This window comes from Dyadobacter sp. UC 10, from assembly GCF_008369915.1.
Taxonomy (GTDB): Bacteria; Bacteroidota; Bacteroidia; order Cytophagales; family Spirosomataceae; genus Dyadobacter.
This window is the reverse complement of record NZ_VSRN01000001.1, coordinates 2,835,515-2,893,185: the sequence shown is the minus strand read 5'-3', so window position 1 is coordinate 2,893,185 and position 57,671 is coordinate 2,835,515. Positions and strand designations below refer to the sequence as shown.

Below are 57,671 nucleotides of genomic sequence, written 5' to 3'. Positions count from 1 at the left end.
CTTATCTTTTCATTACGTGGACACAATTGATCAGGTACTTGCCTACGCATTGCTGCAAGAGCAGGTTGCAGACCCAATGCAGTTTGTTTTTCCGGATGAAAAGAAGGAAAAAGAGGAAAGTGGTTACGTGACGCTCGGAGTCTGATATTTATAGCAGAATAGTTGAAAGAGGCGCCTCGTGCGTCTCTTTTTCGTTATAAGGGTATTGATTAAAAAATGGCGTCAAAGCTTATGAAAAACTATCCTGATCAAAATGTCTTTACCGCAACTTTCCCCTGAATTGCTGGACCAGCGTCCTGAAATTTTACCAAACCACAGGAGCCTGCTTTCTTTGCCCGAAAAAATAATCCAGTTCGGTACTGGGGTACTATTGCGCGGCCTGCCCGATTATTTCGTCAACAAAGCCAATCAGCAGGGCATTTTTAATGGAAGAATAGTAGTAGTGAAATCGACCAGCAGCGGCGGTACTGATGCCTTTAAACAGCAGCAAAGTTTGTATTCCCACAGCATTCGTGGCATTGCCGATGGAAAACAGGTAGACGAAACGGTGATCAACTGCGCAATCAGCCGTACCCTTGCGGCTAGTGAAGATTGGGCTGAGATCTTGAAATGCGCACATAATCCAGAGTTGAGAATTGCTATTTCCAATACCACTGAGGTAGGCATTCAATTGACTGACGATGACCTTTTTGCCTCTCCCCCAACGTCCTTTCCCGGTAAACTGACCGCCTATCTATACGAGCGTTTCAAAGCCTTCGGAGGTTCAAAAGAGTCGGGAATGGTGATCGTCCCTACTGAACTCATCGTAGGAAACGGCACCAAGTTGCGCGGGATCGTGCTGGAACAAGCTGCGCGGCATCAATTGGGCGATGCGTTTACAAATTGGCTAGTAACAGCCAACGTATTCTGCAACTCATTGGTTGACAGGATCGTACCCGGAAAGCCTGATGTCGAAAGCGTTGAAACAATTTCCGAGAAACAAGACTTTCAGGACGATCTGCTGATCATTTCCGAAGTATACAGCCTGTGGGCGATTGAAGGCGACGCGCACGTCCGCTCAGTGCTGAGCTTTGCAGAGGTCGATAAAGGGGTGGTGATCGAACCTGATATTGATCTTTACCGCGAACTGAAACTACGCCTGCTGAATGGCACACACACCTTGTCTTCCGGCCTTTGTTTTTTGCAGGGATTGGAAACGGTGAAGGAAAGTATGGATACGCCCGAAGTTGCCCGGTTTATTGCCGATCTGATGCTCAATGAACTTGCGCCAGCTATACCCTACCCGGTTGATCAGGCACGCGCCAGTGAGTTTGGAAACCAGGTACTCGACCGTTTCAGGAACCCGTTTATCCGCCACCAGCTGATCGACATTACAGTTCAGTACACGGCCAAAATGAAGATGCGCAATATTCCTACCCTGTTACAGCATTATCAAAATACAGAACAGGTTCCAGTGCTTTTCGCCAAAGGATTTGCCGCATTCCTGAAATTTATGAAACCCGTCGTGCACAAGGACGGCGCCTATTATGGAGAACTGAATGGACAACCCTATTCAATCCGCTGCGATTCGGCCCCTTATTTTGACGAAAAATGGAAGAATGCCGCATCCCCTGTCGATCTCGCCCAGCAGGTATTAAGCGATATTAGTTTATGGGAAACCGACCTGACATTACTCCCGGGCTTTGCCGACGCAGTGAAGGAAAATATGGTCGATAAAGTGGAAGTTTTGACTATTATTCCGAAGAATTGACGAATTGGTCAGGCGGACAGGTCCTCAACAATTTCTCTGTCCGCCTGAGTGATATTTTAGAGTATTAAACAGGTTTTATCCGTTTTGCCTGAATTCCTTCACCAGAGCAATGCTTTCAGCTATTTTTTGCTCGATCCAGGAATAGTTACCAGCTGCGATAACGTCTTTGGGAAACAAATTGGAACCCAATCCAACCGCGTAGGCACCAGCCCCAAACCATTCATTAATGCTCTCGCGCGTTGGCTGTACACCGCCGGTTACCATTATCTTCACATTCGGCATAGGCCCGCGGATCGCTTTTACAAAGGCAGAGCCGACAACATCTCCGGGGAACAGCTTAACCACTTCGGCACCAGCCTGCTGTGCATTGTAGATCTCGGTCAACGTAGCAACACCCGGTATCCAGGGAATATTTGCCTGCAGGCAAACCTGACCCACTTCGGGATTCAGGAACGGGGTTACGATAAAGTCGGTCCCTGCATCGATAAATTTCTGAGCAGTCTCGGCGTCATAAATAGTGCCGATGCCGAGGGAAAGCCCGGGAAGGGTCTCTTTGGTATAAGCCAGCAATTCAGAAAATACCATAAATGCATTGTCACCGCGATTGGTGAACTCAATCGCCCTCGCGCCGCCGCGATAGCTTGCATTGATAATCTCTTTGGCTACTTCAATATCTGCATGATAAAAAAGCGGCACAATGCCTACTTCATTTAATAGTACCAACGTCGTTTCTTTGTCCATATCAAAATGCTGCTCAATGAGTTACAGCTTTATTTTATCGTTTAATTCTTCCCGAAGTCTCACCCTGGCGGATCGCCTCCACTTCTGCAATTGTTGAAATCAATGCGTCGCCTTCGATCGTGTGTTTCAATGCAGAGGCCGCAACTCCGAATTCCAGCGCTTTCTGCTGATCGTCGAATGTGATCAGCCCGTGGATCAGACCAGCAATGAAAGCATCGCCGCCTCCAACCCGGTCGATAATAGGATTGATTTCAATATCCTCTGTTTCAAGCAGCTGGCTGCCGTTCCACAAATAAGCCCTCAGCAGGTTGTGCGAAGCACTTATCGAAGTCCGTTTCGTATCCACTACCATACTTACCTGCGGATATTCCTTCTGTAAGTTGACGCAGGATTCCCGGAAATCGTTTCCTGCAATCCCGAATATCTCCTTTATATTTTCACTATTAGCAATTACAATATCAGTTCCGGCTGTCAGTTCCGGCAGGATTTCCGAAGGTTTTTTTCCGTATTTCCACAAGTTAGCGCGGTAGAAAATATCACCTGAAACGGTCAGTCCGTACTTTCTGGCGACTTTGATACCGTCCAGCAAAGCATCGGCTGCACCCTGCGATAGTGCCGGGGTAATGCCCGCCCAGTGAAACCATTTGGCATCTTTCAAAATACTATCCCAGTCAATTTCCTTTGGATCAATTTCTGCGAGCGACGAATTTGCACGGTCGTAAACAATCTGGCTTCCTCTCAGCGAAGCACCGGTTTCCAGGAAATAAACTGCCATTCTGGGCCCACCGTAAATGATATGCGAGATATCGACGCCATGAAATTGCAGGTATTGAGCCGCTGCCCGCCCGATCGGAGAATCGGGGAACCGGGTTACGTGGGCAGTATGATGCCCCCAATACGCCAGTGCAGTTGATACATTCGCCTCGCCGCCTGCATAAGTAACATTCAGCTGACGAGCCTGTTCGAAACGAGAAAACCCAGGAGTGGAAAGCCGCATCAGGACTTCACCGAAAGAGACTATTTGAGCCATATTGAGTTTGATGCCTTTGTGATAATGGATTCAGTCAAAGGCTTTTTGAAAATTAGTAATTGGTCAAAAATAACATTAAACATCAAAATAGCCCACAACAATATGTCTGGGCTATTCATTTACTTTTTTATAAAAGTGGTTTTTCAAAAACCGAAATATCTGCTCGCATTGTGGTAAGAAATATCGGCAACCATTTTGCCAAGCCAGGGCATATCGTTCGGCAGTTCGGCGTTTTCAACATCATTCCCGATCAGGTTACACAAAATCCGTCTGAAATATTCATGTCTCGGATAGGACAGAAAACTGCGTGAATCGGTCAGCATTCCGACGAAACGGCTTAGTAAGCCCATATTTGAAAGTGCATTCATCTGGCGCTCCATACCATCCTTCTGGTCCAGAAACCACCAGCCCGAGCCGAACTGCATTTTGCCTGCTATTGTTCCGTCGTTATAATTTCCTGTCATCGTGGCCAGCACTTCATTATCTCCCGGATTAAGATTATACAGGATCGTTTTCGCGAGCTGATCCGTCGAATCCAGCTTATTCAGGAATTTTGAAAGTGCCTGTGCCTGGCTATAATCGCCGATCGAATCCCAGCCGGTATCAGGTCCCAGCTCTCGCAGCATTCTTTCATTGTTGTTTCTCAATGCACCCAGATGAAATTGCTGCGTCCATGATTTCGCATGGTCCATTTTAGCAAGATCAAATAATAGCATCGACTTGAATGCCGTACGCTGTTCTTCACTCGCCAGCTGGCCATTTATCGTAATCTCAAAAGCCTGTTTTGCCGCTTCTTCATCAAATGATGCATATATATGCTCCAAACCATGATCTGACAATTTGCCGCCCATCGACGCAAAAAAATCGTGGCGATTTTGTAATGCATCCAGCAGCTCCTGATAGTTCGAAATATTCGCTTTGCCCGAAGCAGCTGCAAGTTTTGAAAGATAATGTTTAAACTCTTCTGGCAAATCAATCAACAGCATCGACTTATCCGGACGAAAAGTGGGTAATACCTTGATATTAAAGCCACTCTGCTCAATCAGACGATGGTATTCCAGCGAATCTATCGGATCATCTGTTGTGCAGATCACCTTCACATTCATTTTGTTCAATAAGCTTTTAACCGAAAAATCCGGCTGCCTCAGCCTGGCCGAGCATTCGTCGTAAATCTCTCTGGCGGAATCTTTATTGAGGATAATATCAATGTCAAAATAGCGCAACAGTTCAAGGTGCGTCCAGTGGTACAAAGGGTTGCGCATTGTGTAAGGTACGGTCGCTGCCCACTGTTCAAATTTCTCCCAATCACTCGCATTACCGGTGCAAAACCGCTCGTTGATCCCGTTTGCACGCATTGCACGCCACTTATAATGATCGCCATAAAGCCACGCCTGCGTTAGGTTTTCAAACTGCTTGTCCTCTGCGATCTGATCGGGCGGCAAGTGACAGTGGTAGTCGATAATGGGCATTTCCTTCGCATAATCATGGTAAAGGATGCGCGCCGCTTCTGAACGAAGAAGGAAATCCTCCCCGATGAAGGTTTTTTGTGCAGTGCTGATCGTAGTCATTTTGCTATCGTATTTTTTCCCGATTTACAGGCTTCTTTCTATCCCATATTCCAGACCGCGCAATTCCGCAAGTCCCCGAAGCCGGCCAATCGCCGTGTAGCCCGGGTTCGTCCTCTTGCCGGTTGACAGATCGTCCAGCATCCGGTGTCCGTGATCAGGGCGAAAAGGCATTCGCAGATCTGTTCTCCCTTCTTTTTCTCTTCTTTTTTGTTCCAAAACCAATCCTCTCATTACTGCGTACATATCCACATCCCCGTCGAGGTGATCAGCTTCATAAAAGCTTCCGTCGTGCTCTCTTTTTGTGGCGCGCAAATGGATAAAATGGATCCTGCTTCCAAGTCTGTCTACCATGCCGGCCAGATCGTTATCAGCGCGCACACCATAGGATCCCGTGCAGAAGCAGATTCCGTTGGCTTCATGATCGTAAGCTTCCAGGAGCATCAGCGCGTCGTTTTCAGTGCTTACTACTCTTGGCAGGCCCAATATCGGATAAGGAGGATCGTCCGGGTGGATCGCCAGCCTTACTCCCGCCTCCGCAGCCACGGGCCCGATTGCCTGAATAAACTGATACAAATGCGTTCGTAATTCAAGGTCCCCGACTTCCTTATAGGTGTCGAGTACCTTGCTGAATTCTTCAATGGTAAAGCTTTCCTCGGAACCGGGCAGACCTGCGATGATATTGCGTACCAATTTCTTCACCTCTTCCTCCGATGCTCCGTCGAGCCACTTTTTAGCTTTCGATTTTTGCTCGTCCGTATAAAGGTTTTGCGCTTCTGGTCGGTTCAAAAGATAAAGATCGAACGCTGCAAACTGGCCGGCATCGAAACGCAGGCCTGTTGAGCCGTCGTTCATCGGCGCATCCAGGTCTGTTCTGGTCCAGTCGAGGATCGGCATGAAGTTATAGCAAACAGTGTCGATCCCGCATTGGCCAAGGTTGCGGAGACTTTGCTGGTAATTAAGAATGTATTTTTCAAAATCCCCTGTGCGGGTTTTGATCGATTCGTGTACGGGCACACTTTCAACCACCGACCAGGTAAGTCCCGCGGCCTCTATCATTTCTTTTCTTGAAATAATTTCGGATACCTCCCATACCTGACCGTTGGGAATGTGGTGTAAAGCAGTTACAATTCCGGTTGCGCCTGCCTGGCGAATATCCTGCAACGTAACAGGATCATTCGGCCCAAACCAGCGCCAAGTTTGTTCTAATGCCATTGTTTAGGTGTTGGAGATTTGCTGTTAGCATTTAGCTATTAGCCATTAGCTATTTCTGCTACGCGTAAATCGCCTTTATGTTAAATGTGTTGTCAAAAATCAAATTATACCTACCAGCAAGATCCCAGCCAATAGCTAAAAACCAAAAGCTAACAGCTTCACGCCACCAACCGATGCTCAGGCACCCTTTCTCTCAGCACTTTCAATGCCCGGCTCATTTGGGTTTCGACCGTTTTGACGGATATAGCAAGCTTTTCAGCGATATCGCGATAGCGTAATCCTTCTTCGCGGCTTAGTCTGAAAATGAGCTGGCACTGTCTTGGCAACGCCTGGATGCAATCTTCGACATGCTCATAAAACTCATTGAACGAAAGCTCTTCCGCGGGTGAAAAATGATCCGCGTGCGACATATTCCATTGCACCGACTCCAGCGATTCGCGCTCGTTCTGGCGATGAATGCGCAGTTTCAAATAATCAAGCGCCTGGTTGCGGACAGCTCTGTAAATGTACGCCTGAAAGGAAGTATGCACTTCGATCTGCTCGCGGTTTTTCCAAAGTTTTACAAAAACATCAGAAACAACCTCTTCCGCAATCTCCCGGGTTACCACTACACGCATTGCATAGTTGCAAAGTGACCGGTAGTGATGGTTGAATAATTCGCGAAATGCGTTGTAATCCCCGCTGGTCACTACTTTGCCGAACAAATTTTCCAACAAACTTTTCTGGGATTGGGCAGAGGATCTGGTGCAGGTAAACGATTTTGCTTCCATTGAGTAACGCTAAGTTGGTTATAGAAAATTTCCGGGATAAGTAGTGGTGTGAGGTAGCTGACCTTCGTCAACATGGAATCTAGTTTAACCATTGATTCAATGATACACAAAAATAAATCTTGAAAAAAAGCAACAAATCTACGCAACCGTTCCCGGAACCGTTCCCGTTAGCGCAATTTTTCCCGGAACTTGAATGATTAGCTAGTAATTTGTGCAACATTCTCACTTTGATGCATTGTGGTGCATTTCTTAGGATTTATAGTAAGATTGCATTATTCCCATATCCCTGATGAAAAAAGTTTCTATAACCATTAAAGAAATAGCCCGGCAGCTCGATATTTCGAAGTCTACCGTTTCACGTGCCCTCCGTGATAGCAGTGAGATCAGTGAGGAAACCAAACGGAAGGTGATCGATCTGGCCGAGCAGCTCAACTATTATCCGAATCCGATCGCAATCAGCCTGCTCAAAAACCGGACACAAACGATCGGAGTAATTGTGCCTGATATTGCAAACCGCTTTTACTCGTCGGCAATAGGAGGCGTTGAAGATATTGCTTACAGCCGCGGTTACCACACGATGATCTATCAGAGCCACGAGCTACTGGAGAGAGAGCGTTCTGCTTCCAGACATATTGCTTCCAGGCGGGTCGACGGCCTGGTGGTGGCTATTTCAAGCCAGTCGGAAAACATAGAACATTTTGTGTCATTGCAGGAGCAAGGTATTCCGGTGGTATTCTTTGACCGTGTCAGTGAAGCAATGCAAACACACAAAGTCCGGGTAGATGATTATAAAGGCGCATTTGAAGCAACCGAGCACCTTATCAACCGTGGTTGCAGACGCATTGCGCACATTGCCGGGCCCAAGCCTGTTTCTATTACGCGCTTCAGGCTGGAAGGTTATAAAGACGCACTCCGAAAATACGATATCAAGTTTCAGGAAGAGTGGGTTCTGCACAGCGAAATCACCCAGGCAGGCGGTACCGAGCGTACCTACCAGCTCATGGCGCTGCGAGAGCGGCCCGACGCAATCTTCGGCGCCAGTGACAGGATTACGATGGGCATACACTGGGCTTTGCGACAACTCGGCTACCGCATGCCAGACGACGTGGCAGTGGTAGGTTTTTGCGACCTGGCCATGTCGTCGCTGCTCGACCCGCCGGTGAGCTCCATTACACAGCCTTCCTTTGAAATGGGCCAGCAGGCTACTTCCCTGCTTTTGGATTTGATAGAAAGCAAAAATACCCCGGCCGAATTTGAGACCAGGGTATTACCTTCTAATTTGGTAATCAATAAATCTTCTATGAAATGATCACCCGGTGATCGTCACCCGGTAATCGTCACCCGGTAATCGTTTTCAGCTTTCTGTCAAATTCAGCTAGAATGCGTTCTTTCATCTGCACTTTCCGTTTTTGAATATTGATACGGCCGGCTGCCTGCTTGTCCAGCTCGGGATCGCCGGTAGCCGTGCGGTCGAATTCAAGGATTGCAAATTCAAGATCGCTTTTTTCGCGTTTCGCAAGCCATTCCAGCTCGCGGTATTTGGTCCTTAGCTGTTCTTCCTGGCTTTTCAGTTCAAATGCAGGATACTTTCTGCTGATCACCCGGGCCAGATAGCTTAGTTCAAATATTTTATCGCACACCATTCTGAAACGTTCGGCAAGCTCTTTGTCAGCCATTTTGAAAGGTATTTTGATCTCCTTCCATTTACTGAGTAAAACCTTGGCCTCCTGGGAAGCCTCTACGATATCCTGGCTTCTAAGCAGCGTTTCAGCCTGGGCCAGTAATTTCTGTTGTTCAACAATTCTTGGGTCGACACGTACTTTTGGCTCAATCCCTTTAGCCAGGTTGTATTTGTCGTAAAACAATTTCAAAAAGTGCCTGTAAGCTTTATTTACCTTGAAAAAACGCTTTGGCGGCACTTCTCCGATGTTGTTCCAGGCATTGCGTACGTCTCTCGCCTTTGCGTAAGCATCGTCCAAATCACGCGAGTAGCTTAGTGTTTTGGTAATCTTGATGAGTTTTTCGTACTCCTCTATCCGGTGCTGGTTGATCTTGTTCTGCTCGTCGAAGTAATCGCGGCGGCGCTGGAAGAAATCGTCCAGGATTTGCTGGAAAGTATTTTCTACTTCTTCCTGATACTCCTTTTCAACAGGACCGGTACGGATCCATTTTGCTTTGATCTCCTGAATCTGATCCGTAGCGGCAGCGTAATCTTCAATCGCAGCAGCCACTTTTACATCTTCAATCAGTGCGCGTTTTATTTCAAGATTTTTGAGCTGATTAACTTCGATCAAACCCTTCAAATACTCTTCTTTCTCTTCCAGTCGTTGCAGCAGCGGGACAAAATCCCCCAGTGCATCAAAACCTTTAAGCTTACGTTGCAGCTGGATCAGCTTGGTCAGATAAGAGCCTTTGTTCAGCGCCTCATCAATTTCCTGTTCCAATTGCTCGACTTTGTTCAGGACGATATTGAATCGATTTTTAAAATAATCAATTGCTTCCTGCTCCGTCCTTTTTACTTCTCCAATTTGCCGGTCGGGGAAATCCAGGTACCCCTTTAAAAATACTTTGCTGTCTTTAACATAGCCGTATTCATCATTCAATGTGGCATTTTCCATTCTTTCAATTTTTTTATCTGCTAAGTGTAGGGATATATAACGATATTTGTTACGCACAAATTAAACAAAAAATGAGTAACGAAACCATTATTTTCTCAATGTCGGGAGTCAACAAAATCATTCCTCCCAACCGGCATATTATCAAAAATATCTATTTATCCTTTTTTTATGGTGCAAAAATCGGGGTTCTTGGATTAAATGGTTCAGGAAAATCAACCTTGCTGCGCGTGATCGCCGGAATCGATAAGGACATCCAGGGCGACGTTGTGTTCTCGCCCGGTTACTCGGTTGGAATGCTCGAACAAGAGCCCAAACTGGATCCATCCAAAACGGTAAGAGAAGTAGTAGAAGAAGGTGTTCAGGAGATCGTCAACCTTTTGAAAGAGTTTGACCAGATCAATGAAGCTTTCGGTGAGGAAGATGCCGATTTTGACAAACTACTTGAAAGACAAGGGGAAGTACAGGAAAAACTCGACGCCGCCGATGCCTGGAACCTGGATAACCGTCTGGAAATTGCCATGGACGCGCTGCGCTGTGCGCCTTCCGACACGTTGGTTTCCACGCTTTCCGGAGGTGAAAAACGCAGAGTAGCATTGTGCCGCCTGCTCCTCCGCCAGCCAGACGTACTACTACTCGATGAACCTACCAACCACCTTGATGCAGAATCGGTACTTTGGCTGGAAGAGCATTTAAGGCAATATAAAGGAACCGTTATAGCAGTTACCCACGACCGCTATTTCCTCGACAATGTGGCTGGCTGGATCCTGGAACTGGATCGCGGCGAGGGTATTCCCTGGAAAGGGAACTACTCTTCCTGGCTGGAACAGAAGCAGGAACGTTTGAAAAAAGAAGAGAAAACAGAATCAAAACGCCAGAAAACTTTACAGCGTGAGCTGGAATGGGTGAGAATGGGCGCCAAAGGCCGCCAGGCTAAATCGAAGGCACGTTTAGGTGCATACGAAAGATTGCTCGGAGAGGAAGGAAGGGAGAAAGAAGAAAAACTGGAGATCTTCATTCCTGCCGGGCCGAGATTGGGTAACAAGGTTATCGAAGCACACAATGTGTCGATGGGTTTTGGCGACAGGTTGCTTTACGAAAACCTCAACTTCGCATTGCCCCCGAATGGTATTGTCGGGATTATCGGGCCAAACGGTGCTGGGAAAACGACCCTATTTAAACTGATTACCGGACAACTTAAACCGTTAACCGGCCATTTTGATGTGGGAGAAACCGTCGAGCTGGCCTATGTGGACCAGGAGCACGACAATCTGGATGCAAACAAGACTGTATATCAAAGTATTGCGGACGGCAATGACTGGATTATGATCGGCGGCAAACAATCGAATGCGCGGGCTTACGTGAGCCGGTTTAATTTCGGTGGCGGCGACCAGGAAAAGAAGGTGGGTAATCTCTCAGGCGGAGAAAGAAACCGGGTGCATCTGGCGATGACGCTCAAAGAAGGCGGTAACTTACTGCTGCTCGATGAACCTACCAACGACTTGGATGTTAACACATTGCGTGCTTTGGAAGAAGGATTGGAAAACTTTGCCGGCTGTGCGGTGATCATTTCCCACGACCGGTGGTTTTTAGACCGTGTTGCCACCCATATTCTAGCATTTGAGGGTGATTCCCAGGTTTACTGGTTTGAAGGTAACTTCTCCGAATATGAAGAAAACCGACGTAAAAGACTTGGAACCGAAGCAACGCCAAAGCGGATCAAATACAAAAAACTAGCATAGCGTTTCGATTTTGCTCAACGTGACAGGGTGGTACGTTTTGGCCGCGCTGTCACGTTGAGCACCACGGGGCCTTCCGGCGGTCTAAAACGTTATTGGCTCAAAGATCAATTCTTGCTAACTTTCGCACAGAATCAGTTTTTCCTATTCAATGAGTTCAAATCCGTCTTTGTCTAAAATACATTTCATCTCGATAGGCGGCAGCGTCATGCATAACCTTGCGATCGAGCTGCATTTAAAAGGATATATCGTTACCGGATCGGACGATGAGATATACGAACCTTCGGCAAGCCGGCTAGCTCAATACGACTTGCTACCGGCAGTCACAGGCTGGTTCCCTGAAAAAATAACCGGCGAGCTCGAAGCCGTTATTCTCGGTATGCATGCCCGTCAGGACAATCCTGAACTGGCGAAAGCAAGGGAACTGGGAATTAAAGTATATTCTTATCCTGAGTATATTTTTGAGAAAAGCCAAAGCAAACAGCGCGTCGTCATAGCCGGAAGTCACGGAAAAACCACGACAACTTCTATGATCCTGCACGTTCTGAAATACCATAACCGGATTTTCAATTACCTGGTCGGCGCTCAGATAGAAGGCTTCGACAATATGGTAAAGCTCTCGGAAAATGCGCCGGTGATCATCATTGAAGGCGACGAATATTTCACCTCGCCCATTGATCACACACCCAAATTCATGCATTATCAGCCGCATATCGCATTGATCAGCGGCATTGCGTGGGATCATTTCAATGTTTTTCCTACCTGGGAGTCTTATGTGAAGCAATTTGAACTGCTCGCGGATTCATTGCCGAAAGCAGGCGCTATCATTTTTGATGAAACAGACGACATGCTGGCGGTAATCGGCCAGAAGGAGCGCCCGGATGTAGCTATTATCCCGTATAACGTACATCCCAACAAGATTGAGAATGGTAAGACGATCCTATTGACAGCAGAGCAGGGCGAGATACCCGTTCTTGTTTTTGGAAACCATAATATGAAGAATATCAGTGGTGCTTACGCTGTATGTGAAAGGCTGGGCATTACCGATGAGGAATTTTACCAGGCCATTCAAACATTCAAAGGCGCCTCTAAAAGGCTTGAACTGCTGGGCAGCAATGATTCTGTAAGCATTTACCGGGACTTCGCGCACGCTCCTTCGAAGGTTGAAGCTACAACCGCCGCCTTAAAACAGCAATATCCTGACCGTCAACTTGTGGCGTGTGCCGAGCTGCATACTTTCAGTAGTCTGAACAAAGATTTTTTGAAACAATACCGCAGGAAACTGGCAGCGGCTGATATTGCGATCGTTTACTATAATCCGCTGACGCTTGAACATAAAAAGTTGGAACCCATTTCGGAGGAAGATATCAGGACCGCATTCAAAAGAGATGATTTAAAAATATTCACCAACTGGGCTGAACTGAATAGCTTTCTGAGATCTTTGAGATGGAAAGACAGCAACCTGCTCCTGATGAGTTCAGGCACATTTGGAGAGCTGGATATGAAGGCGTTGGCCTCACATATTCTTGAAAATCAACAATAACAACTTCATTCATGCACTCAATTGTCGTTTACTGCGGTTCTAATCCCGGCAAAAAGCCTGTCTATGCCGAAACTGCATATGAACTAGGCAAGCAGCTGGCGAAAAGGAATATCAAGCTGATTTACGGAGGAGGTAACATGGGCCTGATGGGGCGCGTGGCTGACGGGGCGATGGACCACGAGGGATTTGTTACCGGAATCATTCCTAATTTTCTGGCAAAACTGGAAAATGCGCATAAGACATTGTCAGAGTTGCATTTCGTGGACACGATGCATGAACGCAAAGCCAAAATGGTCTCACTTTCCGATGGCGTAATTGCAATGCCTGGCGGGTATGGAACGTTTGATGAATTGTTTGAGATACTAACCTGGGCACAGCTACGGATCTTTCACGGGCCTGTCGGGCTTTTGAATGTGAATGGATACTATGATCTGTTGCTGCTCCAACTAGAAAAAATGATTGAAGAAGGGTTTCTCCACCCGTTAAATCACCAGTTATTGGTAGTTGCAAATGATCCTGCGGAGCTTTTGGAAAAAATGGAGATATTCAGACAGCAAAATCCGGAAAATAAGCCCCTGGATCGCTCGTTATACGTAGATAACAATTAGTTACCTCTCCCGAAAGATGCGTTTTTTAATACTCCTGCTTTTTATTTGGTCCATTTCCCTTTGTTCTTACGGGCAACTGGAAAATCTTGGGAAAACCGTAAATACGGAGTACAATGAAATCAGTCCCATTATTGCGCCTGACGGAAAGACGATCTATTTCTCGAGGGTTAGTCACCCGCAGAATACGCATGGGCAAAAAGGCAGTCAGGATATCTGGTATTCTGAATTGAAAAGCGATAAATGGACTCAGGCTCGGAGACTGCCGCCGCCGCTCAACAAGGAGGATTACAACTCACTTTACAGCATTACACCAGACGGCAATACCCTGTTAATCAAAGGATCATATAAAAACGGCGTGTACGAAACCCGTGGATTTTCAACCAGTAAAAAAACGGCGAGAGGGTGGTCTGCACCTAATAAAATTGAGATTCCGAACTATACGAAGATGAGCAAGGGCCAGTTTGACTGCGGTTATCTTTCCACCGACGGCAAAGTGCTGGTTATGTCATTCAGCGAGAAGAAGAATAGCAAGGTCGACAATATGTACGTCAGTTTTAAGCAGAAAAACGGCACATGGACCAAGCCGATGGATCTGGGGCCTGAGATCAATACGGATGAATTTACAGAAACAACACCCTTTCTCGCTCCGGACGGCGTGACACTCTATTTTTCAAGCGACCGGAAAGGCGGGCAGGGAAGTAATGATATTTATTACAGTAAACGCATTGACAAATCCTGGAAACGATGGAGCCGGCCTGTCAATCTGGGTGCGGCAATCAATACGGATGGATACGATGCCTACTATACGATCTCTGCGCTGGGCGATTTTGCCTATATGGTATCGTTTAAAGACACAGAAGGCAAAGGCGACGTAGTGCGGTTTGACCTTCGACCGAAAGTAACTCCGGGAGATACTGCTGAGGCCCCGGTCGCGAACATCCCTGCAGCCGATCCGGTTGTGATGATCACCGGAAAAGTAATCGATTCAAAAACAGGTAAGCCTGTGGAAGCCACTATTGTTTATGAAAACCTGGCAGACGGGGAAGAGGTAGGTACTGCAACTACCAATCCAACTACGGGGGAATACAAAATTGTACTTCCTTATGGCCAGAAATACAGTATGCGAGCAGTTGCACCCAATTTCATTGCAGAAGGAGAAAATGTAGACCTGACTGATTCTACGGGCGGACAGGGAAAGAATTTTAGAGAAATCGCCAACAAATCCTTGAAACTGATCCCGATTGAAGAAGGTCAGATTGTGCGTCTCAATAACATTTTCTTCGCGACAGGCAAAGCGACACTTAACAGGGAGTCCTTTCCTGAACTCGACCGCATCGCTATTTCCATGGCTGAAAATAAGACGCTGGCGATCGAGCTTGGTGGCCACACGGATAATACTGGTAGTGCCGCTTTTAACCTTGAGCTTTCCCAGAATCGAGCGGATACGGTCAGGGAATACCTGATCGGAAAAGGCATTGAGCCGGATCGCGTAGCAAGTAAAGGTTATGGCGAAACTGTTCCAGTCGCCAAAAACGATACTCCAGAAGGCCAGCAGCTTAATAGGCGCGTGGAATTCAAGATTCTGAAGAAATAGCCGGTATTCCCTGATCTTCCACTTTACGGCGTTTTTTAGGCTTTAATCCAAAAAGCAAACCGAGAATACTGACCCGCCTGATCACAAACTCATATAGAACCAGACAAACCCCAAACGTTCCCACGCACAGATAGCCGAATTTCAGCCAGAAATGAAGCGGTAAATTGATCAGTGGGTAAGCAAGACAAATTATAACGGTTTGATGCAGAATGTAAAAAGGATAAACAGCCTCATTGGCGTATCTCAAAAAACGATTTGTGAATTGGAGGTACACATAAGCGTAACCAAAAAATGAGAGCAGGATGCACCATGTCATTGTACTTTTGACGAGGTCATTAAATATGTTTTCCAGGCCTGTCACCTCTCGTTCTGAAAAATAGTAATAGTAAACGACCGGCAGAAGAACCAGCCACACTATCAGCAGCAGCCTTCTTTGTTTTTTTAATATTTCCCAAAAAGCGGGCTGAGTACAGAGAACAAATCCGCTGACAAAGAGTGTAAAGTAGTGGAAATGCTGGTTCCAGTCGTGAATGAGGTCGTTGGTAGTTGGAAAACGATGCCCCAGCAGCGCGCTTCCACCCACGTGCCAGGCAACCGGGATAAGTATCAATGCAAGTGGCTTTTGGAAAAAAACCGCCCACTTGCTGGTCATACGAATATTCCGGCGAATGAAAAGCAACAGCGGTAAGCCGGCCAGCGAATAGAAGAATATATAGACCAGGTACCAGAGGTGGTGCCAGCTGAAACTTCCTTTCGGATAAGGCTGAAACTCGAAAACCGATCGGTAAAATTCAGCATAGGAATAGGTCTCCCCCTGGGTAAGCCTTTCGAGATAGATTTGCGGCGGAACGATTACCAGCATTCCGAACAGCAACGGAATGAATATCCGGACGAAGCGCTCCCTTAAAAAAGATCCCGGGCTGCGACTCCCTAATGCAAAATAAACACCTGCTCCGGAGATCATAAAAAGTAGCGACATTCTCCAACGCCCGGTGAAATACATCGGAACTTGTATGAGGTTACTTTGTTCGTTGTTTTTAATATGCCACCCCCAATAATTGAAAAACATTCCAACGTGATAGAATATCAGGATAATAAATGCAATTACCCTTAACCAATCCAGGTCATACCGACGACCAAGCGGCGGATTCAAAGCAGGACCAAACTTTTTTTCCATTGTATTTAAGTTTGAAATGATGCTTCAAAACTATTTTCACATCAGCCAAAAATAGATTGTTCTTATCAGGCAGGCGTTCTTCCCGATAAAAACGAACAGCCGCCGGGGTCACTTTAAAGCCGATTTCTTGTATTCTGATGGAGTTTTTCCTGTTATTCGCCGAAATGCTGTATTAAATGAAGACTTTGAATTATAGCCGACCATCTGCCCGATCTCTTCGATTTTAATAAAATGGCTGTCCTCGCTTTTTAATAACAGCTGCGCTTCCCTGATGCGATAACCTGCCAGGAAATCGAAAAAATTCTGGCCGAGCTCTTCATTTAGTATTTGTGACAAATGGTGGGTCGAAATACCTAACTTTTTTGCCAGCATCGGCAATGAAAAACCTGCGTCCAGAAAAGGCTTTTCAGTGAGCATAATATCTTCCAGCTTTTTAAGTGTGTTGGATTGAATTTCTTCTGTAAGAGACGATTTCTCATATTTTTTAGGAGACCGGACATTGTTTTCCTGAAAAAACAATGATTTCCTGAGTACGGAGAAACCGGTAACATAAATGATCAGGACTATAAAGGCTGCGATAATATGGTCGCCGAGATCGTGCGGAAATGTGGTCCGGACCAGGATAAAAGTCAATACCAGTACCAAAAGCTGTAAGTACAAATCCCGGTACCACGATAGTGCGTTTTTTTCTCTTGTAAATAGCGGAAGGCCTTTTGCCTGGAAAGCCCGTTTCAGAAAGATAAAAGTGGCAAAATTATAGGCTACCAGACTCACGAAAGTGAAATCGTTAATATGCCCTTTCAAAAAGAACATCCATCTCTTTCCATAGTATGTGTAAGGCATTTTGGGCAGCTCCGGATGAAATGAATCAATGTAAGTATGGTATTTATATGCATTACTTTGGGGATAAACCAGTACGCACATATAAAGAAAATAGATAACGAACGGAAGGAAATGAAGCCAGGTTACCTTCTCTGTACGGTTTGTTACGGATGCTTTAATATACAAATAAGCCATCGGGGCCAGCAGTAAATTGACCGGTTCGGTCGCATCGTTCAACCAGATCAAATGAAACATGAGATTGGTATAGCCCAGCCAGACGTCACAAATTACCAGTGACATACCGAGGATCAAAATTCCGAGAAAAAGATTGGGAAGCCGGTTTTTCGTGAAGTGTGAAAGAAAAAAATATGCGAGAATAAATCCCTGGACCCAGCCCAGCAGCATAAACACTGAAAACAGATCGATACGTAGCGATTGTATTACCGGGGTCATAAATGCTTGTTGGTTATCAAATATACAAAATCCGGAATGTATGTATTCCCCACAACTTGTCACGAGAATTTTAAGGTATTTTTGGACCAAATTTTAACCACATGGCAACAAACCGCTCGCCAGCACTTGGATTCATTTTCGTGACGCTGTTAATCGATGTAATAGGCCTGGGAATTATTATCCCTGTTATGCCGAAACTGATCAGTGAACTTACAGGAGATAATATCAGTGATGCAGCCAAAGACGGAGGCTGGCTGCTGTTTGCATACGCCGCTATGCAATTTGTCTGCGCTCCGATCATAGGCGGCATCAGTGATCAGTTCGGCCGGCGGCCCGTTTTGCTGGCCTCCCTATTTGGTTTTGGGATCGATTATATATTCCTCGCTTTCGCGCCTACGCTGGCCTGGTTATATGTTGGACGCATAATCGCAGGGATCATGGGCGCAAGTTTCACCACCGGCGCTGCCTACATTGCGGATATTAGTACTCCCGAGAAGCGGGCACAAAATTTCGGGCTGCTGGGAGCCGCTTTTGGACTGGGTTTTATCATTGGGCCTGTCGTCGGAGGTTTGCTGGGACAATTCGGGACGAGGGTTCCGTTTATGGCCGCGGCCTGCTTTTCACTTTTGAACTGGCTCTACGGCTATTTTATATTACCTGAATCCCTCAAAGCTGAAAACAGGCGGAAATTTGAATGGTCAAGAGCAAATCCAATCGGCTCACTAAAAAACCTGAAACGTTATCCGGTAATATATGGCCTGATCCTTTCATTGGGACTGGTTTATGTTGCTCTTCATGCCGTCCAAAGCAACTGGTCTTTTTATGTGATTGAGAAATTCAGTTGGAGTGAGGCACAAATCGGCTATTCGCTCGGCGCGGTAGGAATACTGAGTGCATTTGTCCAGGGCTATCTTATACGGCTTGTGTTGCCCAAACTTGGACAAAAGAGAGGCGTATATGTCGGGCTGCTCTTATATGCAGTGGGTTTTATGCTGTATGGTTTCGCGACGGAAGGCTGGATGATGTATATTTTTATGGTTCCATACATTCTTGGCAGTATAGCCGGGCCTTCTTTGCAGGGAATTATATCAACACAGGTTGCTCCTAATGAGCAAGGTGAAATTCAGGGCGCCTTAACGAGCCTCCAAAGCCTGACATCCATCATCGGGCCGCCTCTGATGACAAATCTGTTTTCAACGTTTACCGGGCCGCGAGCCCCTGTCTATTTCCCGGGCGCACCAATGCTCGCAGCAGCTGTGCTGACGATAGTAAGTACTGTTCTCGCAAGAAACAGCCTGAAAAAGAATTTCTGATTAATAAAGCAGGATCAATACCACAAAAACAACCAGCCAAAGTGCCCCGATAAAATGCCAGTAGCGGGTAAAAAGCTTGATTCTAAGCCGGTTGGGAGGGTTAACACTATAAACAAAAGAATCAACATAGCTCCGGTTCTTCATTGCTTTCCTGAAAAGATAGATCAGGTATACTACGCCCGCCACCATATGTACAAGATGCAGGCCTGTCAGTAAATAGATAAACCCTTTCGATGTGCTGACGTTGCTGAATATCTGCGAGTTGACCATTTCCATCCAGCCTCCAACCTGTAAGGCCATGAACATCAGGCCCAGAAGCATTGTCGCGCCCAAAAATACGCGGTAATGTAAAAAACGTTCGTTCGCAAAAGCCAGATTGGCTTCATGTAGCGTGATACTGCTAAACAGGATTACCAGGGTGCTCAGCCAAAACATATCGGGAAGTGAATCGAGGTGGCTGATATCCCTATGCAGGCTTACGAAGAAGATAATGAAGATCGAAGTAAAAAGTAACGAGCTGCCAGCTACCCCTAGCCAAAGCATGAACCCGAGCGGTTCACGCCGCTTGGTGAAGGGGCTTTCCCTTAATTTGGTGGTTGGCTTTGGACTCATTGCGCTCTGTTTTTATAGTTGTGTAGTGCTCAATATAACGATCGATAACTTTGATGGTGCATAGCTGCATCGTAATAATTCAGGACAAAATACCCTGCCACACTCTAAATTCTCTGAAAACTTCTGTTAGATCTTGCTCCTGATCAAAAATCCCAAAAATAGTGGAGCCAGACCCGCTCATGGATGCATATAAAGCACCCTGTTCATAAAGCTCTTCCTTTATCTCTTCTAAAAGAGGATACTTTGCGAATAGTGTTGCTTCAAAATCATTCTTTACTTTTCCTTTCCATTGGGCAACCGGGAGTTTTAATAAATTCCTCAGATCCGACTCCCCAGGCTTTGGCTCAACACCGGCATAAGCTTCAATAGTTGATATATGAATGCCTGGGTTTACCAGAACTATCCATTTTTCTCTCAACACGACATCGATACTTTCAAACTGGTCACCTTTTCCAAAGCAGTAGGTAGGGCGGTTGAGAATGAAAAAAGCACAGTCACTGCCTAATCTACGTGCATAGGAAAGCTGTTTTTCGAAAGATATTCCCAGTTTAAATAAATAATTTAATGCTTTAATGGTAAAAGCAGCATCAGCTGATCCGCCTCCCAGCCCAGCTCCTATCGGTATTGTTTTAAGTAGGTGGATTTTAACGGGTGGCAATGGATATTCCCTGCTAACCAATTCATAAGCCTTTACGCATATATTATCGCTTTGGTTGCCCGGAATCGCAATACCGTCGAACTCAATTGAGAATTGATCCGCCTCAGTTATCTCCAATGCATCTTTCCAGCCAACCGGATAAAAACAAGACTCGATATTATGAAATCCATCCGGCCGTTTTTCAACGATATGCAGGCCGATATTAATTTTGGCATTTGGAAAAACGAGCATTCTATTCTGTTTATGGTTCCCAGCGCCATTCCTGGCCAATCACCAATTCTTCCTTCAAGCCCTGAGAAATCAGGAAATCACGGGTTTTCTGATCTGACAACTTTTTAACTGCAAGATGGTCAGTGCCGGACAGTGCATATAAATACATAGAAGCGATACGCACTGTTGATTCCAACTGCTCCCTGTTAACAAGACTAAAATTGTCACAGTCTGCATGGTAACATTGTAAAACGTTCGGCTCTAAATGTCCGGAAAGCCCCGCAATCGGAACTCCTTCGAGCATGAAGGGCTGATGATCACTATGCAAACCTGCACGGTTTAATACCTCATTTTTGAAGTTGCCATCAACCTGATGGATCGCGTTTCCCACATTGGCAAAAAAGTCATTCATCTCGCTTCTTCCGAAAGCATTCACGCCGCGGGGGTCATTTGTCATGTCCAGGTTCATCATGTAGCTCACCTTCTCAATACCTCCCGACTTTTTCAATTCGCCTACAAAATGTTTGGAGCCGAGTAATCCCTGTTCCTCACCCATAAAAAGCACAAATTGGATTGTTTTCTCGGGTTTAACTTTAAGCGCTTTAAAAGTCCGTGCAATATCCATTACCGCAAAAGATCCGATGCCATTATCAATAGCGCCCGTCGCCAGGTCCCAGGAGTCTAAATGGCCTCCTATTATTATTTTTTCGTCGGACTTTCCCTTCAATGTCGCAATCACATTTCTTGCCTTAATTGCCTTTGAAGTATTGTGCATTCCAATGTGCGCTTCCAATGGCCCCTCTTCCTTTAACCATTTACGGACTTCGAAACCGCTTTCATTTGAAATGCAGACAGCAGGAATTGAGATAATGGCACCGGTAACAGAGGCGGTTCCGGTCAGCAGAATTTTTCCGGGTGCGCCATTAACCATAATGACGCCACTTGCTCCATACTTAATTGCCAAAGCTGTTTTTTCCGATCGGTGAAGGTTTTTTTTGCCTGTTATCCCTACCAGATTGATGTTGGCAAGCGCTACTTTCCCTTTTATCCTGTCCTTTACATTTTCAAAATCTTCTTCAAGCCCGTTTCCAACGTCGACGATCTCTCCCTGTAGATTTGATTCCTCAGGGGAATGAGCGAGAGAAACAACAGGTACTTCTCTGAAATTGTCGCTGCTTGAAGGGGCGATAGACAACGTAACGGTATCCCGCATCCAGGCCTCCACTTCAAAGGGCTGATACTTGACATCTGTAAATCCGTAGCTTTTGAGGAGATTGAAGGCATATTCTTCAGCCTTCTCGCCATTGGCGCTACCCGTCAGCCTGTGACCAATTGTCTTGGTAGCGTTCTCAAGAGTGACATAAGCTTTGCTGTGCTTCCTTACTTCGTTGTCAATTCGCTTAAATGGCTTCTCCCACTTTTTGTCGGCAGGAACTAACCCCAGCAATGATAACACACTCCCTCCAACCAAACAGATTTGTACAAATTTTCTCATAGCTCCTGATAAAGGATGTCACCGTTTTATTAAAACACAAATATCTGATAGATATTTAAGCTTATGCAAGATAAACACAAATCAAACTACAATTTGATCTGTCTGGTTTCATTTCCGAACTTCAATATAGAGAATTTTTGTAACAGGGCTCTTTGACAAAGTGATCCTAAACTCGCATTTATGTGGCCACGATTTTAAAATTGTTATTTAAACACTTAAAACATGTGTTTTCTTTTTTGAGTGAACATTTTTGTACTTTTCAGCAGTTATCTTTAAAAAATTATAGCATAATCAAAGCATTAATACTTTCAACCGATGTATTTTCTGGGATTCGATTTAGGTAGTTCTTCTGTAAAAGCATGTCTGATCCATGCAGATTCCGGGGCAGTCGCTGCCTCCGCTTTCTTCCCGGAAAGGGAAATGACGATTGACTCTCCAAAACCTGGTTTTGCTGAGCAGCAGCCTGAAAATTGGTGGAAAAATGCCTGTCTCGCTTCTCAGGCTGTCGTGAAGAAAGCCGGAATAAAGCCGGACGAGGTAGCAGCAATTGGTATTTCATATCAAATGCATGGGCTTGTTGTTGTAGATGAACAGCTTAATGTACTCAGGCCTTCTATTATCTGGTGTGACAGCCGGGCTGTTGAAGTAGGTAACAAGGCAATGGAAGAATTGGGTGAAGAATATGTATTACCACATCTGCTCAATTCTCCAGGAAATTTCACAGCTTCCAAGCTAGGCTGGGTTAAACAGAACGAGCCAGATGTTTATGCCAAGGTTTCAAAGTTTATGCTTCCCGGCGATTATCTAGCAATGCGCATGACCAGAGAAGTCGTAACAACTCCATCAGGACTATCAGAAGGCATCTTTTGGGATTTTGTCAATAAACGTCCCGCTGATTTCCTGTTCAATCACTTTGGATTCGACCAGCACATTCTCCCGACTGTGCTGCCTACATTTTCTGACCAGGGCCGTATCACCGCTGATGCAGCTGAGGCACTTGGCTTGAAGCAGGGCATTCCAGTAACTTATCGCGCCGGGGATCAGCCCAACAATGCATTTTCTCTCAATGTTCTTGAACCGGGAGAAGTCGCCGCTACTGCCGGTACTTCGGGAGTTGTGTATGGGGTAAGCGACCAGATCAAATTCGATCCCAAATCCAGGGTAAATACATTTCTCCACGTGAACCCGATTACCCAAGCCGATCGTTTTGGCGTATTGCTTTGCGTTAACGGAACCGGTAGTCTCAATGGATGGCTTAGAAATTCGCTTTTCCAGGGTCGTATCAGTTATCCGGAAATGAACCAGCTGGCCGCAGAAGCCCCGATTGGTTCCGATGGTCTTTTCTGTCTCCCTTTCGGAAATGGTGCGGAGCGCATGCTTGAAAATCAGGATCCTGGCAGTACTTTCAAAGGCTTGCAATTCAGTCGCCACAATCTGAACCATTATACACGTGCATCTCAGGAAGGAATTGTATTCGCCTTGTATTACGGAATGGAAATCATGGAAACGGTGGGTGTTTCCCTGAAAAACATTCGTGCCGGTGAAGCCAATATGTTTCTTAGCCCGGTATTTCGCGAGACATTTGCCAATGTATCCGGAGCCACCGTTGAACTTTACAATACCGACGGAGCCCAGGGTGCAGCCCGCGCAGCAGGTTTCGGCCTCGGTTACTACAAAAACCGTGCGGATGCCTTTACCGGGCTTACTGCATTGCAAACCGTGGAACCGGACAGCGAAGCGATTGCCGCCACTCAGGATGCTTATGAACAATGGAAACAAGCGCTCGAAGCAAGCCTGTGATTTAAATTGCTGGTCTCGTATTTTGGTAATACGAGACCAGCAATTTTGGTACATGCGACGCACTATTCATTCCCCGAGTTCACTAAACCAGCAATTAAGGTGGGCAGGCAAAAGATCTATGCCGCGATCTCGCTGCTTTTCACATATTCTTCAACTTTAAAAGCTACAATCTCTGCAACTTTGACTGTCTGCTCCTCTTTGTTTTGATACTGGCGATAGTTGATGCGACCTTCTACAATTATCATTTTCCCCTTTTCGAGTAGCGTCTCACATTTTTGAGCAACCTGGCCCCATGCGACGATCGCATGCCAGGTTGTAGCCTTTACTTCTTCTTTGTTTTTGTTCAGATAATTTTCGTTCGTGGCGAGAGAGAACGTTGCTATTTTTCCTCCCTCATAATCTCTCACATTGATTTCACGTCCAACGTTTCCAATTAGTTTTACTGAGTTCATTTTGCTAATGTTTAAATGTAATTGATAATACTGGCGGTCCGACCGGCAATGCAAATGTGCGAGGTAGCCAAAACTGTTGAACAAGCCACACCAGCGATGCCGACAAGATGCTACAAAGTTGTATTCCTGAAAAAGAAAGAGTCGTGTTTTAAGGCGACTATATACGACTTGGGACAAGCTCACGCCACCGCCGATCAGACGTTACAAAGGTGTGGGATGGAGAATAAAAAGATCCGGTTCTAGTCGCTTATAGTCGGATAGAAGCGTTTGCAAACGAATGGCACAAAAAACCAGCACAGTTCGCTAACTTGCCTGTACCGCGAAACAAGAGTTTACAACTGAAATGCCTTACCATGGTGAATCCAATGACCGTAAAAGAAGCTTTGCAAAAATTCATTAGCGCTCGAAAGGATGCGACAATCGAAGAAATCATTGATTACCTCGATTACGTAAATAAGGTAAGGTATTCAAAAAATGAAGTGATGAGAATGTTGCAAGACTTGAAAAAAGGAACAAGCCGAACTTGATAAAATGTCACATCTCAGAGAGGCTTAGCGCCTCTTTTTTTATGTAAAACGTAGAACAAAATACAATCAATTACTTGGTCTTTGTAGAAATATGGCCACCCTAATATCGATATAGCAAGCTCCTTCCCTGAGAATATCGCCGATACCGAGATTAACATTCAGAGCCTTGATTTTTGATCTTAAAAATACCAATTCTACTTACTCCTATGTCAATAAATATATTTTTAAACTAAAGTTGTAGGAACAGTAGAATCCATCTATCTTTGAATCAAATTAATACTCAGGGTATGGAAACAACTCCGTCGCATATAGAAGAGTCTACTGTATTGAGTAAGACGAATTCTTTGAATCAACAGCTTTTAGATCAAATAGAGGAAGTTCAAAGTGAGATAAGAGTAAAGGAGTCGGACGTAGTTGATTATCAGTCCAGAATTAATAGGATTAAAGCTGAAATAGTGGAATTGTCTAATTTCCACAATAAGCTTTCAAAAATGCACTCTTTGTTGAAAGAAGGCTCAACAGAGGATATTCAGAATAAAGAAAATTTTATAGAAATCGAAAATGATAATGGAATAGTAGTAGACCAGAAAGATTCTGGAAGCTGGTACAGTTATCAAAGAGATAAGCATAGTATTCTGACTACTAGATTTTGGGAGCGTAGCAGTTTTGTCGGATGGCCGAATTTTTTGAAATGGCTTATTGAAAGTACAGAATCATTCTTGTCAGTAAACGACGTGCTTAGATTGACTGACGAATTGGATATTGATAAAAAAAGGAAGATTGAATCAGCGATTAATAACGCACTCAGCACGGGTACTAAGAATGGAAAATTTGGAGGCGTTAATTTTAAAGAAGCAGGGCGAAGGTTTTACGGAACTCGTGATTTGTTTGTGGCAGATTGGCCTTCCGAGGAACACTTAGAATCTTTAAAGAAAAGGTTGGAATTGGAGTCGATTGAGATAACTGATGTTATTTTAAATAAACCTATTCAGTCGAATCCTGGCAAATTATTAGATTTTACCCAAAAGTACGCTCAGAAAAAGATGGAAGGGGTTAATCAATAAAAGCGCCTGCTCATTACAGGCGCTTTTGAAAGATATTGTTGCTTGATTTAATCTCGAACATTAAATCAGCGGTAATCGGTGATAAATTTCCCACGTCGTTAAAAGGATGGGAATCTATCTATACACAAACAAAATGCTACAACTATGATAATCCGTAGAAGCACCCGTTTGACTGTCATTAAACGCACTGTTACCGTTCCGGTACGCGTTGTTGTCAAAAGAACGATCACGATCAAAAGATCGTAGTCCGCATTGAATTGGTAAGCCGTCGGGAGTGGCGGTAACCATTCTAAATCATTTCCGATAAACTAGGCCTTAAGCCAAAAGTGGGGTCGCCGCCCCGCTTGTTTATCGAAATCCTGCGAGATTCGAAAACATATCCGGTCTCACTTGTAACAAATCGGTCGATTGGTTTCATTTCCAGTCGGCCTATTTGCATTGCCATGCAAAGTTAAATTATATACCTTAAGGTACCAAATTTCTGTAAATGTTTTTGTAAGCAAAAGAATTAATATTTCTGAAAATAAACCTGCAATTTCTTGTCCCATTAAGTTATTAATTTGTATATTTGTACAGGTTAAACGGACAAGCAAAAATGACTTCCAAATTCAACAGTTTACTTCAAGTGCTCGACTTCTTCAAGGATGAAGAAACTTGCAAAAACTATCTAGCTGAACAGCGTTGGGGTGTTGAACTCAAACCCGTTTGCCCTCACTGTGGACACACTCACGTCTATACTACCACCCGTGGTTATAAATGCGCTAACAAAGAGTGCTACAAGAAATTCACCGTTATCAGCGGTACAATCTTCGAGAACACTAAAATTGGTCTGCGTACTTGGTTCGCTGCAATGTACCTATGTACTGCGCACAAAAAAGGAATCTCTTCTTTGCAGTTGAGCCGTGACCTGAACCTTACACAGAAAACTGCTTGGTTCGTTCTTCACCGTATCCGTGAAATGTTGACAGACAACGCGCCTGAATTGCTAGAAGGCACTGTTGAAGCTGACGAAACTTACGTAGGTGGTAAAAACAAAAACCGCCACGCGAACAAGAGAATCCATGACTCACAAGGCGGAAGCGGTAAAGTGCCGGTAGTGGGTGTATTGGAAAGAGGCGGTAATGTAACTACTCATGTTGTTGCAGACACGACAGGCGAAACTTTGCACGGAATAGTAAAGGCGCAAGTAAGCTTGTCAGCAACTTTGATCACTGATGCTAACACATCTTACAAAGGCTTAGAGAAAATCTATCAGCACATCACTGTTAAGCACTCAGAAGGTAATTATGTCACCGATAAAGTATTTCATACCAACAACATTGAAAACTTCTGGAGCCAACTTAAAAGGGGTATCATTGGTATCTACCACAATGTAAGCCCTAAGCACTTGCACAGATATTGCAATGAATTCGGTTTTCGTTATAATAGCAGAAAGATTAAGGACACTACCCGCTTTCAACTGTCGGTAGGACGTGCAGAAGGCAAGCGCCTTAGATATGTTGACCTTATAAAAATGTGATCTATGGGAGAAGAAAAAAAGCCAAAGAAAAGGGCGGAAAAATACGAAACGAAGGTATCCGTGAAGGGTACCTTCGAAGATATGATTACGGCGGCGCTTAAGCCTAAGAAAAAAGAGCAAAAAAAAGATAACTAGATTTTGCATTTCCAATAAGGGTTTCTAAATTTGTATCTCACAGCGAATAACTCGCTGTGAGAGTAAACGTTAACTTTGATGAATACTGCGCTCAATGCGTGATTAACACTGAGATTTAGTTCTCGAATAATATTCGGCCATCGCTTTGATGGCCTTTTTTTTAACCCTCTCTACGTATAGGATAAATTATGAAAAAAGTTGTAATTTTAGTTGACGGTCAAAATCTGTATTATTCCCTGTTGGGGATGAAGCTCATTGAAAAAGACATCCATTGGAAGAATTTTTTCAATAGCTTAATCGATCCTGAGGATGAATTAATAAGGAGCTACTGGTTCAGGCCGCAAAAGATACAGGACAACTTTTTTTCTTCGGATAACATTCGGTCTTCCGAATACTATAAAAAGTATCGCAATTACTTTCAGAACTATAAAAACGGAGAGATGGACAAAATTCCTGAGGGTATAGTCCAGACAGTAGAAAAGCAAGTCACATTTGTAGAAGAATGGATAAAAAAACAAAAGGATCGGTTCAGTCAAATAGAGTACGCCTACGATCAGCTGTCAATCGAATACAACGACATAGAAATCATTAAAACCGGCATAGTTAAGATCAAACCACAAGAACAGGTGTACATAGGTGAAAAAGGAGTAGATATTGCACTTGCGGTCAAGATGATAGCTTTGAGCGTTGAAAAAAAGTGCGATAAAATAATCCTTGTTAGTGGAGACTATGACTACATGGAAGCCATAAAATTTGTCAAGAACAATATGACCAAATTACACGTGGTTAAATTTCATAAAGGAACACCTCCGCGAAACAAAAACATGTCGCGAGATATATCTGTGATGGCTGACAAGCTTATTGATATATACGAGACCGATATGAAAAATAAATTTTTAAAGAATCCAGCTAATGAAGTTGAATTAACAACAGGAGGAAAGGTGTATCCAAGTCATTAAGAAATAATAAGATTCCAACCCCGGTACTGACCGTACCCTGGAAGCCCTGAACTAGATGAAGGCGCTATTAGGAGGTTGACCCGCTCTTTGATTTAAAGTTGTCTGTCCCGACCATGAGAAGGTCTAAGTGTATTGACACTAAAGGATTTTCAGCTTCTTCTAAAAAGTCCACTTTTAGGGCAGTCGCCCGCTTTTACCACCTTGTCCCAACTCCTATATAGTTACCTGTTTTAAATGATTACAGTCGGGTATACCCGTTTGCAAGCGGAAAATGCACCTTCCCTCGCTTTCGTGAATTTTGTTATATTGCGGCGGTAGAGGTATACACACTGTGAGTCCAGAGGCGGACTTAAATCCAATTATTCCAAAATGAAAAACTGCCTGGAATGCGGAAAACCATTAATAGGTAGAGTAGACAAGAAGTTCTGCTCAGATATGTGCCGGAATAGCTACAATAACCGACTGAACTCTGACTCTTATAATATCGTCAGAAACATGAACAACCAGCTTCGGAAAAATCGCAGGATCCTCGAGGATCTTTGCCCGGAGGATAAATCGAAGACTACCAAAAGTGCATTGATCTTGAAGGGATTTGATTTCAATCTGATCACCAGCATACGTCCTACATTGAAAGGAAGTGTGTACTATTTTGTTTATGACTACGGTTATCTCGAACTTGAAAACGATTTTTATCTGATCGTAAAAGATAAACGAATGGAGAAATAAATATTTTTGCACCGAATCAAATTTTCATTGGAATGAAAAAAGTAAGCCTAAGCGACTCAGGACCAAAAGTTTCAGAAGCAATTTATGGTTTTTGGCGATGGACTGATGAAGGTACAGCAACGACTTCACAGATCGAAAAAACAATCAACCTCTGTCTCGAACTAGGAATAAATACTTTTGACCATGCCGATGTTTATGGAAATGGAAGCATCGAAGAGCATTTCGGTAAGATTATTCATAATAAATCTTTTAAAAGGGAGGATATCGTTTTATTCAGCAAATGCGGGATAAGGCAATCGGCGAACAAGTACCTTACCTATTATGATACTTCCCGGGATCATATTGTTAACAGTATCAATGGCTCGTTAAAAAGGCTTAGGACTGATTATCTTGATATTTTTCTGTTACACCAGAGTGATTTTCTGTCCGACCCGGAAGAGACGGCTACTGCGCTTGCGGAAATTGTAAAATCAGGCAAAACACGTCATATCGGTGTTGCGAATTTTACCGTTTTCCAACATCAATTACTGGCCTCCTACCTCAGGATCCCGATTGTTACCAATCACATCGAACTCAATCTCATGAATACTTCGGCCATTGAAGACGGCCGCATTGATTTTATCAAGCAAAGTTTCAGCAAGCCACTTGCCTGGGCTCCGCTTGCGGGAGGTAAGATTTTGAATGGCACAGACGAAAAAGTAGTTCGCCTGAGAATGAAACTGGAAGAAGTTGGAAAAAAATACAACGCCAATATCGAACAAACTGCCGTAGCGTGGCTCATGAAGCTGGGAACACTCCCCATTATCGGGTCTTTGTCTGAGGCGCGGATCAGGAATGCAGCGAGCGCTTCTGAAATAAAATTGACCCGTGAGGATTGGTACGAAATATATCAGGCGACGGGAAAATAAGCCTTTATCGGGTCAATTCGATCCGCCAGTCATTTCCACTTCCGACACCATATTTTTGTGAAAAATTGCCCATGTTGATGCCGAGGGAGAATTGGAGCAGGCTATTAAAATACCCGACCGATTTTCCCTCCGGAACATCTCCAAACGTATTTACATAGCGAACTTTACCCTTGAAAACGCCGGAATCCCCCTTTGACACCTGCACGTTAATATCGTCACCGACTTTGAGTTTCAGGTTATCGAAAAGCTTTCTATCAATATTCGTCCACACATTACCATATTGAATATCCAATATCGGAATGCTGCCCAACACGTGCCCATTTTCAAAGCGCGCTTTCTGATAGGGTATTTTGACTACTTCGGCAGGCAGCTTTGAACCGACCTCTACAAACGAAATCGCCCTTGAAGCCAATCTTGCGCCGGTAAATGCATATACGTCCCTTCCATGAAAGGTGTATGACTCTTCCGAATTTTTCCGCCGGTTAGTTACCTCGTCGATTTCACGCACCTCTTTGATACCCATTTGCTCCGCGACCAGTGTAAGCGTACCGTTATCGGGAGTGACAAAGTAATGCCCGGTTTCCGTTAACAGCACGACAGACTTCCGTTCGGTCCCCACGCCGGGATCGACCACAGAGACGAAAACCGTTCCGGCTGGCCAGTAGGGAGCAGTTTGAACAAGGCGAAAAGATGCTTCCCAGATATTGTAAGCAGGGATTTCGTGGGTCACGTCATAAATCCGGATTTCTTTGGAAACCCCGGAAGCTACACCTTTCATCGCCGAGACCGCCCCGTCCTTCAAGCCAAAATCCGATTGAAAAACAAGCGTGTAATTAGGTGCATGATCGGAACCACATCCTGCAAAGCATAGTATGATAGCGATTGCAGCGAAAAAACTTGTCAGCTTTTTATACATTAGTCCTGATGTTTTAAAACCAAAAACTACTTTTTCAACTGCTTCGCATCCAGTTTCCTGATAATGTCTTTTTTGTTAAATAATAATCTCCATACTGAGAAAGGCACCGCTGTACTGTCTGAGCAGGTTTTGCAAATAACACTTTCACTTGGCAGGGGCGCATTGTAAACCAACAGCGTATCCCCCAGCTGCTGTAAATTGTCTCCGGCCGTAATTTTTCCTTTCGCGCTGAACAAATATGCGTCCAGTAATTCCCTTTCTTTTGGATCCAACCGGGCACTTTTAACATCGTCCGCTCCCAGGAGCTCCACTTTTACGCCATATTCCTTTTCCAGGGCGGCGATTACAGGAATACCGGCAACATTTTTACAAAAGTCTTTTCCACTTTCCGGATTCTTTTCGATTTCCGCATTCAGGGATTTTTCTGCGATCTGTGCGATTTTCTTCCCCCATTCATTTGCCGAATAAACCAGCTGCGTATTCGTAACCCGTTTGATCTGAGAGGCTTTGATTTCTTTGGTAAGTTCTTTGGTCTGCTCCACGCGGCCGCCGGAATCGCAGGCTGAAATCACCAGAATCATTATGAGGATATAAAAATTTGTTTTCATTTTAATTTAAAACTTTTAAAAGGCAAAACGATCAGGCGCTGCTCAGCCAGGAACAGTGTTCCACATTCATTACAGCTAAATTACGTATCTTTGTGCCCCAAATGTAGCTTGCCAAAGATATTCAATAAAGATGATCGATAAGTTAGAGGCCATAAAAGAACGTTTTGAGGAGGTTTCCCAACAAATTATTCAGCCGGAAATTGTCTCTGATTCCACCCGTTATTCCAAAATAAGTAAGGAGTATAAAGACCTGGGAAGGATCGTGGAACATTATGCGCTTTATCAGAAATTACAAAAGGATATTGCCGGCACCAAGGAGCTCATCGCGACGGAAAAAGACGAAGAGCTGCGCGAGATGGCCAAGGAAGAACTCGATGAGCTGGCCCCGAAATTGGAAGACCTCGAACTGGCGATCAAAGAACTACTGATCCCGAAAGATCCGAATGACAGCAGGAATATAATTCTCGAAATCCGCGGCGGCACCGGCGGCGATGAGGCTGCAATTTTCGCAGGCGATTTATTCAGAATGTACCAAAGATTTTTTGAAAAAATGGGCTGGCGGTCTTCCATTATGGATTTCACCGAAGGTACCAATGGCGGTTATAAAGAGATTATCTGCAAAGTAGAAGGCGAAGATGTGTACGGAAAAATGAAGTTTGAATCGGGCGTACACAGGGTTCAGCGCGTTCCACAGACAGAATCACAGGGCCGCATCCATACTTCCGCAGCATCCGTCGCAGTACTGCCGGAAGCAGAAGAGGTGGATGTGCAGATTAATATGAATGATGTGAGGGTCGATACTTTTCAATCGTCCGGAGCCGGCGGACAGTCGGTTAACACGACTTATTCGGCGGTACGGCTTACCCACATTCCTTCGGGGCTGGTTGTAAGCTGCCAGGATGAGCGTTCGCAGCTGAAAAATAAAGATCGTGCGTTGGGCGTCCTGAGGTCGCGACTGTATGAGATCGAATTAAAGAAACACAACGATGCGATCAGTTCGCAACGTAAATCAATGGTCGGCAGCGGCGATCGTTCGGACAAGATCCGTACCTATAACTACCCGCAAAGCCGGATCACAGATCACCGGATCGGCTACACAGTCTACAACCTTCCAGCAGTCATGGAGGGAGATATAGCAGAATTTATCGAAAGGTTGCGTATAGCGGAGAATACAGAGAAAATGCAGGAAGGAGAAACTGTTTAGAACTTACTTCGTCCGGTATTTCTCTTTATAAGTCTTCGCCTTATAATTTTCGAAGTCTTCCTTTTTATAAAAATCCTCGCCGAAGAATGTGATCACTTCGTGGAATTCTTTGGGTTTGAGGTAACCGGCGAGCGGCTGGATCATATTAAACTGATCGTCCAGAAAAACAGTGGTAGGAAAACTTGGCTGGTTATTTGTGAGCGCCAGTGCGATTTGATTGATGCCTTTCGCCCCCTGAGGCAGGAATTCGAATTTTTTATCTCCCAAAACAATAGTCTTCCTCTGCTCCGCATCCAGTTTTACAGCGTAATATTTTGCATTAACATACGCTACGACGGCCTTATTTTTGAAAGTCTCCCGGTCCATTACCTTGCACCAGCCGCACCAGTCGGTATATAAATCGATCATGACTTTTTTAGGCTCTTTTTTTACCTTTTCGAACGCTTCCTCGATCGTCAGCCAATGTATCTGGTCCTCGCTGCGTGTCACAGAATCGGACCGAAAGCCAGTAAGCGCCAATGTTACTGCTAAAAAAATAAAGATCCTTGGAATGAAGTTTTTCATACGATGTCATTTTGGTCTGTTCAACAAAACAGTTTAACAACTTATTGAAAGTGAGAAAATAAATTCAATTTTCCCCGGTAACCTTTTGTTTTTGCTTCGCGAAAGAAATCAAAATACCTCCCGCCACAATCAGCAGCATTCCTGTCAACACAGAAACCGACGGAAAAGATTCGCCCATCAAAAATCCGATTAAAACAGAAAACAGAATATTTGAATAACCAATAGCGGCGACTCTGCCAGCCTTGTCATGCGTAAAAGATTGTGTCAGCATTTTTTGCCCCAGCAATGCTGTAAGCCCCAAAGCAAGGAAACCCAGCCATTGAAACAAATTAACAGGCCACTTGAAGGTTCCAATCAGAAAATCCATGTTTTCCATAGGATAGTAAGTACCTACGAACATTGAAATAACAGGCATCACTATTCCACTTAACATAAAGGATAAAATGATCGCGCGGGTGTCATAAACAACCCCGAGCTGGCGAATCGACAAATAGGAAACGGCAGTAAGCAATGCATTACCGAGTCCCAGTGCATTGTCCCGAAGCGAGATCGACACGTCCGGCCGGAAAACAAAAAGAATTCCTGCAAAACCAATAAAAATGGCCAGCCACTCGCGCGAGTTCAAGGTTTCGCCCAGCAGAAGCCATGAAAACAATGCGAGGAAAATAGGGTAAGTATATTGATAAGTCGACGCGCGCCCTAGTCCCAGCGTTTGAATTGCATAAAAGAGCATATAAAGCGAAAGTGTGCCGACTATCCCCCGAAAGATCAGCAAACCCAGTTTTCCTCCCTGCTGCACTAACGGGCGTTTCCAAATGCTCGTTGCAATGAAGACCACGCCGACAATATTTCTGAAAAATACAAGCTGCACAATATGGAACTCCCGGCCCAGCCATTTGGAAATGGCGGATGTGAGTGCGAAGAAAAAAGCTGCCCCTAGCATCAGATAAATACCTTTCAGCGGGGCATCGGGAGTGTGAATTTCAGATAGCGAAGCCAACAAATTGAATTTTGCGCAAAGATAAGGGATAAGATGGTCGGTAGTTAAATCAATGCAAATGGCTAACTTTGCGCGCGTTTGGTGCCCGCTGCAATTTCAAATTGCGCTTGTGGCTTAATAGGGAATTTCGTTCAAACCGGAAGCTGTCCCCGCAACTGTAAGTCTGATCCATTGACCTGATCTTCAAGCCACTGTAAAAAAACGGGAAGGCGCAGGAACAAAAGACGAGCCAGGAGACCTGCCATAACCATTAGTTCTGAATGCTTTCGGAGGAGAGGCAAAAGACTATCAACCAGCTGAGGAAGTATCTAAATTGACTATTAACCAGACTTTTGCATTGTTTGTTGGCTTGACGGCGGGTATTTTATTATCCGGAAATAGTAGTCATGCACAAACAGATTCCATTGCGCTAATGCCGGTCAATATCAGAGGTTTCGTTCCGGAAAAATTCATGAGCGGCCTGAAAATACAGCAGATAGACTCTGCGACACTTTATACATATAAATTCCAGAACATAGCCGACCTGTTATCCGTTTTCACACCCATTGCATTCAACAAATATGGTCCGGGCCAGCTGACCACCGCATTTTTCAGGGGAACTTCTGCCAACCATACTGCCGTGCTTTGGAATGGATTAAATATCAATTCGCCTACTTTGGGGCAAACCGATTTTTCCACGATCCCTGTCGCCGGATTCGATGCATTGTCGGTACAGTTTGGATCTGCGGCCAGCATAGTTGGTACTGACGCGGTGGGGGGAAGTATTTTGCTCAGCAGCGAACATCAAAATAAAACAACTGAAGTATCGATAGCCGGTCAGCTCGAGAGTTTTGACAATTATCAGATGCAATTTGTGGGCAGATACCATTCGACGCTAAATAAACAATGGAGTATGTCGGCCAAAACAAGCGGCTACTGGAATCGTTTGAACAATCATTTTCCTCATTCGCAAAGGAGGGATTATGCGTTGCTGCCTGCCGAAGCTTCGCAAAGAGGGTTGATCCAGGACATTTTTCTGACCTCAAAAAAGGACCAGGAAATTTCCGCACACGTTTGGCTGACGAGCAACAGACTAACTACTTCACCCGACAATCTGGCCGGGCGGGAACTTACCCTCACCGAAGCTTACCGGACCATGCTACGATACCGCGCCCGCGACCTTACACTTCGCACGGCCTGGGTAAGAGATGTGATTGATTATGCCAAAGGTGATTTTGACAATCCGGATCACGCGGTTACGGATAAATTTTCCTCCCGCGCGGAACATGATTTCAGCTGGAATATGCAGACTCCCGGGAGCGGCATTTACGTGAAAGCCGGCGCTGAATGGACGCATTACCGCACAAGTGTGCCGGGTTATGAAAAACGTCTCATTACTGAAAACCGCGCTGACCTTTTTCTGCTCACCCGCTGGCAGGTAAATCAGCGGCTGGTGGCTTCCCTGAATCTGAGACAAGCATTGATAACCGGCTTCAATCCTCCATTCACTCCATCGTTAGGTGGTGAATATCAGTTGGTTCAGGAACATCATTATCAGCTGAAACTCAAAAGCGCGCTCTCAAGAAGCTATCGGGTACCAACTATGAATGAACGTTACTGGGCGGTTTTGGGCAACCCGAATATCAGGCCGGAAAGTGGCTGGAATAAGGAAATCGGGCTGGAACAAACTGTGCGTACCTCTTATGACGATGTTTTTACAACTTCCGTTACAGGTTATCATAACAGGATCAAAGACTGGACCTACTGGAATCCGGTGAAAAACTACCGCATCGAAAATTTGCAGCAGGTACTCGCCCGCGGCATTGAGCTCCAGCTAGGCTGGCGGCGTAGCTTTGACATACTAAAATCAGGTCTGAATTTTAATTATGCATTCAATAAAAGTGTACAGGAAAAAGCTTATGATGCCTATTCTGTTGACGTGATCGGTAAGCAGTTGCGGTTTGTCCCTATTCACAGCGCGGGACTGCATTTTTTCTTTCAATATAAAATCGCAAGATTAACTGCTCAGATGCAATCGGTTGGTAAACGCTACACTACCTTCGATAACGCTACGTTCCTAAAAGAATATGCATTGGTAAATTTGATTGGGGAAGTTACGATTCCATTCGCGGGGGTATATTTGCGGATCCAGGGCCAGGTAAACAATGTTTCGAATACATTTTATTTAAATACCCAAAACTATGCAATGCCCGGAAGGAGTTTTGCTATTAACCTGGTAGCAGCGTTTCGCCAAAGCCCTAAGGCTGCGCCAGTCAAGGAAAATTAGACAAGCGATTTTGCATTATTACTTTACATAAATTCAATGAAGATGAGAAAACAATTATCGAGACTATTATTTTTCACAGCATTCTCAGTGCTGGTCTGGTCTTGTAATCAAAGTGAGCCCACACCCAAAGGCGATTATGTGGCGGGCGTATTTGTGATCAATGAAGGTAATTTCAGCCAAAATAACGGCACCATATCCTATTTCACGCGTGAGCAGACTACCGCTGAAGCGGACGTATTTTCGAAGGTAAATGGCAGTACATTAAAAGGCGGCGTCCAGGGATATGCCGCTATTGGCGAGCACGGTGTAATCCTTGTAGATAACTTCACTGCCGGAATGGACAAGGTTGAATTTGTGAACAGCAATACATTTCAGCATCTGGGAACCATCGGCTCGCCGGACATTGAAAACCCCCGCGAAGTAGTGCTGGCTGGCACAAAGGCTTATGTTTCCTGCTGGGGCAACATTGCAGGTAATAACTACTCACAGGGCTACATCGCTGTGATCGACCTGAATACGAAAAAAGTAAATAAGAAAATTAATATCTCCGGCGGGCCGGAAAATCTGGTATTTGCAGGCGGGAAGCTATTTGCTGGAACTGTTTCATATGGCGGCGGAAAAACTTTGACTGTAATAGATGCAGCTACTGAAACCATCGTAAAATCAATCACTTTGGACGCTGCAGCAACGCCGATCGGGCTTGACGCAAATGGAAAATTGTGGGTAGGCGCAGGATTGAAAGCACTGCGCGTTGACCCAGGTTCTTATGCCGTCGAAACTACGCTTACAATCGGTTCTGATGCTAGCAAATCCGCCGGCAATTTTGCGTTTACAACAGACCTGAGATCCATCATATTCACACTTTCTTATTTCGACGCAAACTTTGATCCAAAGGGAGAAACTTACAAATTCGGAATTGGTGATTCACAAATAAACCTGGCCACGCCGTTAATCAAACGAGTATTTTCAGGCCTGTCGATCGATCCTTCACAGGGGTTGATATATGCAGGTGTTACGCCGTCTTATGCGCAGGCAGGATATGCAGTGCGCTACCGTTCAGATGGCAGCCTCGTCGACTCTATTAAGGTAAATGTGGCACCAACTGGCTTCTTTTTCAAATAACAGCCTAACTGCCTCGGAGCAGTCGCATTTGACAAAAAAGAATGCGACAAAAAGCCTTTCAGAAACTCTGAGAGGCTTTTTGTTGGATTAATATCTAAATTCTACGAAGTCTATTTAAAAAAGCCCTGAGGATCAGGTAGCTTAGCTTTCAATAGCTCTACAAATTCGAAGTTCATCTGTGACAGGTCCAGGGTACGGCCTTTATGCAAATGCTCCCAGGCTTTATCAAGCTCATTCAAATTATAATGTAAAAGCGACAAATTATACTGCCCTAATGCGTAAGTAGAGTCGATTGTCATGGCATGTTTCAGGAGTTCCCCCGCCTCATCGAGTTCCTCTTTCCGGCTTGTGATTGCGTACAATTTCAAATCGACAGTGGATAGATCAACCAGTAGCGGTACATTGTCGCCCTGCAAGCTGATTCCCTTGCTGAGCATTCGCTTGGCATCGACCCAGTTTTCTCGTTGGTATGACACAACTCCAAGGCCCCAATAGGCTTCAACATTCTTGTCATTCAAAAGCTGAGCGAGGTTGAAACGATAGCATGCAGTGTCCAACGAACCTTCCTGCAGATACTCCCAGGCGCGGGCTGTAAAAAAACTGCTGGCTTCTGTGCGGCTGGTGAAAGACTTGTCGCACTCACTAAGAAACTTGATTTCTTCATCGATCTGCTCTGAGGTCTTACTGACTTCTCCAAACAGCGGAAGAATGCGTCTTTCCTTTAATTCCAGTGGTTTTTTTTGGGCTGGGCTTGTATCTGAGGTCGGCCCTGCGCTCGCGAGATGCGTGTTTTGAGCAAGGCCAAATACAGGTATTAACACCGCAAGCCAAACAAAAACAGATTCTTTCATATGTAACTTAAATAGAGAAACAGGTTTTCTATTGTCCAAGTTAAACGGTTTTATCCAGAATGTATTGCATTATTTGCGTTTACTTCTTCCGCCAAAACCCTTACGCTTTTGCCCGACTTTGGCAGTTGCTTTCGAATTACTATGAAAGGTTTTTTTCTTTTCGTGAAATGCCCCAAGAAAAGTAGGATCTTCTTTTCGCTTCTGATTATCAATTTCCCTCAGCATATCCTGTCGTTCCGGGACAGGTGTCGCCGCGATTTCCAGCTCCTCGGGTAGCTCCTCCCTCGGAATCTCCATTCTGATTATCTTCTCGATTTTACGAATATGATACTCGTCTGCCATCGTCATAAAAGTAATCGCCTCACCGATCTTGTTCGCCCTGCCTGTCCGGCCGATGCGGTGCACATAATCTTCATAGATCAGGGGCACATCGAAGTTGATCACGTGGCTCACCTCGGTAATATCAATTCCCCGGGCAACTACGTCAGTCGCTACCAAAACCCGCACTGAACCCGAACGAAAGGCTTCCATGGCATTGATCCGGGTATTCTGCCCTTTGTTAGCATGAATTACCTTCAATTCACTTTCACGGACTACCCTGTTCAGCAAATTATCGTGAACAAGACCGGCTACTTCCCTGCTTCGCGTAAATACCAGCACCCTGTTAAAATTTTCGCGGGTCTGCAGGAAATAGCTTAACAGATTGACCTTCGTTCGAAAATTGGGTACTTCATATAAAGTTTGGGAAACCATTTCAGCCGTGGTCGCCTGCGGGGTTACTTCAATTCGTGTAGGAAATTCTAGAAACTCGTGGGACAGCCGCTCTACTTTTTCAGAAAAAGTAGCCGAAAAAAGCATATTCTGTCTCTTGGTGGGAATAATTTCAAGCAGCTTCCGGATTTGCGGCATAAAGCCCATATCCATCATTTTGTCCGCCTCGTCAAGCACCATTACATTCAAATGCTTCACCACGATCTCTTCCTGGAAATACAGGTCCATAAACCTGCCGGGCGTGGCGACGATAATATCCACCCCTTTCCGCAAATTTTCTATCTGCGTTTTCGGGCCAACACCGCCATACAATACGACTGTCCGGATATCCGTATATTTTGATAACGCATTGATCGCCTCTGAAATCTGCATGGCAAGCTCCCTGGTAGGCGCCATAATCAATGCCCGGGGATGTTCGCCCTGGGCATATTTAATTCGCATTAATAAAGGAAGGGTATAAGCTGCTGTCTTGCCGGTGCCGGTTTGGGCGATGCCTAATATATCCTGGCCAGCCAATGCAAGCGGGATCGCCTGCTCCTGGATCGGGGTTGGTTCGGTGTAACCGGCCTCTTCGATTGCATTCAATAATTGTCTGTTGAGCTTGAACTGCTCGAAATTGTTTTGCGTAGTCTGCATCTCGCAAAGTTACGAAAACTAATACAGTAGCGGGCTTTCAGGCTTTTACAACTCCTTCGACCATTTCCTTTGAACCAATGTAAATTGGGGATCTTTGATGAAAAGAGGTCGGCACAATATCAAGAATGCACCCAAAACCGTCACTCGCTTTTCCGCCCGATTGTTCTATTATAAAAGCCAGGGGGTAGCATTCGTAGAGCAGCCGCAGCTTTCCTTTCGGGTCTTTTTGGGTGGAAGGATAAAGATAAATGCCTCCTTTGAGCAGATTACGGTGAAAGTCACCGACCAGAGAGCCTATGTAACGCGCACTGTAATTATAAGATTTGCACTGCTCAATATACTTTTGAACAAATGCAGGATAACTATGGTAATGCCCCTCATTCACCGAGTAAATACTGCCTGTTGACGGTGAGTAAATGTTTTTGTGGGATAAGATAAATTCACCGAGCGAGTGATCAAACGTGAATCCGTTCACACCATCGCCGGTTGAGTAAACAAGCATGGTGGATGAACCATACAATATATAGCCCGCAGCGACCTGCCTGCGCCCGCCCTGCAAAAAATCTTCTATCGAAGCAGGCCCGTTGATCGGGGTCACCCTTCTGTAAATCGAGAATATGGTACCGATTGAGACATTGACGTCGATATTGGAAGACCCGTCGAGCGGATCCATCGCTACTACATATTTCCCGTGGTCGTTCCCGGTGTGTATAATGTCTTCATCTTCCTCTGATAGGATCGCGCACACTTCACCTCCGTTTTTCAAAGCTCTTATGAAACGGATATTCGCAACGATATCCAGCTTTTGCTGATTCTCTCCCTGCACATTCTCGGTTCCGCTTCCTCCCGCAATATCTATCAGCCCGGCCCGGTTAATCTCCCTGTTTATGATCTTTCCCGCCAATGCAATATCCCGCAAAAGCTGCGAAAGCTCGCCAGTCGCATAAGGAAACGCACTTTGACTGTGCATAATGAACCGGTCGAGCGTGACACCGACGGGCAAGGCAAGTTCCTGGGCAGTTTTGATGATCATAGTCGCGAAGAAATATTTGAATAGTGAAATTTACGTCTTCATTTTTTACAATTCAAAGGCATTTCGCTAATAAAATATTTTAAAAATAAATTATGATTTTATCTCAATTAAATACTTGTTTTGTCCTAAGGGTGAGCAATTTAGATCGCATAGAATTAATTTTAAAAGTCGCCAGCTTGACATCGGAGAATCCTCATTCGTTAAAAGACAAGTCAAGTAATTGCAGCGGTGCTCGCCTTCAACTAAAATAAAGATTTCCGCTCAAATAGCATCTTTAAACTAAAATCACTGTTTTTTGAACCTTTCCCGTTATCACTATTCGCCTGAATATGTGCTAATTTGTATTCTCAATTCTCCTTTAAAGAAGTAATAGTCATTCGCTTAGTTCTTTAAAGCCAGTTTTGAAATGGCGAAATTTAATCTGACAAAATGAGTAATCAAGCAAGTACCCTTTTCGACAAGGTGTGGGACGCACACGTTGTACGTAAAATTGAAGATGGTCCGGATGTATTTTTCATCGACCGTCACTTTATCCATGAGGTAACCAGCCCGGTTGCATTTCTTGGACTTGAAACCAGAAACATCGGCGTAATGTATCCTGAACGCACTTTTGCGACGGCGGATCATAATACGCCAACGATCAATCAGCACCTTCCGGTACAGGATCCGCTTTCTGCAAATCAGCTTAAAGCACTGGAAACCAATTCTGCCAAATATGGTATTTCGCACTGGGGACTGGGTAATGCAAGAAACGGAATCGTACACGTTGTAGGGCCGGAAAATGGCATTACACTTCCAGGTATGACGATCGTTTGCGGCGATTCGCACACTTCTACCCATGGTGCTTTCGGCGCTATCGCATTCGGAATCGGTACTTCCGAAGTGGAAATGGTACTTTCTTCGCAATGCATCATGCAGCCTAAGCCTAAGAAAATGCGTGTAAACGTAAATGGTGTTTTGGGCAAGGCAGTTACTCCGAAAGATGTAACTCTTTTTATTATTTCAAAACTGACAACTGCCGGTGCAACAGGCTATTTCGTTGAATATGCCGGTGACGTTTTTGAAAATATGAGTATGGAAGGCCGTATGACCGTCTGCAATATGAGCATCGAAATGGGTGCACGCGGCGGTATGATCGCTCCTGACCAGACTACATTTGATTACATTGAAGGCCGCGACCAGGCACCGAAAGGTGAGAAATGGGAGAAAGCACTGGCTTACTGGAAAACGCTCAAAACAGATTCTGATGCAGTTTTCGATAAAGAATATACTTTTGATGCCTCGGAAATCGAGCCGATGATCACTTATGGAACCAACCCAGGTATGGGCCAGGGAATCTCCAGAGCGATCCCGACTGCTGATCAGGTAGAAGGCGGCAAGGCTACTTTTGATAAGTCATTGAATTACATGGGCTTCCATGAAAACGAATCCATGCTCGGAAAGAAAATCGATTACGTTTTCATCGGCAGCTGCACAAATGGTCGTATTGAAGATTTCCGTGCATTTGCATCAATCGTGAAAGGCCGCAAGAAGGCTGATAACGTAACTGCCTGGGTTGTCCCTGGTTCACATATTGTTGAAGCTCAAATCAGGGAAGAAGGAATTCTCGATATCCTGACAGAAGCTGGTTTTGAACTTCGTCAACCTGGCTGCTCAGCTTGTCTGGCCATGAACGATGACAAAATCCCGGCTGGAAAATACGCAGTAAGTACTTCCAACAGAAACTTCGAAGGCCGTCAGGGTCCGGGCGCGAGAACGCTTCTGGCCAGTCCGTTAGTGGCAGCAGCAGCAGCAGTGACGGGAGTTGTGACGGATCCCAGGGAGTTGCTTTGAGCTTAGGCGGTACGCTTTAAGCACTATGCTTTAAGCGTAGCTTCCGAAAATAGAAATGACACACACTTGTATGGTATGAGAGATTTCAAAAAATATGAGGTCTGGAAAATAGGGCATGAATTTGTTATGGAAGTAGAAGGATGTGGCAGAAAAACGGATCCCGAGTTTGCCAGATTTATTCATATCTCGTTAGGTTCGGCACATGAAGTGGAGTACTTGCTAATGCTTTGTCGCGACTTAACTTATTTACATGAAACCGATTATTTGCTTCTCGATCAAAAAATAAATATGATAAAACGTAAGCTTTATCATTTGGAAAAAACTATCAATAAAAGCTTATAGCTTAAGGCTTAAAGCGTAAAGCATTAAAACAATGGCCTACGATAAATTCACAATATTAAAGAGCACCGCCGTTCCCTTACCAATAGAGAACGTCGACACCGACCAGATTATCCCTGCCCGTTTCCTGAAAGCGACAAAAAGAGAAGGATTTGGTGATAACCTGTTCCGAGACTGGCGGTACAATGGCGATGATACGCCCAAGGAGGATTTCGTTTTGAATAATCCGATCTACTCTGGAAAAATCCTGGTAGGCGGCCGCAACTTTGGTAGCGGGTCCAGCCGTGAGCATGCTGCCTGGGCAATATACGATTACGGTTTCCGATGCGTCGTTTCGAGCTTTTTTGCAGATATCTTCAAAGGTAACTCACTCAATATCGGAATATTACCCGTGCAGGTGAGTCCGGAATTTTTGAATAAAATTTTCCTCGCTATCGAAGCTGATCCGAAAGCTGAGCTTGAAGTAAATCTTCCCGACCAGACTATTACCATTGTGTCGACCGGCGAACAGGAATCGTTCGATATCAACGGTTATAAAAAACACAATATGATTAACGGTTTCGACGACATCGATTACCTGCAGGCAATGAAGGAAGAAATCAGAGGGTTCGAAAAAGAGAGATTATATTAAAGGCTATCAGCTGTCGGTGATTAGCAATTAGCTTTCTTTAAATGCTAATCGCTAACAGCTGACAGCAAGTAGCTGACAGCCATATGGACAGTCACTATATAGAAATAATGGACACGACATTACGCGATGGTGAACAAACCAGCGGAGTGTCGTTTTCTGCGTCAGAGAAACTGACCATTGCCCAGGTGCTTTTACAGGAAGTGAAGGTGGACCGCATTGAAATCGCGTCGGCACGTGTGTCCGAAGGTGAATTTCAGGCAGTGAAGCAGATTACCGACTGGGCAAGATTGAATGGTTTTCTTGATAAAATTGAAGTACTGACCTTCGTGGACGGCGATGCTTCCATTAACTGGATGCTGGAAGCCGGTGCCAGGGTTATGAACTTGCTGACCAAAGGTTCGCTTAATCACCTGACGCACCAGCTCAAAAAATCTCCGGCCAATCATTTTGCCGATATCAGGGCGGTAATTGAGCTTGCCGATTCTAAGGGCATTGATTGCAATGTTTATTTGGAGGATTGGAGCAATGGCATGCGAAGCTCTCCGGAATATGTGTTTGAAGCATTGGATTTTCTCTCTACTCAGTCTGTCAAAAGAATTTTGCTGCCCGACACGCTCGGCATTTTGACACCAGCAGAGTCCTATTCTTTTGTGAAACAGATTGTTGATCGTTATCCCAACCAGCATTTCGAGTTTCATGCACACAATGATTACGACCTAAGCATTGCCAATGTGATGGAAGCCTTGCGGGCAGGAGCACGTGGCCTGCATTTGACAGTTAACGGAATGGGCGAACGCACCGGCAATGCCCCACTCGCCAGCACGATCGCCGTTCTCAATGATATGATGCCGGGCTATAAAACCTCCGTGAACGAAAGGTCCCTGTACACAATCAGCAAAATAGTTGAGACTTTCTCTGGCATCAGGATTCCTTCCAATAAGCCGATTGTAGGAGAAAGTGTTTTTACGCAAACTGCCGGGATACATGCTGACGGAGATAAGAAAAATAATCTCTATTTCAGCAAACTAATGCCAGAGCGGTTTGGACGCCAGCGCTTATATGCGCTCGGAAAAACCTCAGGAAAAGCGAATATCGAAAACAACCTGCGTGATCTGGGTATCACACTTTCCGATGCTGATCTGAAAAAAGTCACCCAGCGTATTATTGAGCTTGGTGATAGAAAAGAAGCTGTAACCCCGGAAGACCTGCCCTACATCATTTCCGATATTCTCGATAGTAATGCTATTGAGGAAAAAGTGGTGATTGTCAACTACGTTCTGACCCATTCGAAAAACCTCAAACCATCAGCAACTTTGCAGATTAAGTTTGGTGATGAAGTCTTCGAGGAAAATGCGCAGGGCGATGGTCAGTATGATGCGTTTATGAATGCCCTGAAAAAGATCTATTTTCAAAAAGGAATCAGTTTGCCAATGCTGACGGACTACACTGTGCGAATCCCGCCAGGTGGAAAGACCGATGCGCTTTGTGAGACAATTATTACGTGGGAGATCAATGGTAAGGAAGTGAAAACGAGGGGATTAGATTCAGACCAGACCTTCTCGGCAATTATGGCAACACAAAAAATGCTGAATTTGATTGGCGTACCGAATGATGTCCCTTTACTTTCTCCCTTAAACTAAAAACATTAGTTTTGAGACCATGAAAAAGCCGGAATTATATAAAAATCTGACAAGTTATCTTTTGCAAAAAAAAATAACACGGGCGGCAATTTTCGGGTCTTTTGCGAGAAATGAGGAGAATGATGAAAGCGATATCGATTTATTGATCGAGGGAAATAACCTTACCATGTTTGATATACTGCGGATTGAAGATGAGCTGGGGTCTATTTATAACAGAAAAATAGATCTCGTTGAATACAAGGCGGTAAAACCATCAATCCAACGTCACATTTTCAAAGATTTAATTCAACTGATATGATACGTGATGACAGCGTATATATCGACGATATTATTCAATCAATACAAATCATTCAGGAATACCTGGAAGGAAAAACTGAATCAGATTTTGAGGCGAGCTTACTATTACAGGATGCCGTTTATCGACGATTCGAAATCATAGGCGAGGCAGCTACCAAGATTTCCGAAAAATTGAAAGAATCTTATCCGGAAATTGAATGGAGACTGATGAAATTAATGCGTAATAAGCTAATCCATGAATATTTTGGAATTTCCCCCGCTACTATATTCGCAACAGTCAAGGAAGACCTACCGCGGCTTCTGCAAAAATTAAGTCAAATAGTTTACTGATTATCAATTCAATAGTTAATGAAAAAAAATATTCTAATTGTTCCCGGTGATGGAATCGGGCAGGAAGTTACTGAGGTCGGAAAAAGTGTTCTTGTGAAAATTGCCGAAAAATTCGGGCACGAATTCATCTATGATGAAGCATTAATGGGGCATGCCGCCATTGAAGCGACCGGCAATCCGCTTCCCGACGAAACACTTTCGAAAATGCGCGCTTCGGACGCTATTTTGTTCGGCGCCGTTGGTCACCCTAAATATGATAATGATCCAACAGCCAAAGTTCGCCCGGAGCAAGGCCTGTTGAAAATGCGTAAAGAATTGGGTCTGTATGCGAATCTGAGACCTATTAAATTGTTCGATGAGCTTTTGGGCGCATCTTCGATCAAACCCGAAATCCTGAAAGGATCGGACATTCTTTTCTTTCGTGAATTAACCGGAGACATTTACTTTGGCGAAAAAGGCCGCAAAAACAATAACGACACGGCCTACGATATCGCGGAATACAGTCGCTACGAAGTAGAAAGAATTGCTCGTAAAGCGTTTGAAGCAGCACGTACCAGAAGAGGAAAACTTTGCTCAGTAGATAAGGCCAATGTACTGGAAACAAGCCGTTTGTGGCGCGAAGTTGTTCAGGCGCTTGCACCTGAATACCCCGACATTGAAGTGGAGCACCAGTTTGTAGATTCCGCCGCGATGATGCTGATCAAAGATCCGCGCCGTTTTGATGTAGTAGTTACTGCAAATTTGTTCGGAGATATCCTCACTGACGAGGCAAGCCAGATCGCCGGTTCAATGGGTATGCTTGCGTCGGCATCAGTTGGGGACAGCACCGGGGTTTACGAACCAATTCACGGATCGGCTCACGATATCACCGGCAAAGGAATCGCGAATCCCCTGGCTTCTGTACTCTCCGCAGCGCTATTGCTCGACATTTCGTTCGGCTTGAAAGAAGAATCCGATTCGATCATTTCAGCTGTCGATCAATTACTTAAAGACGGGTTCCGCACGAAGGATATTGCGGATGCAACAACCGCCTCAGATAAGATATTGAACACGCAGGCCGCCGGAATTGAGCTTTTGAAAAGATTATAAAAGGAACCGAAGTTTTGCCAAACAATATTTGTTACAATCAAAACTTCTGCTTTCTTTGCAATATAAAACAGTTGTCAGCGAATTTTCGCTTTTACCAATGAACGCACTAAACAGAAACTTTGGCCTCCTCATTCTTCTAGTTCTGTGACACGGGAAAAGGTTATGTTTGGATTTCATTTCGAACCCTTTCCTCCACAGGAAGGGGTTTTATATTATTCAAAAATTATTAAATTCGTATCCATTTAATTATTAATACCCACCAATGAGTAATCGAGTTCAGATCTTCGACACAACTTTGAGAGACGGCGAGCAGGTACCTGGCAGTCAATTGACCACAGAAGAAAAGATCGTTGTAGCGAGTCAACTCGAAAAGCTGGGAGTGGATATTATCGAAGCGGGATTTCCGGTATCCAGCCCTGGTGATTTCAGATCTGTGGTAGAAATCTCGAAAGTTGTTCGTGAACCTATCATCTGCGCATTGTCAAGGGCAGTTCAGGGCGACATCGACGCTGCTGCCAATGCGTTGCAGTTTGCCGATCGCGGCCGCATCCATACCGGCATTGGTTCTTCCGACATTCATATTCAGCACAAATTCAATACAACCCGTGAAAAGATATTGGAAAGGGCGGTAGCTGCTACCAAATACGCCAAATCTAAAATCGAAGACGTTGAATTTTATTGCGAAGACGCAGGCCGCGCGGATCTTGCTTTTCTTTCCCAACTTGTTAAAGCCGTTATTGCAGCTGGCGCAACGGTGGTAAACATTCCGGATACAACGGGATACTGTCTGCCTGAGCAATATGGCAACAGGATCAAGTACATATTCGAACACGTATCTAATATTCATAAGGCGACAATTTCAATCCACTGCCACAATGACCTTGGTCTTGCCACTGCCAATTCACTGGCAGGTATTACTCAGGGTGCCCGCCAGGTGGAGGTTACCATTAACGGAATCGGCGAACGTGCAGGAAATACTTCTCTGGAAGAAGTGGTGATGGCAATGAAAGTGCATCAGGAAGAACTGGGATTGGAAACTGGTATCAATACCGAATTTATCTATCCGACAAGCCAGCTGGTTTCCAAAATGATGCGCATGCCCGTTCAGGCTAACAAAGCGATTGTGGGGCGGAATGCATTTGCGCACTCCTCTGGAATCCATCAGGATGGATTTTTGAAGAATAACTTAACCTATGAAATCATGAGCCCGCAGGATGTGGGTGTTGATAAATCCGATATTTTGCTGACTGCAAGAAGCGGTCGCCACGCATTGAAGCACCGATTTGAGTTATTGGGTTTCAGCTTTGACAAACCGGCCCTCGACGAATTGTATACGAGATTTCTGGAAGTGGCCGATTTAAAGAAAGAAGTGAACGATGCGGACCTGGTAGACCTTGCAAAAACCGCTATTCCGGTTTAATTAGAATATCCTTAGAAATGGTTAACTCCTTGAATCTGAATTTGATGTTTTAAAGATTTATTTGTAACATTACATATTCAATAACATCCATCAGATTGCAAAAAGCCCTCGGTGATTCTGACTAAGGGCTTTTTTCTTTGCCCTAAAGAATAATCGTCCGGTTATTGTGAATAAAAACCCTATCGTTAAAAACCAGTTTGAGTGCCTTCGAAAGCACTGCTTTTTCCGTATCACGCCCCAAAGTTGCCATATCCGACGCGGTTTGCCGATGATCCACTGACTTCACGTCCTGCGCTATAATCGGTCCTTCATCCAGATCATTATTTACGAAATGTGCGGTTGCACCGATGATTTTCACCCCCCTGTCGTAAGCCTGCCTATAAGGGTTTGCCCCGATAAATGCAGGCAGAAACGAGTGGTGGATATTGATAATTTTGTCGGGAAAATGGTTGACAAATGATGGCGTGATAATGCGCATATATTTAGCCAGAACCAGGTATTCTGGTTGGTAAACCTCAAGTGTTCTCAGGATCGCCTCTTCATGCTCTTCGCGGGATTTGCCTTCGTGCGAAATAAAATGAAAGGGTATTCCAAATTTGCCTACCAGTGGCTGTAACTTATTATAGTTGCTTATTACTGCCAGAATATTTGCATCCAGCTCGTCGAATGCATATCTGATCAAAAGTTCGCCCAGGCAATGATGTTCCTTGGTCACCAGCAGAACGATATCCTTTTTCTTCTTGGGGTTAATGCGAAGGTTCAATCCTGCGGGCAGCTCCTTTTGAAGTACTTCTAATAATTCGTTTGCTTCTGTTTCACCCTCAAATTCGGTCCGCATGAAAAAATATTTGGACGGACTTACATATTCATCATTTCGGATGATATTTAGGTTGTGCTCAAAGAGGATGCGGGTAACCTGATAAATCAACCCCTTATGATCCGGGCCGTCCATCAGCAGAATATGTTTTTGAATCATTTAACTGTTTACTGTTGTTCGGTAACCAATATCAGAAAATTTCTGTTAGGTAATCTCGATAATCTACTATTCAATGGCAGAAGAACTGATAATTCCCAAAGACACCGATCGCGCAGACATCTATAATGTGCTAACACCTCAGATCCATGCATTGATTGAGCATGAAAGTGACCTCACAGCGAACCTGTCAAATATTGCAGCTGCCTTAAAACAGGCCCTCGGGTTTTTCTGGGTCGGATTTTATATTGTAAAGGAAGGACAGCTCGTGCTTGGCCCGTTCCAGGGACCTATTGCCTGCACGCGCATTCCCTTCCACAAGGGCGTTTGCGGCGCGAGCTATTCACGAAAAGAGACTATTATCGTCCCTGACGTAGAGCAGTTTCCAGGCCACATTGCATGCAGCTCCGATTCAAAATCAGAAATTGTACTGCCTGTTTTTCACCGGAATGGCACCGTAGCAATGATTTTAGATGTAGATAGCGATAAGCTGGATGATTTTTCAGCAGCCGATGCAAAAAGCCTCGGTGAAATTTTAAAACTTCTGGAAAGAAAATTATAATACCTAATCAGTTCAAGGAGAATATCGGAAGCCTTAAAGCAACCACGTTGTTGAACATTAGCTTTGTAATCTTGGGATCCATATAATCTATCAAAGGAAACTCCGAAACCAGCGACATTACTTCGAATTCGCTTTCTCCCCTGACTACGCACCAAAGCCTGGAATAATCATCCGACAATGCATACGACATCATCCTTCCCTGCTCCATCAGTTCATTGATCTTTTTCTCCTGAGCTGGTATTTTCGCCGTGAAATCCTCCGACATTACCGCAGGAAGCTGTATTTCAACCATATATTGGCTCATAATTCGATAGCGGTTAGGTTTACAAATAAATACTTCGTTTTCGTGTGTGACCTGGTAATAAAATCGTAGGGATCACTTATTAGTTCCTGAAAATGAGATACCGTTATTTTGAAGAAAGTTTCCTGACTTTTCCAACCTTCTCCATTGCATGGGTGTCGTATCCCGTACGGATTGCGGTTTTCAGTATTTCAAACCCAGCCATAGCAAACCAGTATTCAACTATCTTTGGGTAGGCGTGCTGATTTTAATCCATAAACCGAACGAAGCACCCCTAAACTTCGGATGACCTTTAACGAACAGGAATTGGTGAGAGGCTGCAAACAGCGCAACCGGATCGCTCAAAAACAATTATATGATGTTTTTGGGGGAAAGTTGTTCGCTATTTGTCTCCGGTATACTAAAAACAGAGCAGATGCAGAAGATGTGCTGCAGGACGCATTTATAAAGATTTACGAAAATATAGATTCTTACAGGGGTGATAGCCCATTGGAATACTGGTTGCGTTCTGTAGTAGTAAATACAGCGCTGAACCACTTAAGGCAGCAAAAATACCTGAAGGAGCTTGACGATATTGATTACCACCATAATGGCATCGCAGACAGAGAGTTTACACTAGCGAATTTTCAACTGCAGCAACTGCTGGAACTGGTCAGGGAATTACCGCCAGGGTGTCAAACGATTTTTAACCTGTATGCTATTGAAGGTTATCAACACAACGAAATCGCTCAAAAGCTGGGCATTTCAGAAGGAACTTCCAAATCGCAATACGCGAGGGCACGAACGCTTCTTCAACAAAAATTAAATAAGGAAACGAAATTTGACGATGGATCCGTCCGGAATAAACAATTTTGAAGAACAGTGGCGAAAGGCATTGAGCGAGGCTTCTGAAACCCCTCCCAAATCAATCTGGGAAAATATTGAAGCGCACCTTGATGAGGAAAGTGAAAAAGGAACTGTTCTTCCGCTTTGGTGGCAATCTAAAAAGCTCTGGCTGGCAGCCGCTTCTGTTGCGGCCCTGCTGGTTGTAGGTGCAGGATTTTGGTATTCTGATATCAAAAATAGCGGTTCTGAGCGCGCGGAGATCGCCGCCGACAGATCTGCTGCTACTCCCCAGATAGCAAAAGGCCCCGCCTCTGATCAAAGCATTCCAGCAGACCAGGAAAAAAATAACGTTATCGCTGAAAATGCCGGCAAGGATGAAGCGGCTCACTCTGAACATGTTAGTGCAACTAAAAATGAAGTACTTGCTGCTGGAAAGTCAGGACGAAATGCTGACAAAAATTACGCTGCTTCATCTGTGAACCAGTTTAAACCGGAAAAAGCAGTAGCGAAATCGGACAGGCGGGCAACTCGTGAGACCAGTGCCAACGAGCCTGTCATTGCTCTGAGCCAAAATCAGCAAAATAACCCGGCGAACCTGCCTGCTGTGATACTTGCCGATAATCAAAACAAGATTGCTTCACAAGAAGATGCAGCGGAAAATACTATCTCCGTAAATATGCTCGCAGGCCGTTCTTATAACGACCTGGATATTCATTTGCAGAAACGCTATGTATTTTTCAAACCAAATGCGATCTCCGAAGAAGAGATAAAACCTAAAAAGCACACGGAATATTGGGCAGGAATCGGTGTAATGCCGGCCTCCTTTAATCCTGACGTACAAATCAAACGGCCACCTCAGGACTTTGCCTACCAGGCATTATCCAGCAGGAAAGCCGTTACGGGTACCAGCGAAGCTGGTGTTTCCTACGCTTTGCAAACGCAGGGTGGAGTTCGCCTGTCTAAACACTGGTCGGTTGAGCTGGGGCTAAGCTACTTGCAGGGGAACTCGTCTTACGAGGGCGGCGGATATCTTTTGAATGCGTACAGTCAATCAGCAAACGTACTTGAAAATGCCTTCGCTGATGCATCTCCAAAACCTTCTTTTCCAACTGATAAAAATTTCAACAACGGAGCAGTTTATATTGACGTTGCTAAAAAAGTAAGTAACAATTATCAATACCTGCAAATGCCAGTTCAGGCTGGATTTACATTAAATCCGGACAAAAAATTGAGTTATTCGATTTTAGGAGGTATGATGGCCAACTTCTTTCTCAGCAACGACCTGGAATCTGCTTCGGGTGATATTATCACTACCAAGGCAAGCGATGAGGTTTACCGCAGCATGAATTGGGCCGCGACGACCGGTTTGAGGTTTAATTACAGACTGTCAAGCAGATGGAAAGCTAACCTTACAGGCTCGTATCAAAAGGCAATTTCTTCCGGATTCAGGTCGAATCAAACTCTTGATGCGCATCCATATTTGTATGGAGTGGCCTGGGGAGTAAGATATTCCTTTTAAAATTTAAAAGCCATTCCAACCTTAGTAGGGCTTTTGGAATCTAAAAAGTGTTGATGCATTGAAAAGGAGGCTGTAATTCTGCCAGCCAATCCTACAATACCCAAGCATTTATTAGCCATGAAAACTTTGATCCAGGCATTTATCGCCCCGCTTGCAATTGCTCTGTTTACAATGGGCTGTACAAATGACAACGGCGTGCCGCCTACCAATGAGGTTAACCCTGTCGAAATCCCATCAGAGATAGCAGACGGATCCAGCAGGTTTGCCTTTAACTTTTTACACAGCCTTCAGGAAAGCCAGCCAGCCGCAGATAACTTTTTCGTTTCACCGCTGAGCCTGCACATGGCGCTGGGAATGCTGCTGAATGGTGCCGAAAATGAGTCGGCCGCGGAGGTTCAGAAGGCATTGGAGATGCAGGGCGTTTCCCTTTCAGACCTAAATAAAGCGTATAACACGTTGATCCGCGATCTGCCCGTTGCCGATTCCAGAGTTACGCTCGGGCTTGCCAATTCGATCTGGTACAAAAACGGCCTGAACGTCGAAACCAGCTTCCAGAATATTTTGAAAGAATCTTTTCAGGCTGAAATTACCGGATTACCTTTTGACGATGCGAGCAAAGACAGGATCAATCAATGGGCAAGCGATAAGACAAACGGAAAAATCAAAAGTGTGATTCAGGAGATACAACCTGATCATATCATGTTCCTGCTGAACGCACTCTATTTCAAGGGAGACTGGAAAGCGCGATTTGATCCGAAAGAAACAGTTGATATGCCATTTAAATTGGAGAATGGCTCCAGCAAGACCGTGAAGATGATGCACATTAAGTCAGCATTTAAAATCTACGGCGATGCTTCGTTCAGTGCTGTACGACTTCCTTATGGAAACGGGCAGTTCAGCATGACACTCCTGCTCCCGGCAGGCACCAATACGATCGACCAAATATTATCCGAAATTGACGCTGCTAAATGGAAATCAATCATTGCAGGTAATTCTGAAACCAATATCAAAGTAGGCCTGCCAAAATTCACCCTTGATTATTCGGCGAACCTGAATAGTACTTTACAGCAGATGGGTATTAATAGGGTTTTTTCAAACGGAGCACAATTTGGCAAAATAAGCCAGTCCACACCTATGAAGGTGGATTTTGTTAAACAAAACGCTTACCTGGCCATCGATGAAAAAGGGACGGAAGCCGCGGCTGTAACATCGATCGGGATGGTACCGACATCTACAACTCCTCAGGAGCCCAGATTCATCTGCGACCAACCGTTTGGACTGATCATCAGTGAAAATACATCCAACACTATTTTGTTTATGGGGAGGATCAAAAATCCAGACAGCAAATAGCATTCATCATCCGGCGCTTCAAGGCCGGCTAAAATATTAAAGATAAAAAATGTCGGCTATGCTGACATTTTCGGGGTGCGTTATCGTCCGAGGGCTTTGCTGTCGGACGATTTTGTTTTGTGTTCCAACCAATTACAAAAACCGGCTGTCATATGTAGACTCAATTCCAACCTATAACTTAACCCTTATGAAACCTAAACTTCTACATTTCTTCTTCCTGCTCATTGCAACTGCCTTTTGGTCATGCAACGATCAATGTAAAGAAACCAGGGTAGTTCGCCGTTTCAGCAACCTGACGCATTCGTTGATGGAACTGCGCACACAGGTAAAAGCAGCTTCTCCCAAATCACTTGAAAATCCGGGGAAGATGTATGTGTTTGGCAAATATCTTTTTGTCAATGAAATCAAAAAAGGCATACATATCATCGACAATGCAGATAAATCCAATCCGCGGTTCGTCTCTTTTATCTCGATCCCCGGAAATGGAGATATTGCAGTCCGCGACAATATCCTCTATGCCGACAGTTTTTCGGATCTGGTAGCACTGGACATTACAAATCCCGAGAATGCCACAGAAATAGAAAGGGTCAAAAATGTTTTTAAAAACGGGCTTTTCGAAGGCGGTTCCTGGACTTTAAATGAATCGATAGGAGCGATCAACGATCAAAATGTTGAGTATGTTACCGAAACCATTACAGTAGATTGTGAGAACAATGTGACGCCTATTTCCTGGTGGGGAGGGATTTGGGCAGTTGCTGACAGGGCTTTTTTCAGTTCTAATACCAGTAACGCTGCACCACAATCAGCCGGAAATTCGAACGGACAGGCTGGCTCAATGTCGCGCTTTGCACTTCATCAGCAATTTTTATATGCGGTCGGCCAAAACCAGCTGCACCTCTTTAATATTGCAAACCCCAAAAAGCCGGTAGATTTCGCTACTGTTAATATTGGCTGGGGAATTGAGACGATATTCCCTTACAACAACAAACTTTTTATCGGCTCATCAACTGGTATGTTCATTTATGATAACAGTAACCCGGCAGCCCCCGAGCGGCTTTCCACGTTTCAGCATGGAAGAGCCTGCGATCCGGTCGTTGTGCACGGAGACATTGCCTATGTGACGATCCGTTCGGGAAGCGCCTGTCCCGGAACGCAAAATCAGCTTGATCTCGTCGATGTCAGTAACCCTTCTTCCCCTCAGCTCATTAAAAGCTACCAAATGGAAAATCCGCACGGATTGAGCATTGATTTTCCAACACTCTATCTCTGTGAAGGTGAACATGGACTTAAATTATTTAATGCGAAGGACAAATTCGGAATTGATAAAAACCAGATTGCCCATTTTAAAAATATGGACGCTTTTGATGTAATTTCCTTAGGTAAAACCCTGTTTTTAATCGGTAAAGACGGGTTTTATCAATATGATTCGTCCAATCCGTCCGACCTTCGTTTGCTTAGTAAAATTCTGGTAAACAAAGCGATCTGACCATGATAAGACTTGTAGTTTGGATCATGCTGCTGGTCGCAAGGCCACTGGCGGCACAAACGCCTTTTGCAAAAAAATATATCAACCATACTGAAGTGGGCGGATTGTTCGGCAGGGTGAAATATACAATGCCTTATGATGTTTCTCAGGAACTTGTCGACAACAAACTAAGCCTCACTGCGCAGACTTTCAACGGGGTACAGATCACACGAAAGACAGCTGCAGGGATAACAGTTGGTGTCGACTGGTACAAGAATGCCTTTATAAATCCAGTCGCCGCCGGTTTCCGTCATGACCTCACAAAAAAGAGAAATGTGAATATATTCGGCACAATAGACGCCGGTTATGGATTCGCATGGTTTCATGACGACCCCGATGGTTTCAAAACTACCGGCGGGATAATGGTCAATCCGGGTGTGGGAATCAGATGTGGAAAGGAAGGAAAAGGCGCATTTACATTTACTATCTCTTACAAAAGACAGGAAGCAAACGTTGATAAACCGCTGCTCTGGGACCAAACCGAGCGAAGTGAAAGTCGGTCTTACAATCGGCTTGGCCTAAGAATTGGACTTAGTTTTTAACATTAGATAAAATGAAAAATCTTGCCCTAATTCTCTTGGTTTTATTACTGCTAGTATCCACAGCCTCGCAATGTACCGATTCGGATCTGTGCTGCGGACCACTGCCTTGCACTTCTGACAATACGCTTTCCGGCAAATGGAAGCTGGACTACTATCAGGATATAGCCACCGGCGCGACAGAATCGAATCCTCAGGAGAACACAAGAGGAGTGATTTACACATTTTCTGATGATACAAGTAAGGGTTCTATTGAGGGGCATACGCTGAGCAATAGTGTTGCTGGTTCTTATGAACTTGCGCCCGGGTGTAATATCCGGATTTTGGGTTTTGGAGGGTCAAAGGTCGGGGAGCCCTCGTGGAGTGGCAGGGCCTGGCTCACGTCAGCAGAATTTTATCATTATGAGCTCAGCCCAATGAGGCTCACCCTAACACCCGAAAACGGCAAAGCGCGGCTGGTATTCAAGAAAGTCCGATAGCAACTATTAAGCTTTTATCCCTTCCTTACGAACCTGCTTGCCGGCAAAAGACTCAATCTCCTCCAAAAACAGTGCACTACCCCGGCGATACCACGAGCGGAACCTCGCAGATTGATCGATGTGTTTCGGCAAATATTCCAGAAGCACCGAAAGATCAAAGGATTTCGAAGTGACACCCGCGCCGGAAATCACGCCGTCGATAGCATTACACTCCTGCTCAAAGTGGTTGGGTACCGGCACCATCATCACGGGCTTACCCAGGTACATTGCCTCACAGACCGATTCGAATCCTGCTGTTGTTACCAAGCCACGACATCCGGCCAGCATACTCAGATATTTCTCGCTATTGATCCGGTGGAAAGTCAGTGTTTCATCATAAGCAAACTCATCAGAAGCATCCGGGTTATCCCAGAAACAATGAAGCTTCACATCAGAATGCTTGCAATGCCATTCAATAATCTGTTTGCTCAGACTATGGTGGGTCATATATACCAGCAGGTAGTCGCCACTCGTCGGAATGAGTGAAGCCACTTCACGGCGCAAAAGCGGCGGAACGACAATAATATTTAGATCTTGCCGTGAAGGTATTTCCCTAAACGATAAAGCCAGTCGTTTTTTGGCTAGCCACGACGTCGATTTCGAATTAAGGTTAATCAGGAATTGATTGAATTTGCTGTTTTCAGGGAAAACAAATTTTGGGTGAAGCAAAAGGTACTGGTGAGCAATGCAAACCATCGGTATCTGAGATCGGCAGACCAGATTATACAAACCACCGTAGGTATCATAAAAACTGATGATCAGGTCGGGTTTTATTTGTTTAACCGCTTCATGGATCTTGCGGAGGCTCATGAGGTATTTGGGTAAATTGGAAAGGTGTGTATAGATCGTTCTTTGCAGGTTCATGCCACCGCCTTGCGCATTATAAATGATATTCGGGGCATCGAAATGTAACACATTCGTGCGGATGCCTTCATTAAAAAATGCCGGGATCTGCCGCCCGGGCGAAGTTCCAACCATTGCACCGACTATCTCGTGCCCTGCCTGGCGT

At 44.7% G+C, this 57,671-nt stretch carries 55 protein-coding genes and 1 riboswitch (2 of these 56 running past the window's edge); of the genes, 33 read left to right on the top strand and 22 right to left on the bottom strand.

Going from position 1 to position 57,671, the window contains the following annotated elements; genetic code table 11:
* On the top strand, window positions 1–145 hold the 3' end of the coding sequence (gene lon, locus FXO21_RS12020) for an endopeptidase La (protein WP_192579209.1). The gene continues 2,333 nt to the left of window position 1, outside the view; only the last 145 of its 2,478 coding nucleotides appear in the window; its start codon lies beyond the left edge, outside the window; it ends in the stop codon at window positions 143–145.
* A 108-nt stretch (window positions 146–253) separates the two neighbouring features.
* Window positions 254–1,750, top strand: a complete 1,497-nt coding sequence (locus FXO21_RS12015; RefSeq protein WP_149640294.1) for a tagaturonate reductase — start codon at window positions 254–256, stop codon at window positions 1,748–1,750.
* A 75-nt stretch (window positions 1,751–1,825) separates the two neighbouring features.
* Here the strand turns inward: FXO21_RS12015 and FXO21_RS12010 are convergent, their stop codons facing one another.
* The 5 genes from FXO21_RS12010 to FXO21_RS11990 all read right to left on the bottom strand — a co-directional run bounded on the left by FXO21_RS12010 (window position 1,826) and on the right by FXO21_RS11990 (window position 7,071).
* Entirely contained in the window at window positions 1,826–2,491 is a 666-nt protein-coding gene (locus FXO21_RS12010) for a bifunctional 4-hydroxy-2-oxoglutarate aldolase/2-dehydro-3-deoxy-phosphogluconate aldolase (protein WP_149640293.1), read from the bottom strand.
* Window positions 2,492–2,525: 34 nt separating this feature from the next.
* Window positions 2,526–3,521: a sugar kinase gene (locus tag FXO21_RS12005; RefSeq protein ID WP_149640292.1), complete on the bottom strand. Its 996-nt coding sequence runs from the start codon at window positions 3,519–3,521 to the stop codon at window positions 2,526–2,528.
* Window positions 3,522–3,664: 143 nt separating this feature from the next.
* On the bottom strand, window positions 3,665–5,089 hold the full coding sequence (uxaC, locus tag FXO21_RS12000) for a glucuronate isomerase (protein ID WP_149640291.1): 1,425 nt from the start codon (window positions 5,087–5,089) through the stop codon (window positions 3,665–3,667).
* A 24-nt stretch (window positions 5,090–5,113) separates the two neighbouring features.
* On the bottom strand, window positions 5,114–6,301 hold the full coding sequence (gene uxuA, locus FXO21_RS11995; RefSeq protein ID WP_149640290.1) for a mannonate dehydratase: 1,188 nt from the start codon (window positions 6,299–6,301) through the stop codon (window positions 5,114–5,116).
* Window positions 6,302–6,459: 158 nt separating this feature from the next.
* Complete coding sequence (locus tag FXO21_RS11990) at window positions 6,460–7,071, bottom strand: RNA polymerase sigma-70 factor (RefSeq protein ID WP_149640289.1); 612 nt, start codon at window positions 7,069–7,071, stop codon at window positions 6,460–6,462.
* Window positions 7,072–7,360: 289 nt separating this feature from the next.
* On the opposite strand from FXO21_RS11990, the gene FXO21_RS11985 reads away from it, so the two are divergent.
* Window positions 7,361–8,380, top strand: a complete 1,020-nt coding sequence (locus FXO21_RS11985; RefSeq protein ID WP_149640288.1) for a LacI family DNA-binding transcriptional regulator — start codon at window positions 7,361–7,363, stop codon at window positions 8,378–8,380.
* Window positions 8,381–8,408: 28 nt separating this feature from the next.
* On the opposite strand, the gene FXO21_RS11980 is transcribed toward FXO21_RS11985, so the two are convergent.
* Window positions 8,409–9,689 carry a DUF349 domain-containing protein gene (locus FXO21_RS11980; RefSeq protein ID WP_149640287.1) on the bottom strand — a complete coding sequence of 427 codons (1,281 nt, stop codon included), beginning with the start codon at window positions 9,687–9,689 and terminating at the stop codon, window positions 8,409–8,411.
* Window positions 9,690–9,760: 71 nt separating this feature from the next.
* On the opposite strand from FXO21_RS11980, the gene ettA reads away from it, so the two are divergent.
* The 4 genes from ettA (at window position 9,761) to FXO21_RS11960 (ending at window position 15,170) form a co-directional block, all read left to right on the top strand.
* The gene (gene ettA / locus FXO21_RS11975; RefSeq protein WP_149640286.1) at window positions 9,761–11,428 is read left to right on the top strand and encodes an energy-dependent translational throttle protein EttA; all 1,668 of its coding nucleotides are present in this window, start codon (window positions 9,761–9,763) and stop codon (window positions 11,426–11,428) included.
* A gap of 148 nt (window positions 11,429–11,576) precedes the next feature.
* Window positions 11,577–12,968 carry a UDP-N-acetylmuramate--L-alanine ligase gene (locus FXO21_RS11970; RefSeq protein ID WP_149640285.1) on the top strand — a complete coding sequence of 464 codons (1,392 nt, stop codon included), beginning with the start codon at window positions 11,577–11,579 and terminating at the stop codon, window positions 12,966–12,968.
* 11 nt (window positions 12,969–12,979) lie between these two features.
* Complete coding sequence (locus FXO21_RS11965; RefSeq protein WP_149640284.1) at window positions 12,980–13,576, top strand: LOG family protein; 597 nt, start codon at window positions 12,980–12,982, stop codon at window positions 13,574–13,576.
* A gap of 16 nt (window positions 13,577–13,592) precedes the next feature.
* Window positions 13,593–15,170: an OmpA family protein gene (locus FXO21_RS11960; protein ID WP_149640283.1), complete on the top strand. Its 1,578-nt coding sequence runs from the start codon at window positions 13,593–13,595 to the stop codon at window positions 15,168–15,170.
* Here the strand turns inward: FXO21_RS11960 and FXO21_RS11955 are convergent.
* Together FXO21_RS11955 and FXO21_RS11950 are read right to left on the bottom strand one after the other, a co-directional pair.
* The gene (locus FXO21_RS11955) at window positions 15,151–16,347 is read right to left on the bottom strand and encodes an acyltransferase family protein (protein ID WP_149640282.1); all 1,197 of its coding nucleotides are present in this window, start codon (window positions 16,345–16,347) and stop codon (window positions 15,151–15,153) included. The two genes, FXO21_RS11960 and FXO21_RS11955, sit on opposite strands and share 20 nt — an antisense overlap.
* 108 nt (window positions 16,348–16,455) lie before the next feature.
* Complete coding sequence (locus FXO21_RS11950; protein WP_225865662.1) at window positions 16,456–17,622, bottom strand: helix-turn-helix domain-containing protein; 1,167 nt, start codon at window positions 17,620–17,622, stop codon at window positions 16,456–16,458.
* Window positions 17,623–17,723: 101 nt separating this feature from the next.
* Here FXO21_RS11950 and FXO21_RS11945 point away from each other — a divergent pair, with 101 nt between their 5' ends.
* On the top strand, window positions 17,724–18,935 hold the full coding sequence (locus tag FXO21_RS11945) for a TCR/Tet family MFS transporter (RefSeq protein ID WP_149640281.1): 1,212 nt from the start codon (window positions 17,724–17,726) through the stop codon (window positions 18,933–18,935).
* Here the strand turns inward: FXO21_RS11945 and FXO21_RS11940 are convergent, their stop codons facing one another.
* The 3 genes from FXO21_RS11940 to FXO21_RS11930 form a co-directional block, all read right to left on the bottom strand.
* Window positions 18,936–19,547 carry a cytochrome c oxidase subunit 3 gene (locus FXO21_RS11940; protein ID WP_149640280.1) on the bottom strand — a complete coding sequence of 204 codons (612 nt, stop codon included), beginning with the start codon at window positions 19,545–19,547 and terminating at the stop codon, window positions 18,936–18,938.
* A 79-nt stretch (window positions 19,548–19,626) separates the two neighbouring features.
* Window positions 19,627–20,436 carry a 4-(cytidine 5'-diphospho)-2-C-methyl-D-erythritol kinase gene (gene ispE, locus FXO21_RS11935; protein WP_149640279.1) on the bottom strand — a complete coding sequence of 270 codons (810 nt, stop codon included), beginning with the start codon at window positions 20,434–20,436 and terminating at the stop codon, window positions 19,627–19,629.
* 10 nt (window positions 20,437–20,446) lie between these two features.
* Window positions 20,447–21,910 carry a M28 family peptidase gene (locus FXO21_RS11930; RefSeq protein ID WP_149640278.1) on the bottom strand — a complete coding sequence of 488 codons (1,464 nt, stop codon included), beginning with the start codon at window positions 21,908–21,910 and terminating at the stop codon, window positions 20,447–20,449.
* Between the two features lie 315 nt (window positions 21,911–22,225).
* On the opposite strand from FXO21_RS11930, the gene FXO21_RS11925 reads away from it, so the two are divergent.
* The gene (locus tag FXO21_RS11925) at window positions 22,226–23,710 is read left to right on the top strand and encodes a xylulokinase (RefSeq protein WP_149640277.1); all 1,485 of its coding nucleotides are present in this window, start codon (window positions 22,226–22,228) and stop codon (window positions 23,708–23,710) included.
* Between the two features lie 116 nt (window positions 23,711–23,826).
* Here FXO21_RS11925 and FXO21_RS11920 read toward each other — a convergent pair whose 3' ends face one another.
* The gene (locus tag FXO21_RS11920; protein ID WP_149640276.1) at window positions 23,827–24,162 is read right to left on the bottom strand and encodes a single-stranded DNA-binding protein; all 336 of its coding nucleotides are present in this window, start codon (window positions 24,160–24,162) and stop codon (window positions 23,827–23,829) included.
* Between the two features lie 814 nt (window positions 24,163–24,976).
* Between FXO21_RS11920 and FXO21_RS11915 the strand changes: the two genes are divergently transcribed.
* The 6 genes from FXO21_RS11915 (at window position 24,977) to FXO21_RS11895 (ending at window position 30,000) form a co-directional block, all read left to right on the top strand.
* Window positions 24,977–25,753 carry a hypothetical protein gene (locus FXO21_RS11915; protein WP_149640275.1) on the top strand — a complete coding sequence of 259 codons (777 nt, stop codon included), beginning with the start codon at window positions 24,977–24,979 and terminating at the stop codon, window positions 25,751–25,753.
* Between the two features lie 595 nt (window positions 25,754–26,348).
* Entirely contained in the window at window positions 26,349–27,272 is a 924-nt protein-coding gene (locus FXO21_RS11910; RefSeq protein ID WP_149640274.1) for an IS1595 family transposase, read from the top strand.
* Window positions 27,273–27,275: 3 nt separating this feature from the next.
* Window positions 27,276–27,407, top strand: coding sequence for a hypothetical protein (locus tag FXO21_RS29085; RefSeq protein WP_255486242.1), 132 nt, complete (start codon window positions 27,276–27,278; stop codon window positions 27,405–27,407).
* A 188-nt stretch (window positions 27,408–27,595) separates the two neighbouring features.
* Complete coding sequence (locus tag FXO21_RS11905) at window positions 27,596–28,366, top strand: NYN domain-containing protein (RefSeq protein ID WP_149640273.1); 771 nt, start codon at window positions 27,596–27,598, stop codon at window positions 28,364–28,366.
* A gap of 369 nt (window positions 28,367–28,735) precedes the next feature.
* Complete coding sequence (locus tag FXO21_RS11900; RefSeq protein ID WP_149640272.1) at window positions 28,736–29,092, top strand: hypothetical protein; 357 nt, start codon at window positions 28,736–28,738, stop codon at window positions 29,090–29,092.
* Window positions 29,093–29,124: 32 nt separating this feature from the next.
* Window positions 29,125–30,000, top strand: coding sequence for an aldo/keto reductase (locus tag FXO21_RS11895; RefSeq protein ID WP_149640271.1), 876 nt, complete (start codon window positions 29,125–29,127; stop codon window positions 29,998–30,000).
* 4 nt (window positions 30,001–30,004) lie between these two features.
* Here FXO21_RS11895 and FXO21_RS11890 read toward each other — a convergent pair whose 3' ends face one another.
* Entirely contained in the window at window positions 30,005–30,916 is a 912-nt protein-coding gene (locus FXO21_RS11890) for an SAM hydrolase/SAM-dependent halogenase family protein (protein ID WP_149640270.1), read from the bottom strand.
* A 26-nt stretch (window positions 30,917–30,942) separates the two neighbouring features.
* Window positions 30,943–31,524: a hypothetical protein gene (locus tag FXO21_RS11885; protein WP_225865661.1), complete on the bottom strand. Its 582-nt coding sequence runs from the start codon at window positions 31,522–31,524 to the stop codon at window positions 30,943–30,945.
* Window positions 31,525–31,654: 130 nt separating this feature from the next.
* Here FXO21_RS11885 and prfA point away from each other — a divergent pair, with 130 nt between their 5' ends.
* Entirely contained in the window at window positions 31,655–32,728 is a 1,074-nt protein-coding gene (gene prfA / locus FXO21_RS11880) for a peptide chain release factor 1 (RefSeq protein ID WP_149640269.1), read from the top strand.
* 3 nt (window positions 32,729–32,731) lie between these two features.
* On the opposite strand, the gene FXO21_RS11875 is transcribed toward prfA, so the two are convergent.
* Together FXO21_RS11875 and FXO21_RS11870 are read right to left on the bottom strand one after the other, a co-directional pair.
* Window positions 32,732–33,292, bottom strand: a complete 561-nt coding sequence (locus FXO21_RS11875) for a thioredoxin family protein (protein WP_149640268.1) — start codon at window positions 33,290–33,292, stop codon at window positions 32,732–32,734.
* Between the two features lie 64 nt (window positions 33,293–33,356).
* Window positions 33,357–34,292, bottom strand: coding sequence for a DMT family transporter (locus FXO21_RS11870; RefSeq protein WP_225865660.1), 936 nt, complete (start codon window positions 34,290–34,292; stop codon window positions 33,357–33,359).
* A 62-nt stretch (window positions 34,293–34,354) separates the two neighbouring features.
* Window positions 34,355–34,552: riboswitch (cobalamin riboswitch) on the top strand.
* Window positions 34,553–34,605: 53 nt separating this feature from the next.
* On the opposite strand from FXO21_RS11870, the gene FXO21_RS11865 reads away from it, so the two are divergent.
* The gene (locus FXO21_RS11865; protein ID WP_225865659.1) at window positions 34,606–36,558 is read left to right on the top strand and encodes a TonB-dependent receptor plug domain-containing protein; all 1,953 of its coding nucleotides are present in this window, start codon (window positions 34,606–34,608) and stop codon (window positions 36,556–36,558) included.
* Window positions 36,559–36,600: 42 nt separating this feature from the next.
* Window positions 36,601–37,680 carry a YncE family protein gene (locus FXO21_RS11860; RefSeq protein WP_225865658.1) on the top strand — a complete coding sequence of 360 codons (1,080 nt, stop codon included), beginning with the start codon at window positions 36,601–36,603 and terminating at the stop codon, window positions 37,678–37,680.
* Between the two features lie 110 nt (window positions 37,681–37,790).
* Here the strand turns inward: FXO21_RS11860 and FXO21_RS11855 are convergent, their stop codons facing one another.
* The 3 genes from FXO21_RS11855 to fbp form a co-directional block, all read right to left on the bottom strand.
* On the bottom strand, window positions 37,791–38,531 hold the full coding sequence (locus FXO21_RS11855; RefSeq protein ID WP_149640266.1) for a tetratricopeptide repeat protein: 741 nt from the start codon (window positions 38,529–38,531) through the stop codon (window positions 37,791–37,793).
* Window positions 38,532–38,600: 69 nt separating this feature from the next.
* Complete coding sequence (locus FXO21_RS11850; protein WP_149640265.1) at window positions 38,601–39,938, bottom strand: DEAD/DEAH box helicase; 1,338 nt, start codon at window positions 39,936–39,938, stop codon at window positions 38,601–38,603.
* 37 nt (window positions 39,939–39,975) lie between these two features.
* Entirely contained in the window at window positions 39,976–40,971 is a 996-nt protein-coding gene (gene fbp / locus FXO21_RS11845; RefSeq protein WP_149640264.1) for a class 1 fructose-bisphosphatase, read from the bottom strand.
* Between the two features lie 429 nt (window positions 40,972–41,400).
* Between fbp and leuC the strand changes: the two genes are divergently transcribed.
* The 8 genes from leuC (at window position 41,401) to FXO21_RS11805 (ending at window position 48,550) form a co-directional block, all read left to right on the top strand.
* Window positions 41,401–42,804, top strand: coding sequence for a 3-isopropylmalate dehydratase large subunit (leuC, locus tag FXO21_RS11840; RefSeq protein WP_149640263.1), 1,404 nt, complete (start codon window positions 41,401–41,403; stop codon window positions 42,802–42,804).
* A 75-nt stretch (window positions 42,805–42,879) separates the two neighbouring features.
* Window positions 42,880–43,146 carry a four helix bundle protein gene (locus tag FXO21_RS11835; protein WP_149640262.1) on the top strand — a complete coding sequence of 89 codons (267 nt, stop codon included), beginning with the start codon at window positions 42,880–42,882 and terminating at the stop codon, window positions 43,144–43,146.
* 31 nt (window positions 43,147–43,177) lie between these two features.
* Window positions 43,178–43,774 carry a 3-isopropylmalate dehydratase small subunit gene (gene leuD, locus FXO21_RS11830; protein WP_149640261.1) on the top strand — a complete coding sequence of 199 codons (597 nt, stop codon included), beginning with the start codon at window positions 43,178–43,180 and terminating at the stop codon, window positions 43,772–43,774.
* Window positions 43,775–43,857: 83 nt separating this feature from the next.
* The gene (locus FXO21_RS11825; protein WP_149640260.1) at window positions 43,858–45,414 is read left to right on the top strand and encodes an alpha-isopropylmalate synthase regulatory domain-containing protein; all 1,557 of its coding nucleotides are present in this window, start codon (window positions 43,858–43,860) and stop codon (window positions 45,412–45,414) included.
* A gap of 19 nt (window positions 45,415–45,433) precedes the next feature.
* On the top strand, window positions 45,434–45,712 hold the full coding sequence (locus tag FXO21_RS11820; RefSeq protein ID WP_149640259.1) for a nucleotidyltransferase family protein: 279 nt from the start codon (window positions 45,434–45,436) through the stop codon (window positions 45,710–45,712).
* Window positions 45,709–46,041, top strand: coding sequence for a HepT-like ribonuclease domain-containing protein (locus FXO21_RS11815; protein WP_149640258.1), 333 nt, complete (start codon window positions 45,709–45,711; stop codon window positions 46,039–46,041). Before FXO21_RS11820 ends, FXO21_RS11815 begins: the two co-directional genes overlap by 4 nt.
* An 18-nt stretch (window positions 46,042–46,059) precedes the next feature.
* Window positions 46,060–47,130, top strand: coding sequence for a 3-isopropylmalate dehydrogenase (leuB, locus tag FXO21_RS11810; RefSeq protein ID WP_149640257.1), 1,071 nt, complete (start codon window positions 46,060–46,062; stop codon window positions 47,128–47,130).
* Between the two features lie 262 nt (window positions 47,131–47,392).
* Complete coding sequence (locus FXO21_RS11805) at window positions 47,393–48,550, top strand: 2-isopropylmalate synthase (RefSeq protein ID WP_149640256.1); 1,158 nt, start codon at window positions 47,393–47,395, stop codon at window positions 48,548–48,550.
* A gap of 142 nt (window positions 48,551–48,692) precedes the next feature.
* Here FXO21_RS11805 and purU read toward each other — a convergent pair whose 3' ends face one another.
* Entirely contained in the window at window positions 48,693–49,526 is an 834-nt protein-coding gene (gene purU, locus FXO21_RS11800; RefSeq protein WP_149640255.1) for a formyltetrahydrofolate deformylase, read from the bottom strand.
* Window positions 49,527–49,599: 73 nt separating this feature from the next.
* On the opposite strand from purU, the gene FXO21_RS11795 reads away from it, so the two are divergent.
* Window positions 49,600–50,085: a GAF domain-containing protein gene (locus FXO21_RS11795; RefSeq protein ID WP_149640254.1), complete on the top strand. Its 486-nt coding sequence runs from the start codon at window positions 49,600–49,602 to the stop codon at window positions 50,083–50,085.
* Window positions 50,086–50,092: 7 nt separating this feature from the next.
* Here FXO21_RS11795 and FXO21_RS11790 read toward each other — a convergent pair whose 3' ends face one another.
* The gene (locus FXO21_RS11790; RefSeq protein WP_149640253.1) at window positions 50,093–50,389 is read right to left on the bottom strand and encodes a muconolactone Delta-isomerase family protein; all 297 of its coding nucleotides are present in this window, start codon (window positions 50,387–50,389) and stop codon (window positions 50,093–50,095) included.
* A gap of 282 nt (window positions 50,390–50,671) precedes the next feature.
* On the opposite strand from FXO21_RS11790, the gene FXO21_RS11785 reads away from it, so the two are divergent.
* The 6 genes from FXO21_RS11785 to FXO21_RS11760 all read left to right on the top strand — a co-directional run bounded on the left by FXO21_RS11785 (window position 50,672) and on the right by FXO21_RS11760 (window position 56,623).
* A complete protein-coding gene (locus FXO21_RS11785; RefSeq protein WP_149640252.1) occupies window positions 50,672–51,241 on the top strand; it encodes an RNA polymerase sigma factor in 570 nt (189 codons plus the stop codon).
* Window positions 51,213–52,730 (top strand): outer membrane beta-barrel protein, encoded by a 1,518-nt coding sequence (locus FXO21_RS11780; RefSeq protein WP_149640251.1) that lies wholly within the window; start codon window positions 51,213–51,215, stop codon window positions 52,728–52,730. Before FXO21_RS11785 ends, FXO21_RS11780 begins: the two co-directional genes overlap by 29 nt.
* A gap of 117 nt (window positions 52,731–52,847) precedes the next feature.
* The gene (locus FXO21_RS11775) at window positions 52,848–54,080 is read left to right on the top strand and encodes a serpin family protein (RefSeq protein WP_149640250.1); all 1,233 of its coding nucleotides are present in this window, start codon (window positions 52,848–52,850) and stop codon (window positions 54,078–54,080) included.
* 187 nt (window positions 54,081–54,267) lie between these two features.
* Window positions 54,268–55,566: an LVIVD repeat-containing protein gene (locus tag FXO21_RS11770; RefSeq protein WP_225865657.1), complete on the top strand. Its 1,299-nt coding sequence runs from the start codon at window positions 54,268–54,270 to the stop codon at window positions 55,564–55,566.
* Window positions 55,567–55,568: 2 nt separating this feature from the next.
* Window positions 55,569–56,147 (top strand): hypothetical protein, encoded by a 579-nt coding sequence (locus FXO21_RS11765; protein WP_149640249.1) that lies wholly within the window; start codon window positions 55,569–55,571, stop codon window positions 56,145–56,147.
* A gap of 11 nt (window positions 56,148–56,158) precedes the next feature.
* A complete protein-coding gene (locus FXO21_RS11760; protein WP_149640248.1) occupies window positions 56,159–56,623 on the top strand; it encodes an META domain-containing protein in 465 nt (154 codons plus the stop codon).
* Between the two features lie 6 nt (window positions 56,624–56,629).
* Here FXO21_RS11760 and FXO21_RS11755 read toward each other — a convergent pair whose 3' ends face one another.
* A protein-coding gene (locus FXO21_RS11755; protein WP_149640247.1) for a glycosyltransferase family protein crosses the window boundary here: on the bottom strand, window positions 56,630–57,671 show its 3' portion. 74 nt of this gene lie beyond the right edge of the window; the window shows 1,042 of its 1,116 coding nt (coding positions 75–1,116); its start codon lies off the right edge, out of view; its stop codon occupies window positions 56,630–56,632.

Bases quoted from the DNA above. Each gene is read 5' to 3' on its own strand.
- FXO21_RS11780 (WP_149640251.1), top strand. From the start codon at position 51,213: ATGGATCCGTCCGGAATAAACAATTTTGAAGAACAGTGGCGAAAGGCA.
- FXO21_RS11820 (WP_149640259.1), top strand. From the start codon at position 45,434: ATGAAAAAGCCGGAATTATATAAAAATCTGACAAGTTATCTTTTGCAA.
- FXO21_RS11815 (WP_149640258.1), top strand. From the start codon at position 45,709: ATGATACGTGATGACAGCGTATATATCGACGATATTATTCAATCAATA.
- FXO21_RS11920 (WP_149640276.1), bottom strand. From the start codon at position 24,162: ATGAACTCAGTAAAACTAATTGGAAACGTTGGACGTGAAATCAATGTG.
- fbp (WP_149640264.1), bottom strand. From the start codon at position 40,971: ATGATCATCAAAACTGCCCAGGAACTTGCCTTGCCCGTCGGTGTCACG.
- FXO21_RS11945 (WP_149640281.1), top strand. From the start codon at position 17,724: ATGGCAACAAACCGCTCGCCAGCACTTGGATTCATTTTCGTGACGCTG.
- FXO21_RS11910 (WP_149640274.1), top strand. From the start codon at position 26,349: ATGACTTCCAAATTCAACAGTTTACTTCAAGTGCTCGACTTCTTCAAG.
- leuD (WP_149640261.1), top strand. From the start codon at position 43,178: ATGGCCTACGATAAATTCACAATATTAAAGAGCACCGCCGTTCCCTTA.
- FXO21_RS11855 (WP_149640266.1), bottom strand. From the start codon at position 38,531: ATGAAAGAATCTGTTTTTGTTTGGCTTGCGGTGTTAATACCTGTATTT.
- leuC (WP_149640263.1), top strand. From the start codon at position 41,401: ATGAGTAATCAAGCAAGTACCCTTTTCGACAAGGTGTGGGACGCACAC.
- FXO21_RS11765 (WP_149640249.1), top strand. From the start codon at position 55,569: ATGATAAGACTTGTAGTTTGGATCATGCTGCTGGTCGCAAGGCCACTG.
- FXO21_RS11965 (WP_149640284.1), top strand. From the start codon at position 12,980: ATGCACTCAATTGTCGTTTACTGCGGTTCTAATCCCGGCAAAAAGCCT.
- FXO21_RS11950 (WP_225865662.1), bottom strand. From the start codon at position 17,622: ATGACCCCGGTAATACAATCGCTACGTATCGATCTGTTTTCAGTGTTT.
- FXO21_RS11825 (WP_149640260.1), top strand. From the start codon at position 43,858: ATGGACAGTCACTATATAGAAATAATGGACACGACATTACGCGATGGT.
- FXO21_RS11940 (WP_149640280.1), bottom strand. From the start codon at position 19,547: ATGAGTCCAAAGCCAACCACCAAATTAAGGGAAAGCCCCTTCACCAAG.
- FXO21_RS11835 (WP_149640262.1), top strand. From the start codon at position 42,880: ATGAGAGATTTCAAAAAATATGAGGTCTGGAAAATAGGGCATGAATTT.
- FXO21_RS11785 (WP_149640252.1), top strand. From the start codon at position 50,672: ATGACCTTTAACGAACAGGAATTGGTGAGAGGCTGCAAACAGCGCAAC.
- FXO21_RS11760 (WP_149640248.1), top strand. From the start codon at position 56,159: ATGAAAAATCTTGCCCTAATTCTCTTGGTTTTATTACTGCTAGTATCC.
- FXO21_RS29085 (WP_255486242.1), top strand. From the start codon at position 27,276: ATGGGAGAAGAAAAAAAGCCAAAGAAAAGGGCGGAAAAATACGAAACG.
- FXO21_RS11985 (WP_149640288.1), top strand. From the start codon at position 7,361: ATGAAAAAAGTTTCTATAACCATTAAAGAAATAGCCCGGCAGCTCGAT.
- FXO21_RS11890 (WP_149640270.1), bottom strand. From the start codon at position 30,916: ATGTATAAAAAGCTGACAAGTTTTTTCGCTGCAATCGCTATCATACTA.
- purU (WP_149640255.1), bottom strand. From the start codon at position 49,526: ATGATTCAAAAACATATTCTGCTGATGGACGGCCCGGATCATAAGGGG.
- FXO21_RS11850 (WP_149640265.1), bottom strand. From the start codon at position 39,938: ATGCAGACTACGCAAAACAATTTCGAGCAGTTCAAGCTCAACAGACAA.
- FXO21_RS11925 (WP_149640277.1), top strand. From the start codon at position 22,226: ATGTATTTTCTGGGATTCGATTTAGGTAGTTCTTCTGTAAAAGCATGT.
- ettA (WP_149640286.1), top strand. From the start codon at position 9,761: ATGAGTAACGAAACCATTATTTTCTCAATGTCGGGAGTCAACAAAATC.
- uxaC (WP_149640291.1), bottom strand. From the start codon at position 5,089: ATGACTACGATCAGCACTGCACAAAAAACCTTCATCGGGGAGGATTTC.
- FXO21_RS11905 (WP_149640273.1), top strand. From the start codon at position 27,596: ATGAAAAAAGTTGTAATTTTAGTTGACGGTCAAAATCTGTATTATTCC.
- FXO21_RS11775 (WP_149640250.1), top strand. From the start codon at position 52,848: ATGAAAACTTTGATCCAGGCATTTATCGCCCCGCTTGCAATTGCTCTG.
- FXO21_RS11980 (WP_149640287.1), bottom strand. From the start codon at position 9,689: ATGGAAAATGCCACATTGAATGATGAATACGGCTATGTTAAAGACAGC.
- FXO21_RS11970 (WP_149640285.1), top strand. From the start codon at position 11,577: ATGAGTTCAAATCCGTCTTTGTCTAAAATACATTTCATCTCGATAGGC.
- FXO21_RS11790 (WP_149640253.1), bottom strand. From the start codon at position 50,389: ATGAGCCAATATATGGTTGAAATACAGCTTCCTGCGGTAATGTCGGAG.
- FXO21_RS11805 (WP_149640256.1), top strand. From the start codon at position 47,393: ATGAGTAATCGAGTTCAGATCTTCGACACAACTTTGAGAGACGGCGAG.
- FXO21_RS11915 (WP_149640275.1), top strand. From the start codon at position 24,977: ATGGAAACAACTCCGTCGCATATAGAAGAGTCTACTGTATTGAGTAAG.
- FXO21_RS11895 (WP_149640271.1), top strand. From the start codon at position 29,125: ATGAAAAAAGTAAGCCTAAGCGACTCAGGACCAAAAGTTTCAGAAGCA.
- FXO21_RS12010 (WP_149640293.1), bottom strand. From the start codon at position 2,491: ATGGACAAAGAAACGACGTTGGTACTATTAAATGAAGTAGGCATTGTG.
- FXO21_RS11875 (WP_149640268.1), bottom strand. From the start codon at position 33,292: ATGAAAAACTTCATTCCAAGGATCTTTATTTTTTTAGCAGTAACATTG.
- FXO21_RS11960 (WP_149640283.1), top strand. From the start codon at position 13,593: ATGCGTTTTTTAATACTCCTGCTTTTTATTTGGTCCATTTCCCTTTGT.
- FXO21_RS11795 (WP_149640254.1), top strand. From the start codon at position 49,600: ATGGCAGAAGAACTGATAATTCCCAAAGACACCGATCGCGCAGACATC.
- uxuA (WP_149640290.1), bottom strand. From the start codon at position 6,301: ATGGCATTAGAACAAACTTGGCGCTGGTTTGGGCCGAATGATCCTGTT.
- FXO21_RS11930 (WP_149640278.1), bottom strand. From the start codon at position 21,910: ATGAGAAAATTTGTACAAATCTGTTTGGTTGGAGGGAGTGTGTTATCA.
- FXO21_RS11900 (WP_149640272.1), top strand. From the start codon at position 28,736: ATGAAAAACTGCCTGGAATGCGGAAAACCATTAATAGGTAGAGTAGAC.
- leuB (WP_149640257.1), top strand. From the start codon at position 46,060: ATGAAAAAAAATATTCTAATTGTTCCCGGTGATGGAATCGGGCAGGAA.
- FXO21_RS12015 (WP_149640294.1), top strand. From the start codon at position 254: ATGTCTTTACCGCAACTTTCCCCTGAATTGCTGGACCAGCGTCCTGAA.
- FXO21_RS11990 (WP_149640289.1), bottom strand. From the start codon at position 7,071: ATGGAAGCAAAATCGTTTACCTGCACCAGATCCTCTGCCCAATCCCAG.
- prfA (WP_149640269.1), top strand. From the start codon at position 31,655: ATGATCGATAAGTTAGAGGCCATAAAAGAACGTTTTGAGGAGGTTTCC.
- ispE (WP_149640279.1), bottom strand. From the start codon at position 20,436: ATGCTCGTTTTTCCAAATGCCAAAATTAATATCGGCCTGCATATCGTT.
- FXO21_RS11860 (WP_225865658.1), top strand. From the start codon at position 36,601: ATGAGAAAACAATTATCGAGACTATTATTTTTCACAGCATTCTCAGTG.
- FXO21_RS11885 (WP_225865661.1), bottom strand. From the start codon at position 31,524: ATGAAAACAAATTTTTATATCCTCATAATGATTCTGGTGATTTCAGCC.
- FXO21_RS11955 (WP_149640282.1), bottom strand. From the start codon at position 16,347: ATGGAAAAAAAGTTTGGTCCTGCTTTGAATCCGCCGCTTGGTCGTCGG.
- FXO21_RS12005 (WP_149640292.1), bottom strand. From the start codon at position 3,521: ATGGCTCAAATAGTCTCTTTCGGTGAAGTCCTGATGCGGCTTTCCACT.
- FXO21_RS11770 (WP_225865657.1), top strand. From the start codon at position 54,268: ATGAAACCTAAACTTCTACATTTCTTCTTCCTGCTCATTGCAACTGCC.